The organism is Paraburkholderia jirisanensis (assembly GCF_054782355.1).
Genome location: NZ_BAAGSQ010000021.1, coordinates 578,291 through 620,717, shown reverse-complemented (window position 1 = coordinate 620,717; position 42,427 = coordinate 578,291). Strand labels below are relative to the sequence as shown.

Below are 42,427 nucleotides of genomic sequence, written 5' to 3'. Positions count from 1 at the left end.
AATACGGGCGGCCGGATCGGCGGCAGCGAGGTGCTCGTGCAGGCCGGACGCGACGTGATCAACGAGACGCAGACCTATGGCCTGTCAAAAACGTTCGGATCGAACGGCCTCACGGGGCACGTAACAGGCACCGGCGTCGACGCGATGGGCGTGATCTCGTCGACCGGTAACGCCACCGTGCTCGCGGGCCGGGATGTGACGCTCACCGGGGCCACAATCCAGAGTGGCGGCAATACGGCGATTGCGGCCGGCCGCGACCTGAACCTGAATACGACGACACTGGCCGGCGGACATGAGGTCAGCTCGCACGGCGGCCAGAACGGTCACCGCGACCAGATCCAGCAGCAGCTGGGCAGCGCGATCGTCGCGGGCGGTGACGTAACAACCGTTTCGGGGCGCGATACGACACTGACCGGTTCGACGATTGCCTCGGGTGGCGATACCGCAATGGCCGCAGGCCGTGACCTGACGGTGACCGCCTCGAAGGACACGCATACGTACAGCGGACAGTCGATGGGCGGCAGGCTGGCCCAGCACAAGTCGTCGAGCTATGACGAGGCGGTGAATGCATCGAGCATGAGCGCAGGCGGCAACCTGATCCTGGCGGCCGGCCAGTCAGGTAGCGGATCTGGTTCCCTGTCCATCCTCGGCTCGAACATCTCGACGAATGCAGATAACGCCGGCAGCGTCACCCTCATCTCCACCGGCGACATCACGATCGGCAGCGTGAGCGAAACGCACGACTCTCAAAGCTGGTCGCACTCGAATAGCTCGGGGTTCCTGTCGAAACAGAAGGTGACGGATACAACCAGCTCGCACCAGCTCATCGCGAACGGTTCGACCGTATCGGGCGATACCGTAACGGCGCTCGCCGGTCACGACATGACGATCGCCGGTTCAACGGTCGCGGCAACGAACGACGTGAACCTCGCGGCAGCGAACAGTCTGACAGTCACCACCACGCAGGACACCGCAGACAGCAGTCACTTCCACGAAGACATCAGGAGCGGCCTGGGCAGCTCGGGCGGCTTCGGCATCTCGTACGGCACGACGGATACGAAGAATACGACGCACGAGCGTTCGCTGGTACAGAACGGCAGCCTGATCGGCAGCACGGACGGCAGCGTCCGGCTGACGGCCGGTGGCGACCTGCACGTGAGCGGCAGCGACCTGATCGCGGCAAAGGACGTCGCGGGCACGGGCGCGAACGTGACAATCGACGCCGCCACCGGCACGGCACACCGCGACGAGACGCAGGAAGTCAGCAAGAGCGGATTCACACTGGCAGTAAAGGCACCGGTGCTCGATGCGATCTCGAACACCGTTGACCAGGCGCGGGACGCCAGCCGCAGCCAGGACGGTCGAGCGGCCGCCCTGCACGGCATGGCGGCGGCAAGCGGCGCGTACGATTCGGTGCGCGCAGCGGGCGGCGCAATGAACAGCCTCGCCAGCGGACAGAAGCCCGATGCCAAGATCGAACTGAGCTATGGCAGCAGCCACAGCAAAAGCACGTCCAGCGAGGACAGTACGACGAGCCGGGGCACGAATGTGTCGGCGGGCGGCACGACTGCCTTCGTGGCAACCGGCTCTGACGTGCCGAGCAGCGGCAACGTGACGATCGCAGGTTCGAACGTGAGCGCAAGCGATGTGATTCTCGCCGCCAAGAACCAGGTCAATCTGGTCAACACGACCGATACGGACACCACGCGCAGTTCCAACCAGTCCAGCAGCGCGAGCGTAGGCGTGTCCTACGGTACGCAGGGTTTCGGTATCAGTGCATCGATGGCGAAGGCACACGGCGATGCCAACAGCGATCTGGCCACGCAGAACAGCACGCATATCAACGCTGAGAACACTGCCACGATCATTTCTGGCGGCGACACCAGCCTGATTGGCGCAAACGTGACTGCCCGGCAGGTCAGCATGGACGTCGGCGGCAACCTGAACATCGCCAGCGTGCAGGACACGATGACGAGCCGTGCGAAGCAGGAAAGCACCGGTGGCGGTTTCAGCATCAGCCAGGGCGGCGGTAGCGCAAGCTTCAGCCACAGCAGCGGCAAGGCAAACGGCAGCTATGCGGGCGTGAATGAACAGGCGGGTATCCAGGCGGGTGACGGTGGTTTCAGCATTACGGTTGCAGGCAACACAGACCTGAAGGGCGGCCTTATCGCGAGCGATGCGGAAGCCTCGAAGAACAGCCTGTCGACGGCCACGCTCACCTTCTCCGACATCCAGAACCATTCGGAATACAGCGCCCACTCGAGCGGCTTCAGCGCGGGTGCAACGACCGGCGACGGTGGCGGCAACTACAGCACCTACGGCAACACATCCGGCAAAGGCACCGGTGGCGCCGCACCGATGCTCAGCCAGAGCGACAGTGGCAGCGACAGCGCGACCACGCGCAGCGCAATCAGCGCGGGCACGATTAGCGTGACGAATACCGCGAACCAGAAGCAGGACATCGCGAGCCTGAGCCGCGATACGTCCGACACCAACGGCACCGTCGCAAGGCTGCCGGACCTGAACAACCTGCTCGACCGGCAGGCAGACATGATGGCGGCCGCGAGCGCAGCAGGTGAAGCGGTCTCGCGCCGCATTGGCGACTTCGCCCAGTCGAAATACGATGAAGCCAGGGCCGCAGGCGATCAGGAAGGCATGAACGCGTGGAAGGAAGGTGGCACTGCGCGCGCCGAGATGCAGATGGCTGGTGCGGCACTCGTGACCGGTCTGGCGGGTGGCAACGCGCTCGGTGGCGCAGCAGGCGCCGCGATCGCATCACTTGCTGCAGGCAAGCTGAACGACGTGAGCAGCGCAATTGCCGGCTCGCATCCGACCGGCAGTTCAGACCTGAACGAAGCACTGGGCAACATCGTCGCCAATGCAATTGCCACCGGCGCAGGCGGCGCAATCGCAGGCAATGCAGGATCGGTCTCAGGCTATAACGTCGACCGCTTCAACCGGCAACTCCACCCGGATGAACGACAGTGGATCAGCGACAACGCAGGAGCCTATGCAAAGCAGCAAGGCATCACGGTCGAACAGGCGATTACCGCCTTGACGGCGCAGGCCGACCGGCAGGTGCAGAACGGATCCGCTGGTGCATGGGATGCAAATGCAAGCACGTTCCTGGGTCAGGCGCATGGCATGTTGCCCGCCGAAGGCAACAGCGGACCAGGCTATATGTTTTACGCGACGCCGGATCAAAAAGCCGACATCAGCATATACGCTAGCCACTATCCAAATGGTGCTTTGCCGAATCAGCCGTTGACCAGGCAAGTTCAGGACAGTGCTACCCGCGAGCAGGTCAATCGGAATTTGATGGGCGGGGCAACCATCTCGGCCGCGACAGGTGCTGCACTTATTGTGGGACTGCCGATCGCCATCGAGAGTGGTGTACTCGGCTACTCCGCGATAAGTGGTACCACAGGTGGAGGAATGGATGCAGCTGGACAATATGCACAATCAGGCACGATTCGGTTCGCACAGACGGCATTTGCAACTGTGATGGGCGCCATCTCAGGTCCTATCGGAGCCAAGGTCGGCTTCTCTCCGAACGTGCTGTTGGGTAGCGCAGCTAACACATTAAACACAGCTTTTAACAACGCGTATTTTGGCGAACATAGCAGTCTGAGCTATGCAATGGGCGTGGGCGCACTCGCTTCCGCCGGGGGCTCCTTGATCGGCACCGGAACGCAAATCGGACTGGCACAAGTCCTTCGACCATACGTTTACAAATCGCTTGATCCTGCTATCCCCGCGCTGCTGCAGCCACGCGCGCCAAACCCCGTGCACGGTCTCTCCGCGGCTACCGCAGGTTCGATAGCGTCTGGCTCATCGTCCTTCGTTCCGAGCAAGGATGCGGCGAAATGACCAAATCCCGAATCGACCTATTAATTTTTGACAACGGTTGGAGGGGTACGTGTGCTCGATGCATCGGCATGCTGCTTGTCTGTCTTGGATTTAAATATCTCCCAGACGTCATCGATTCGGGTTCTCAACATGGCGTTCTGGCATCAATGTCGTTGAAACAAACTGACAAGCATGGAGCGATCCTCACCTTGTTTGAAATAGCATTTGGCATAACCGTCGGAATCGAGGTCGCAAGATGGATTCTTGAAGGTATGCGATCGCTTACGAAGAGCAACAGAAAGAAAGAGAACGGAAAATAGTGGCACGCCTATAAGCAAAATTGATTCATCGTGCCTGGTATTTGCAACACACCGTTCGCTCCAGCAGCAAACGGTTGTATTACTGCCGATTGCGCGGCTGGATTACCCGCAAGTCGGCAAACTGCACTTCCATCAGTGACTTTTACGGCTGGGGGCGGTGGATCGGTAGTGGTCGGGTATGGCGGTTCGGTCGGTGTTGGTGTCTACTTCACCCCGGCGAGCGCCAATACAGCGTTTGACGCTGGCATCTACGGCACATATGGCATCGGGTACAGGTTTGATCCATCTGCCGGAGCGTCCCCGGGCTTTAATAAAGGAAGCGCATCTGTCTGCGTGGCGTGGCCTCAAACGTGAATACCACTGTTGCACTCGCCGACATCGGCATTGATGGCTCCGTGACGTATAACAACGGTCAGCCTACTGGTGCCTCCTACGGAATCGAAATCAAGGGCGTTCCGTCCGTTGTAGGGGAACTGCGTCCGTCACTAACATGACGACATGTACATTCGGCGTTAGCAATATCAAGAGTGGCTTAGCTCAGTCTCTTTGCAAGTGAGGACTTCACATAAAATGAATCTGCGTACACGAGTATTTGCAGCGAGCGCAGCATTGTCAGCCTTGCTGACAATGCTTGCAGCGCTTCTTTTCAATGAGACGTTTAACGCAGTAAGTTCTCCGCCGATCAGGGTGTTTGTTAGCGTCGCAACGGCAATCTTCGTTGTTTTTTGTGCATTAGCCGCTGGAGCGCTTTTCTCGGCAGCCTATCTATTCCTGCGAATGGTGAATAGTCCACAACCGGGGCAAACCGTTTTCGACGCTCGAATGCTGAAAGGAAAGTCGCCATTCTCTGAACGCTATCTGAGTGAAGAAGGCAAGACAGTTCGGTCTCGCTTGTTTCAGGCACTTCGATGGTTCGGAGCATGCTGGGTAGGCTGTTTGTGCTTTGGCCTCTTGGCAGGCTGGCTGGTCAAAATTGGTTGAGATCGGCCTGATCAGCGTTAGCATCAATGCGGGCTCGCAGTATATCCAGAACGGTAGCGTCAACCCGGTGGATGTGGCAGGCGCGTTCAGTACGGGTGCCGCGGGTTCGTATGGCAAGCTGTTATGGAACGTAGGTGTCAATGCGTTTGGCGGCGCTACCACAACGGCACTCAATAACATTATTCAAGGCAAGAATGACAGTGTTGTTGGGTCAGCATTTATCAGCGGAGCACTTTCGAGCTTGGGTTATGGCCTTGGAAAAGCAGCTGAGACAAGCGCTAGTTCTCTCTTGAAGCCTAGCCTGAATACGCAAAGTTGGGCATCTTCTGGTGACTGGTCGGGAAGTAGTTGGAATCTGTTTGGTAGCAACAAGATTCCGACCGTCGGCGGCTCGGTTAGTGGGGGCGTAGGGCAGGAACTTATCAACAATATTTATCAAAATATGGAATCTAGCGTAACTGTCAAAAAATGATCCATCGCATATTTCTCGTATTCGGTTTGTTCCTTTTTGTCTGCATATCGGGAATGGCGATGATTTACATTGTCGGGTCGTACTTAAGTTGTGCGTTTGTGGAGGGCTGTTATGCAAAGCTCGGCGTGGCAGGCGTCATGAAGACCGTGAGCGTAAATGGAATCTTCGTAAGAGGTGGCTTGTTGGCTGTAGCGTTCACGCTATTGGCGTGTCTAAAAATTCGCAATTCATAGCCTTAGCCGAATTCATGCCAACTAGAGGCAGTACGAATACGGTATATCGCTTCAACCGGCAACCGCATGCTACAGAAAAGCCCTTGCGAAGCAACATCGCTGCACGCACTGCAAAGCAGCCGTGCAGCCCATACGCGTACACACCAACTCTCAATGCGCCGCCGCCGGCTCCCTGCTATCGCTCAACTGCGCATCCACCTCATCCCATTCCTCGGGCGGACACGCACACACCCACTCGATGCACTTCTCATCGAGCGTCGCTTCCGATTCCGCGAGCGCGGCCAGATACTCGACCGTTTCCACCAGCGCGATACGATCGGCGAGCGTGACACGAGGGCGCTGAACTGCGCGCGCGAGTGCGCCGATTTTCGCCGCGTGTTTGCCGAATTGCCCTGCGTTAATCACGTTGGCGCGATTGACCCGCTCAAGCAGCTCGACGCGTCGTTCGAGCATTTCGCGCGTGATCGTCGGCGTCTTGTCGGTTTGGACTTTGGTTTTGGCTTGCATGTGAACCCCTCTAAAGCGAGGCCCATTCACCCATCCTGGAGGCGGGTGAGCGGGCACGATGGCAAGATTGAGCAACCGGTGTCTAAGCCCCCAAGACCGGCGAGCCTTTCGGCTCTCTCACCACGGCCCGCCCATTGCGTATGACTGCGCGAGGGCAAGCGCACGGCCTGCGAGGCAGGCGTGCGGGACTTCGACAACTCAGGTGCTCAAACCTGTCCGTCGTTGTTTCGACGGCTTGATGATTATAGGGTTGAGCATGTCGAAGTGAATTTTCAAGACAGAGAAAATGTCTGGAAGTACCGCATTTTCAGAGTTTTCGTACGCTTTGCACGTATCGATCAATTACCAAGGCATCCTTGGCAATGCGAATGCTCGATCTGTAAAGCTTGACGCCAGCAAGCAGGCGCATCACCACCACTCATCTAAACGTCACCAACTCAAAATCCGCCGGCGTCCCCGCCGCCTGCTGCGCGAGATCCGCAATCGCGATCGTCCGCGTAGTCTCTTCATTCCACGGATTGGTATAAGTCACCATCCCTGCCGCCGGATCGATCCGGATCATCGCAAACGCATGCCCATCGCCTCGAGTCCATTCGCCGTTGCGCCCGGGCTTGCCACCAAACACCATTGCCACACGTCCGCTACTCACACCTTCCGCATACGTCATCAAAAAACGCGTGATGCGTTCCGGCGAAGAATCGTGATCAGTAAAGCGCGCATGATCGCCCAGTTGCCCGGCCATCAACTCCATCACCTTGTTAGTCGGCAACGCGCCGTTACGCGGGTCCTTACGAAAGTAGCGGAACATCGCGCCAACAATCGCAGCCGCAGCAGGATCATGTTTGCCATACTGATCAAGCTCGTTAGCGCGCACATGAAACACACTCGCCGGCGCACCCGGCAAGGTCACGTGATAAACCGACCCATCCGCGCTTTGCGTCACCACGCGCTTCAAAATCGCTGTACCGCTCGGCGTATTCGAAAACGCCTTGATCACGGAAATCCCGACGCAATCGCCTTCGCTAGACTGATCAAGGTGCGTGCCAATCGGCATTGGAACAGGGTTTCCCGCAAGCGCCCCAGCGTCCCAGTCACCGGCATCGATCACACTCCCTTTAGCATCGCGCTGCAGCGCGCGAATACTACCTTCCGCACTGAACGACCCATCCGACAGCGACGCGACGATGTTATGCGCGTCTGTCTTCAAATCGTCACGAGCGCCGCCGTCGCGCTCCATCGTGTCCTGAAACAGACGCGCGGCGCTCGCAATACGTGAGCGCGTCATCGTATCGAGCGGACCGCCGCGGCTATGTTCGAGCTCGACGATCAACTGATGGTAAGTGCTTTCGATCGCGCGCAAGCCCGTCAGCGTGGGCGCGTGAGATTCGACGGCCGCGTCGGTCGAAACGGGCGAAGCCACCAACGCGAATGCGCACGCAAGTACAGCGCAAAGAGGTTTTTTTAACATCGGAGACTCGCCGGTTGTTGTGTCAGGGCTGCTACGTAGCTGACTTACACAACACTCGTCGCGGAAAACCTATTCCAGGCATCTGGGCCGTAGCGCTTCACATGTGCTTGCGCACGCGAATCCGCGGCAGCGGGATGTCGCGTCACAGGCCGCTCGATCCGATCACACGAGGCAGGGAAAAACAGAGGAGGGGGGACCAACGGAAACCGGCTGGGACTATCGCGCTCAGCTTTAGCCGGCGGAGCCGGAGCCACAGATCGGGCCCCGGCTTGAAACACATTTACCTTATATGCAACCGCATCAGGCAGCGCGATGGGACGCGACGCGATGCACGTCGCCTTACTTCAACGCCGCCCGTGCGGCGATTACCGCCGCCCGAACCTGCTCCGGCGCCGTCCCGCCCGGATGATTCCGGCTCGCCACCGACCCTTCCAGCGTCAGATACTCGAACACATCATCGCCAATCAGATGCGCGACGTTCGGCAATTCACTCCGCATCTGCTCAAGCGTCAGGTCCGCCAGATCGCAATTCCGGTCGACGCAAATCCGCACCGCATGCGCCACAGCCTCATGCGCATCCCGGAACGGCAACCCACGCTTGACCAGATAATCGGCCAGATCGGTAGCCGTCGAAAAACCCTGCAACGCCGCCGCACGCATCGCCTGCGGCTTCACCGTAATACCCGCGACCATCTCGGCAAAGATACGCAGCGTATCCGCCACCGTATCGACGGTATCGAACAGCGGTTCTTTATCTTCCTGATTGTCCTTGTTGTACGCGAGCGGCTGGCCCTTCATCAGCGTCAACAACGCCATCAGATGGCCGTTCACACGCCCGGTCTTGCCGCGCGCCAGTTCCGGCACGTCCGGGTTCTTCTTCTGCGGCATGATCGACGAACCCGTGCAGAAGCGGTCTGCCAGATCGATAAAGCCGACGCGCGGGTTCATCCACAGCACGAGTTCTTCGGAGAAGCGCGATACGTGCGTCATCACCAGCGCTGAAGCGGCGGTAAATTCAATCGCGAAATCCCGGTCCGACACCGCATCGAGCGAGTTCGCGCAGATGCCGTCGAAGCCCAGCGTCTTCGCCACCGCATGACGATCGATCGGATAGCTCGTTCCCGCCAGCGCCGCCGCGCCGAGCGGCAGACGGTTCACCCGCGTACGGCAGTCGCGCATCCGTTCGGTGTCGCGCGTGAACATCTCCACATACGCCAGCAGGTGATGCCCAAACGTCACCGGCTGCGCAACCTGCAAGTGCGTAAAGCCCGGCATGATGGTTTCGGCGTTCTGCTCGGCCAGATCGATCAGCGCACCGCGCAGATCCTTCAGCAAGCCGCCGATGCGGTCGATTTCGCCGCGCAGCCACAGCCGGATATCGGTGGCCACCTGGTCGTTGCGCGAGCGGCCCGTATGCAGGCGCTTGCCCGCATCGCCGATCAGCGCGGTCAGGCGTGCTTCGATATTCAGGTGCACGTCTTCCAGATCGAGCTGCCATTCGAATTCGCCACGCTCGATTTCGCCTTTGATCTGCGCCATACCGCGTTGAATCGAAGCGAGGTCGTCGTCGCCGATGATCTTCTGTGCGGCCAGCATCGACGCGTGCGCCAGCGATCCTTCGATGTCGACCAGCGCGAGGCGCTTGTCGAAGAAAACCGACGACGTATAGCGTTTGACGAGCTCCGACATCGGCTCGGAGAAGCGAGCCGACCAGGCTTCGCCTTTTTTGTGCAGTTGGGACGTCATGGTGTAGGGCAGTAAGCGGAATGAAGAAAACGCGGACGGCGGCGGGGGCCGGGGCTCGCACGGCAAGACACGGATTTTAGCATTGGGGTGGGGCGGTTCCAGCCTGGCGGTGGCATTAGCCTTCCCGCATCAGCACAACCAGCTTCAGATCCTCGCGATGCGCCGGTTTGAACGTGATCTGATCGTAGGCCACTTGTCCGTCGCGCGGATGGGCGAACTCGCGCCGGCCGCCTTCGCGTTCGCCGACGTCCTGCGAGGCCCAGAAGCGCGCGAACGCGTCGCTTTCGGCGGCGAGCGAATCGATCAGCGCGCGGGTCGGCGCGTCGTTCAGATGGCGGATCGAATCGGCGCGGAATTCGGCGGCAAGCCGCCGCGCGCGAGTTTCCCAGTCGACGATCAGCGCGCGCCCGAGCGGCGACAGAAACGTATAGCGCAGCAGATTGCGGTCGTGGTCGGCGTCGAGCCAGCCGACGAACAGATCGGCCGCCGGGTCGTTCCATGCAATCGCGTTCCACTGCCGGTCGAGCACGTAGGCGGGCGCGTTCACCAGTTGCACGGTTTTCAGCAGCATCGCCGGCGTATCGGTGCCGGACGATTCCGGCTCGGCCGGATCGCGCTGCGCGGCAAGCTCGAACAGATACGCGCGCTCGGCGCGCGACAGCTGCAGCGCCACCGCGATGCGCGCCAGCGCATCCGCCGAGGCCGATACCGGCCGCCCTTGTTCGATCCACGTATACCAGGTCGGGCTCACGCCGCACAGCTGGGCGACTTCCTCGCGCCGCAGGCCCGGCGTGCGCCGGCGCGGCCCCGGCGGCAGGCCCACCGCCAGCGGCGACAGCCGTTCGCGGTGGGCGCGGATAAATTCGCCGAGCGCGTGCGCGGGCGTCGCATCGAGGGGCGGCGGTGGGGCGTCGTTGGACTGCGTCGTCATTTTCAGCAAGGCGGGTGATGGCGATACCAGAATAGTTACTTGTCTTGTACTGGTACAGGCGAGGCTCTATTGTAGCGGCATGAAATCGCTGCCGGGCCGGCCGGGCAGGCGATTTCCGCCTGCCGTCTATCGCTACGGATCGAGGAGCCCCCCATGAAGCATCAGGAACAGGTTGCCGACGCGTTCGGCTCGACCGCCGCCGCTTATTTGACGAGCCATGTCCACGCCACCGGCAAAGACCTGCAGACGCTGGCCGCCGAGGTTGCGGCGACGCCGGGCGTCAAGGTGCTCGACATGGGTTGCGGTGCCGGGCATGCGAGCTTTGCGGTAGCGCCGCATGCGGCAGCGGTGGTGGCTTACGACCTCGCGCCCCAGATGCTGGCGACGGTGGCCGCCGCCGCCATCGAGCGCGGCTTTCCCAACATTACGACGCAGCAAGGTGCCGCCGAAAGCCTGCCGTTCGACGACGCATCGTTCGACTGGGTGATCAGCCGCCTGAGCGCACACCACTGGCATGACGTGCCGCAGGCGCTTGCCGAAGTGCGCCGCGTGCTGAAGCCGGGCGGCCGGGTGATTTTCATCGACATCGCCGGCAGCGATCATCCGCTGCTTGACACGCATTTGCAGGCGGTGGAAGTGCTGCGCGACGGCTCGCATATCCGCGACTACCGCGCGGACGAATGGATCGCGTTTTTCGCCAAGGCGGGCTTCAGCGCGCAAGTGCGCGAGCGCTGGCGCATGCCGCTCGAATTCGAAGCGTGGGTCACGCGGATGCGTACGCCGCAGCCGCGGGTCGTGGCGATCCGCTCGATCTGGGAGAACGCGCCGGACGAAGTGAAGCAGTATTTCGCGGTGCAGGCCGATGGCTCGTTCGAACTCGATGCGTTGATGGTCGAAGCGCGGTAAGGAAACGAGGCGGGGAAAACAAAGCGGGCACGCGATTCATCAAGACATTCACGTGCCCGCCGCAAAGCGTGCGTGAAGCCGGCGCAAAGCCGGCCCTGATCACAACGCTCAACAATCAACCCGTATTGCGCAACCCCGCCGCAATCCCGTTGATGGTCAGGTGAATCCCGCGCCGCAGCCGCGCGTTGTCTTCGCCGGCGCGGTGGCGCTTGAGCAACTCGACCTGCAGGTGATTCAACGGATCGAGATACGGAAAGCGGTTCTTGATCGACCGCGCAAGCAGCGGGTTATCCGCGAGCCGTTCCTTCTTGCCGGTAATCTCCGCGAGCACGTTCGACACGCGCTCCCATTCCGCGACGATCCGCTCGTACACGTGCTTGCGCAGCTTCTTGTCCTCGACGAGCTGTGCGTACCGCGACGCCACCGCCAGATCGGTCTTGGCCAGCACCATATCCATATTCGACAGCAGGTTCGAGAAGAACGGCCAGCTCTTGTGCATCTGGCGCAGCAACTGCAGCCGGCGGGTGCGCTCGGCGTCGCTGCCGGCTTCGTCGAGCCAGCCGCCGACGGCGCTGCCGAAGCCATACCAGCCGGTCAGCAGCAGCCGGCATTGGCCCCACGAGAAGCCCCACGGAATCGCCCGCAGGTCTTCGATCTTGCGCTGCTTCGGGTCCTGCAGCTTGCGCGACGCGGGCCGGCTGCCGATATTGAGTTCCGCGATTTCGGCGATCGGCGTCGACGAGAAGAAGTAGTCGGTAAAGCCGGGCGTCTCATAGACCAGCGCGCGATACGCCTTCATCGCCGCATCGGACAGGCTTTGCATGGTCTCTTCGAACACCGGCAGTTGCACCGGCAACTGGGCGGGCGCATGGCCGTGCGGCAGCAGCGAAGCTTCGAGCGTCGCCGCGATCACGGTTTCGAGATTGCGCCGGCCGATCTGCGGATTGCCGAACTTGCTGGCGATCACTTCGCCTTGCTCGGTCAGGCGGATCTGGCCATCGACGGTGCCCGGCGGCTGCGACAGGATCGCCTGATAGGTCGGGCCGCCGCCGCGGCCGACCGTGCCGCCGCGGCCATGGAACAGGCGCAGCGTGATGCCGCGGTCGTTGAACAGCGATACCAGCGCCAGCTCCGCGCGATACAGCTCCCAGTTCGACGTCAGGAAGCCGCCGTCCTTGTTGCTGTCCGAGTAGCCGAGCATCACTTCCTGCTCGTTGCCCTGATGCTCGACGATCGATTCGATGCCCGGCAGCGCCAGCAGATCGCGCATGATGTGCGGCGCGTTGCGCAAGTCGGGAATCGTCTCGAACAGCGGGATCACCATCAGGCCGGCGCGCGCCGGATAGTGCGCGGCGCCGAGCAGGCCTTGCAGCAGGCCGGTTTCCTTCTGCAGCAGCATCACTTCGACCAGATCGCTGACCGTCTCCGTGTGCGAAATGATGTAGTTGCGCACCGCGCGCACGCCGAACTTCTGGCGGATCACGCGCGCCGCTTCGAGCACGCCGAGCTCGCTTTTGACGAGGTCCGAATAGTTGACGTACGGCGAGCGCAACAGACGCGGCTGCGCGAGTTCGGCCAGCAGCACCTGCAGCTTGTCGGCTTCGGGCAGGGCGGAGTAATTCTCGGTGACGCCTGCGTGGCGCAGCAGTTCGGTGATGACCGCTTCGTGGATGTCCGAGCTCTGGCGCAGGTCGATCGACGCCAGATGGAAGCCGAACACCTCGGTGGCGCGCACCAGCGGCGACAGCCGCGGCGCGGCGAGCGAGACACCGTGCCGCTGGTCCAGCGATTCGATCAGCACGTTCAGGTCGCGGGCGAATTCGTCGGCGTCCGCGTACGGCTGTGCTTCGTGCTGCACCGGGCGCATCGTGATCGCGCCTTCACCGAGCCGCTCGCGCGCGGTGGCCGCCATCCGTGCGTAGACGCCGATCAGCGCGCGCCGGTACGGTTCGTCGACACGATGCGGCGAGCGGTCTGGAGACGCGTCGGCTAGCGTCGTCAGCGCGTCGCTGCAGCCGGCCAGCAGGTTCGATACCGACAGCTCCGCGCCGAGCTTGTGAATCTGCTCCAGATAGTGTTCGAAGATTACTGAAGCGTGGCGCGTGATCGCGTGCTCGAGCGTCGGTGCGGTGACGTTCGGGTTGCCGTCGCGGTCGCCGCCAATCCAGCTGCCCATCTGGAAGAACGGCGGCAGCCGCGCATCGAGACCGTGCTCGGCGAGCGCCGCTTCGATGTCCGCGTACAGCGCCGGGATTTCTTCGAGGAAAGTCGCGCGGTAGTACGACAACGCGTTTTCGATCTCGTCGGCCACCGTCAGCCGCGACTCGCGCAGCATGCGGGTTTGCCACAGCGACGTGACGCGGGCGCGCAGCAGCGCGTCGTTTTGCGCGCGCTCGCGTACCGTCAACGGCTGGTCGCGTTCGGCCAGCAGCCGGGCGATGTCGTGCTGCGCATCGAGAATGCTCTTGCGCTGCACTTCGGTGGGGTGCGCGGTCAGGACCGGCACGATCAGCGCGTCGTCGAAGAACTGCTGCAGCACCGGCGTCGCCGCCGCGCCGGCTTCCTCGAGGCGCTCCAGCGCGTGCGCGACCGTGCCCGGCTGCGACGACGAACCGGCCAGTTCGTGAATCCGGTGGCGGCGGTTGCGGTGCCGGTCTTCCGCGATATTCGCCAGGTGCGAGAAGTAGCTGAACGCCCGCACCACGCTGACCGTCTGCGCGGGGTTCAGCGCGCGCAGTTTCTTGTCGAGGGTCTGCAAGGCCGCCGTGTCGTCCTCGCGGCGAAAGCGCACCGCCGTCTGGCGGATCGTTTCGACCACGTCGAACACCGCGTCGCCTTCCTGCTCGCGCAACACGTCGCCGAGCAAGCGGCCCAGATAGCGGATGTCTTCGAACAGCGGCTGGTCTTTGTCTTCGCGGTTGCGGCCGTCTTTCGCGGCGGCCGGCGACGGCGCGCTGCCGGCAGCGGCGGCGGCTTGCCGCGCTTTCACGGCCTTGTCGGCCTTGGTGTCGACCTTTGCCGCCTTCACCGCGGCTTTGGTCTCCTTAGCGCCTTTGCCGGGTCGCGCGGCGTCTTTCGCCTGTTTAACCGGTTTGGTCTTGCTGTTTTTGCCGTCTTTCGCAGCCTTGACGGCGGCCGTTGGCGTGGCGGAAGCGCTCTGAGTGTCGACGTGGCCGGACTCGAGCGATGCAGTGTTGCGGCGCGCGGTGCGCGCCGATCCGAAAGACGTCACGATGGGTTTCCTTGGAAAGCCAGGGTCTAAAGAAGATGACTGCAACTGCCTAAAAACTGCTGCCTGAACTACGGCGGGTACTGAGGTACTGCCAGTGGACGCTGCCTGTGCGGGGCTGCCGCAACTCCCACCGTTGCCGCGTGTTGCGGGCCGTTCCGGTTGTGCCTGAACGGCCTCGCAACGCCGCCGGCCGGCGCGATGCGCGAGCCGGGCGAAATGAAAAGAGGACGAGCGGCATGGCGTCACACTGCACTGCATCATCGCGCAGGCGGTCTGCCGATGCGCGAACGACCGTGCACGGCCGCGGGGTTTTGCCGCCGCGTGCCTGCCACGTACCGCCTTCGTACTGCGTTGAATGCGCGCTGCGCCGGAACCCCTGCGCGCGCCGTCTCCTCGTTGACTGTCATGATCAACAACGCGGCAGGGTACCGGGCGGTGCACCTTGACGCGCGTGCTAACATTGTTTGTTGTCGATTCCCGCGCTACCGTGGTCCACCCTTGATGATCCAGCAATGAACCCCGAAACGCTCTCAGCGAACCCGCCCAGCACGCTTGTGATCGCTTCGCGTGAAAGCCGCCTTGCGATGTGGCAGGCCGAGCATGTGCGCAGTGCACTGCACAAATTATATCCGTCCTGCGACGTGAAAATCCTCGGCATGACCACGCGCGGCGATCAGATTCTCGATCGCACGCTGTCGAAGGTCGGCGGCAAGGGGTTGTTCGTCAAAGAACTCGAAAACGCGCTGGCCGACGGGCGCGCCGACCTCGCGGTCCATTCGCTGAAAGACGTGCCGATGCAGCTGCCGCCCGGCTTCGAGTTGAGCACGATACTCGAGCGCGAGGATGCACGCGATGCGATTGTCTCCAATCAGTACGACTCGTTGGGCGCGATGCCGCCGGGCAGTGTGGTCGGCACCTCGAGCCTGCGGCGCGAAGCGCTGTTGCGCGCGCGCTACCCGCATCTGGAAGTGAAGCCGCTGCGCGGCAATCTCGATACGCGTCTGGCGAAGCTCGACCGCGGCGACTACGCGGCGATCATTCTGGCCGCCGCGGGTTTGAAGCGGCTGGGTCTGGCCGAGCGCATCCGTTGTCTGCTCGATCCTGCCGACAGCCTGCCTGCCGCGGGACAGGGCGCGCTCGGTATCGAGATTCGCGCGGGCCGGCCTGAGCTGGCCGCGTGGCTCGCGCCGCTGCATCACCTGCATACGGCGGCGGCGGTCGAAGCGGAGCGCATGGTGTCGCGCGCGCTCGGCGGCAGCTGCGAAGTGCCGCTCGGCGCGTATGCGATCTGGCGCGACGGCGCGCTGCATCTGCGCGGCATCGTCGCAACGCCGGACGGCAAGCGCGTGTTGAGCGCGCAGGCTTCGTCGCCGGCCGAGACCATCGGGCGCGCGCTCGATCTGGGCCGCGACGTCGCCGGCCAGCTCGTGCAGCAAGGCGCACTCGACATCGTCCGCGAGCTGTCGTCCGCGGCCGACAAGCCGACTGGCGCGTAATGGCGGCCGGCTCGCAAGACAACTCGCGCAAGGCGCCGTCGGGCAACGGCGCAAGAGAGGCTTCGCAGCGCCGTCCGACCGTCGTGCTGACGCGTCCTGCCGGGCAATCCGGCGAGCTCGCCACGCGCCTTGCCGCGGCCGGTGTCGCTACCCTCGGCTTCCCGCTGATCGATATCGCGCCCGCCGCCGACGAAGCGCCGCTGCGCGCGGCCTTTGCCGACCTCGCGAACTATGCGCTGGTGGTATTCGTGTCGCCGAACGCGATCGACTGTGCGTTCGCGCGCTTCGATGCGATCTGGCCGCATGCGCTGCCGGTCGGCGTGGTGGGGCCGGGTAGTGTCGCGGCGCTGGCGCGTCACGGTGTGGCAGCGCCCGCGTATCAGGTGATCAGCCCGCAAGCGGCGGCCGACGACGACAACGCCCGTTTCGATTCCGAAGGCCTTTACGCGGCGCTGGAGGCCGCGCTCGGCGCGAATGCGTTCGAAGGCAAGCGCGTGCTGATCGTGCGCGGCGACGGCGGCCGCGAATGGCTTGCCGACCGGCTGCGCGAAGCCGGCGCGGAAGTCGACACGGTAGCCGCCTACCGGCGCATCGTGCCGGATCCGTCGGTCAGCACATGGGAGCGCGTCCACGCGCTGCTGGCGGGCGAGCCGCACGTGTGGCTCGTCACCAGTTCCGAAGGTGTGCGCAATCTGGCCGACCTCGCGCGCGACCATCTGACCAGCGCCGAAGTCACGCAATTGAAGCGCGCGCCGTTCGTCGCGCCGCATCCGCGCATCGCCGAAACCGCGCGGGGACTGGGTTTTGATAGCATTACGGTGTCTGGCGCGGGCGACGAGCGGATTGCCCGCACACTGCTGTCATCGTTGCCGTCCCACGTCGCGCCTTCCGAAGTTCAACCGGTTTCCGATCACCCGGCCCAAGCACGCATGACTGACTCGACTGCTTCCACTCATCCGCCGTCCCAGCCGGCCGCAGCCAAGGCGCTGCCGCCGAACCAGCCGTTCACGCCGTACGAGGCGCAGCAGCCGCAGCGCCGTGGCGGCAACGGGCTGCTGTGGCTGGTGATCGTATTGGTGCTGCTGGCGGCAGTGGCGGGCGGCGTCGCGCTGAACCGCAAGCTGATCAAGCTCGACCAGCAACTCACGCAGCGCCAGCAGGCCAACGACGCGCAAACCGCAGAGTTGCGCGTCAAGACCGAAGCCGCGCTGGCGACGGTGCGCCAGACCGATTCGCAGATGTCGCAGATGGAAGGCAAGCTGGCCGATGCGCAGAACGCGCAGCAGGCCTTGCAGCAGCAATATGCGGATCTGGCGCGCAATCGCGACGACTGGACCATGGCGGAAGTCGGGCAGATGCTGTCGAGCGCGAGCGAGCAGCTACAGCTCACCGGCAATACGCAGCTCGCGCTGTTCGCGCTGCAAAGCGCCGATACGCGGCTCGCGGCATCCGATGCGCCGCAGGTGGTGGCGGTGCGCAAGGCGCTGGCGCAGGACATCGACAAGCTGAAAGCCGCGCCGTCCACCGATCTGACCGGGCTCGCGATCAAGCTCGACAATGCGATCGAGATGGTCGACAGCTTGCCGCTGTCGGGCGAAGCGCCGATCGCGCATGCGACGCCGCACGCGTCCACGCCGGCCGATGCCGACAAGGTCGCCGCGGCCACCGGCGAGCCGCGCTGGAAAGTGTGGTGGCAACATTTCGCATCCGGTATCGGCGAACAGCTGACGAGCCTCGTGCAGGTGCGCCGCATCGACAATGCGGATGCGATGCTGGTGTCGCCGGATCAAGGCTACTTCCTGCGTGAGAACCTGAAACTGCGCCTGCTGTCCGCGCGGCTCGCGCTGCTCGCGCGCAACCAGGTCACGCTGAAGTCCGACCTGCATGCAGCGGACGCGTCGCTCACGCGCTACTTCGATGCATCGTCGAAGAACACGCAGACCGTGCGCAACCTCGTGAAGGAAGTGGACGACGGCTCGGGCGCAGTCGACCTGCCGAATCTCGACACGAGCCTGCAAGCCGTGCATCAATACCGCAGCCGGAGCTGACGATGGCGCTTCGAGGACTCCTGTGGCTCGCCTTCCTGTTCGTCATCGCGGTGGTGCTCGCGATCACCGGGCGCTTCGATACCGGGCAGGTGCTGCTCGTTTATCCGCCGTATCGCGTCGATATTTCGCTGAACCTGTTTATCGTCGCGATCATCGTGGTGTTTATCGTGCTGTACGCGGTGACGCGTATCGCCCGCAATATCTGGCGCATGCCGCAGCGGGTGGCCGCGTATCGTGCCCGCTCGCGGGTGGCGAAGGCGCACGCGGCGTTGCGCGACGCGATCGGCAACCTGTACGCGGGCCGTTTCTCGCGCGCGGAAAAAGCGGCGCGCGATTCGCTCGCGCATGCTGAGAACAAGGGCGCGGCCGGGTTGATCGCCGCGAATGCGGCGCACCGGATGCATGAGTACGCGCGCCGCGACGAATGGCTCGCGCAGATCGATGCAGCCGACTGGCAAGACGCGCGTTTGATGGCTACTGCCGATATGCGCGCGGACGGCCGCGATGCCGACGGCGCGCTGGCCGCGCTGCTGGAAATGCAATCGCAGGGCGGCCGGCGGATTCACGCGCAGCAGATCGCGCTGCGCGCGCAGCAACAGCTGAAGAACTGGAGCGAAGTGCTGAAGCTGGTGAAGACGCTGGAAAAGCGTGAGGCAATTCATCCGGCAGTGGCGGTGCGCTTGCGTCAGCTGGCTGCGGAGAATCTGCTGCGTGACCGGCGCCATAACGCGGATGCGCTGCTCGAGTTGTGGAACTCGCTGTCGCCGGTGGAACGGCATTCGCCGCGGCTGGCGGATCTCGCGGCGGAATTGCTGGTGGCGTTGAACCGGCCGCAGGACGCGCGCAAGGTGGTTGAAGAAGCGCTCGCGCAGAACTGGGATGCGCGGCTATTGCGGCGCTATCCGGATACCACGGGCGGCGATGCATTGCCGCTGATTCAAAAGGCCGAGGCCTGGCAGAAAGAGCGCCCGGACGATGCGGATTTGCTATTTGCGCTGGGCCGTTTGTGTCTGCATCAGCAGTTGTGGGGCAAGGCGCAGTCGTTCCTCGAGGCGGCTTTGCGCTCGGCTGATAACGAACCGTTGAAGATCCGCTCGCATCGCGCGCTGGCGAGGTTGCACGAGCAACTGGGCGATGCGGATAAGGCTAGCGAGCATTATCGGCAGAGCGCGCTGGCGATGAATGTAGTTTGAATTTGAGCCGCCGCCGCGCTTGCGATGCGCGGGCGTTTTGCGAGTCGACGCTGCTGGACTGAAGCGTCGACTTCGCACTCCGTCACCTCTACTTGTCCACCAGCCGCGCCGGCACACTGATCGCCAATATCCCGCCCAGCGCCATGAACGCCGCCAGCAGATACATGCCGGAATCGTTCGCCGCCGTCGCCTGCTTCAACCAGCCCACCGCATAAGGCCCAAGAAAACCCGCCAGATTGCCGATCGAATTGATCATCGCAATCCCGGCCGCCGCACCCGTGCCCGCGAGAAACGCGGTCGGCAAACTCCAGAACAGCGGCAGCGTAGTCAGAATGCCCATCGTCGCGAGGGTCAGCGCGGCCATCGCGAGCAGCGTGCTGTTCGCCCACGTCACCGACAGCACCAGCCCCAGCGCGCCCGCGAATGCCGGCAGCGCAAGGTGCCAGCGCCGCTCCCGCAGCCGGTCGGCACTGCGGGAGATCAGCACCATTGCGACCACGGCCGCTGCAAACGGAATCGCCGACAGCAAGCCGATCGTGAACGCGTCCTTCACGCCGGTTGCCTTGATCAGCGTCGGCAGCCAGAAACTCACGCCGTACAGGCCGATCACGAACGAAAAATAGATCAGGCTCATCAGCCATACGCGCGGGCTCGACAGCACGGCGCGGATCGGCGGGTCTTCCTTGGTGGCGTCTTCGGCTTCGATATTGCGCTGGAGCAGCTTGCGCTCTTCCTCGGATAGCCAGTTTGCTTTGGCGATGCGGTCGTCGAGCACGAAGAACACGAGGATGCCGACCACCACCGACGGTATCCCTTCAAGCAGGAACAGCCACTGCCAGCCGTGCCAGCCGTTCGCGCCGTCGAATGCCTTCAGGATGTAGCCGGACAGCGGCCCGCCGATTACGCCGGATAGCGCGATTGCCGTCATGAACCACGTCGTCATGCGGCCGCGCCGGTGCGCCGGATACCAGTACGTCAGGTACAGGATGATGCCGGGGAAGAACCCGGCTTCCGCGAGACCGAGCAGAAAGCGCATCACGTAGAACATCGTCGTGGTCGTGACGAACATCGTCAGCATCGACACGATGCCCCACGACACCATGATCCGCGCGATCCACACCCGCGCGCCGACCCGGTGCAGGATCACGTTGCTCGGGATCTCGAAGATGAAATAGCCGATAAAGAAAATGCCGGCGCCGAAGCCGTACACCGCATCGCTCAAAGCCAGATCCGATTGCATCTGCAGCTTCGCGAAGCCGACGTTGACGCGGTCCAGATACGCGACCACGTAGCACAGCATCAACAGCGGAGTGAGGCGCCAGGCGACCTTGCGGTAAGTGGCTTCTTCGAAACTGGAGGGCGGCGCGCCCGCGCCGGATGGATGAAGCGGATTCGCTGGACTGGCCATGGTGTCTCCTCGTCGTTCTTGTAGAAAGAAGTACCGCCGATGGCGATTCTGCACCTGACAAGAGGCTTGCGGCTTCGGGGAAAACACTGAGCACAACGCAGCGGACAGCCGGCGCGCGCGGGCGCCGGCCGGCATGGTTGATGCGCGCAGCCGGCGCGGTTAGCGTGAGCGCCGGTGCGTGTCGGGCGGTATTAGTCAGACAGCGTTATACGCAGCGACCGCCGTCTACTTCGAGGCATACGCCGGTGACGAACTCCGCGTCGTCCGATGCGAGGTACAGGCAAGCATTCGCGATATCCTGCGGCGTCGAGAAACGGCCGAGCGGAATCGTCGCGAGAAAACGCTGGCGGTTTTCCGGCGTGTCTTCCACACCCATGAACTGCGTCAACAATCCGGTTTCGCCGATCACCGGGTTCACGCAGTTCACACGAATGCGGTCTGGGCCGAGTTCGACTGCAAGCGATTTGCTGGCGATGATCACCGCCGCCTTGCTGCCGTTGTACCAGACGAGGCCCGGCCGCGGCCGCACGCCCGCGGTGGACGCGACATTGACGAACACGCCGCCGCCGCGCTCGCGAAAGTACGGTACGAACTCCTGCACGCTCCAGTAGATGCCCTTCACGTTGACCGCGTAGACGTGGTCGAACTCGGCCTCGGTGACGTCGAGCACCGGCTTGTTGCGATGCGTGGTGCCCGCATTGTTGACGACGATCTGTACGCTGCCGAAGTCTTCCAGTGCTGCTTCGCGCAGCGCGCGCCAGTCGTCGCGGCGCGTGATGTCGCCGGCCACCGCGATCGCCTTGCCCCCCGCCAGCGCGATCTCGCTCGCGACGCGCTCGGCGGCCGCGCCGTTCACATCGTTGACGACGACGTTCGCGCCTTGTTTCGCGTAGGTCTTCGCGATGCCTTCGCCAAAGCCCGAGCCGGCGCCGGTGACGACCGCTGTTTTGTCTTTCAACCGCATGGTGTCTCCTTCATGTGTAGTGCGTTGGGTGGTGCTGCGGCTTCAGCGGATCGACCGCTGTGCCGCTTTTCGTCAACCGTGGCGGATCGCGATCGTCTTCAGCACGGTAAAGCCGTACAGCGCTTCAAAGCCTTTTTCGCGCCCATGCCCCGAGTGCTTGACGCCGCCAAACGGCAGCTCCACGCCGCCGCCCGCGCCGTAGTTGTTGATAAACACCTGGCCCGAGCGTACGCGCCGCGCAATGCGCATTTGCCGCGCACCGTCGCGCGTCCAGATGCCGGCGACCAGACCGTATGACGTGCCGTTGGCCAGCTTCAGCGCTTCTTCTTCATCGTTGAACGGCATCGCGGCCAGCACTGGTCCGAACACTTCCTCGCGCGCGAGGCGATGCGCGGGCGGCACATCGCGCAGCAGCGTCGGCGCCTGATAGAAGCCGCTTTCCGGCGCTTCGGCGATCACCTGGCCTTGCGCGGCCATCGCGATGTTGTCGTGCTGCGCATCCGATAAAAAGTCCCACACGCGCTGCTGCTGTTTGGCGCTGATCAGCGGCCCGCAGTCGAGGTCGGCCTGCGACGGCCCGACGCGCAGCTTGCTGAATGCGCCCGCGAGGCGATCGAGCAGCGGTTCGTACGCGGCGCGCTCGATCAGCACGCGGCTGCCGGCCGAGCAGGTTTGCCCGGCGTTTTGCACGATCGCGGCGACCAGCACCGGCAACGCGGCATCGAAATCGGCGTCGGCGAATACGATTTGCGGCGACTTGCCGCCTAGCTCGAGCGTGACCGGTACGTGGTTTTCGGCGGCCATCTGCGTGACCAGCTTGCCGGTTTCCGGCGACCCGGTGAACGAGATGTGATCGATGCCAGGATGCCGCGCGAGGGCCGCGCCCGCTTCGTGGCCGAAGCCGCTGACGATGTTCAGCGCACCGGCCGGCAGGCCCGCTTCGGCGGCCAGTTCGGCGACGCGCAGCACCGACAGGCACGCGTCTTCCGCTGGCTTCACGACGCAGGCATTGCCGGTGGCGAGCGCCGCGCCGACGCTGCGGCCGAAAATCTGCATCGGGTAGTTCCACGGCACGATATGCCCGGTCACGCCGTGTGGCTCGCGGATCGTGAACACCGTATAGCCGGTTTGATACGGCAGCGTCTCGCCGTGCAGCTTGTCGGCGGCGCCTGCGTAGAACTCGAAATAGCGCGCGAGCGCGGCGGCATCGGCGCGTGCCTGGCGCAGTGGCTTGCCGGTGTCGCGTGCTTCGAGTTGCGCGAGCTCTTCGTGACGGGTGGCGACCAGCATCGACAGCCGGTAGAGCAGGCGGCCGCGCTCGGCGGCGCTCAAGCCGCCCCACGTGCCTTCGTAGGCTCGCCGTGCGGCCTGTACGGCACGATCGATGTCGGTGGCATTGCCGCGCGCGAGACGCGCGAACGGCTGGCCATCCGACGGATCGAGTACGGCGATCGTCTCGCCGCCGGCCGGTGCGGTCCATTCATTGCCGATGAAATGTTTTGCCTCTTCCATGCATGCTCCTCGTGTGAAGGGATGTTGGGAGGCCCGCGCGAGGTGACCCTGAGCGGGTGTCGTGCGGGCGTGTGAAGCAGTCTGTGAAGCGAGTCTGTAAAGCGAGTCTGTAAAGCGAGTCTGTAAAGCGAGCCTATGAAGCGGTCTGTAAAGCAAATCCATGAAGCCCGCCGCTGGGCCGCGCCGCGCAAGGCCCGTGGCGCCCCGGTCATGCGCGATGCGTTGCTGCGCAGCGCCGTAAGCGCAAGCGCACGTGACCGGACGACTCAAGCGATTATCGCGCCGAATGCCGCCGGAGAGCATCCGCCGATTGGCTATAATGGCGCATTCCGCAGTGTGCGGCCCGCGGCAGCGGCTGCTGGGCATGTGCCGATCGTGCATCGCCCCGCGCATCACCGATGCCTACCCGCTGCCGGCCGCACGCCGTGTCCCCGTTTTCATCCTGATCAGAGAGCGCCATGAGCTTCAACAACGTCCCATCCGGCAAGGATCTTCCGCAAGACTTCAACGTCATCATCGAGATTCCCGCGCAAAGCGATCCGGTGAAGTACGAGGCCGACAAGGATATGGGCCTGCTGGTGGTCGACCGTTTCATCGGCACCGGCATGCGCTATCCGGCGAACTACGGCTTCATCCCGCAGACGCTGTCCGGTGACGGCGACCCGGTCGACGTGCTGGTGATCACACCGTTCCCGCTGCTGGCCGGCTCCGTGGTGCGCGCCCGCGCGCTCGGCATGCTGCAGATGACCGACGAATCGGGCGTCGACGCGAAGCTGGTTGCCGTCGCGCACGACAAGATCTGCCCGATGACCGCGCATATGAAGTCGATCGACGACGTGCCGGAATATCTGAAGGACCAGATCAAGCACTTCTTCGAACAGTACAAGGCGCTGGAGAAGGGCAAGTGGGTGAAGGTCGACGGCTGGGCGGGGATCGATGCCGCTCACAAGGAAATTTCGGAAGGCGCGGCCAATTTCAAGAAGTAAGGCGGCAGCGCGTAACGCAGCAACAAGCAACGCAGCAACAAGCAACGCAGCAACAAGCAATGCTGCGTAGTCGCAAGGCGTAAAAACGAAAGAGGCAAACCGGTTTGGTTTGCCTCTTTGCTATTGAGCTAGCGCTTTTGCGCGGCGTGTGATTCAGTTCAGGTCTGATGGCTCAGGTCTGCAACAACCGCTGGGCTTGCTGTAAAAGCGCATGTGCCGCGGCAAATTCATTGCGGCCTACCAGGGTCAACGCCGCATGCGCCGTCTGGATGAATAACGCGTCGTCGGTTGTCGAGATTTCGGCGCTTGCGTTGTGCCCGGGACGACGGTCGTGATCGCCAAATTGCGCGAGCATCTGCAATGCGTCGGACCTTTGGGCCAAGGGTCCGGATTTCGCCAGAATGTCGGCTGCGGCGGCCAGCTGCCGCGCCGCTGCAAGGAATTGAGCGCGTTCCATGGCATCGGTCTCCTCTCGGTTAACCCGCAGTTTCAATCGGTTTCGCCGGCAGCATCCTCGACAACGTCGACAGCGGGCAGCACCGATTCCAGCGTTTTGGTCCCCGCCGCCAGTGCGCGTTTGCCCGCCGGCGGCAGCCGCTTTACCCAGTACTCGGCACGCGACGCGCTAGCCCGGTCCGCCAGTTCGAACGAAGCCAGCAGCCGCACCGGTTTGCGCGCCCGCGTATAACGCGCGCCGGTGCCGTTGCAATGCTTGTCGAAGCGCGCCGCGACATCGACAGCAATGCCGGTGTAGACGCTGCCGTCGTCGCATTCGAGCAGGTAGAGAAACCACGCCATCGCGCGCCTACTCCTTGAACGGATTGCGTTCGCGCAGTTCGTCGACGTACGCGTGAATGTGATTCGCTTCGTTATCGAGAAAGTGCGATACCGCATCGGCGAAGGCGGGATGCGCGAGCCAGTGCGCGGAACGCGTGACGGTCGGCAAAAAGCCGCGCGCCATCTTGTGCTCGCCTTGCGCGCCGCCTTCGAAGGTGCCGATTTTCTGCTCGATGCAGAACTCCAGCGGCTGGTAGTACGCCGTCTCGAAGTGCAGACACGGCACGTGTTCGAGCGCGCCCCAGTAACGGCCGTACAAGGTGCCGCCGGTCGCGTCGTCGCGCTGGAACACCACCAGCGAACTGGCGATCGGCTTGCCCTCGTATTCGGCGATCACCAGCATCAGGTTCTCCGGCATCGTTTCGCCGATGGTGCGGAAGAAGTCGAGATTCAGATACGGGCTCGAGAAGTGCTCGCGGTAAGTCTGCCGATAGCACTTGCTGAAGAAGCGCCAATCCGCATCCGAGATGTCCCGGCCAACCATGCGCCGGAACGTGACGCCCGCATCGCGCACCTTGCGGCGCTCCGCGCGGATGTTCTTGCGTTTCTTCTGCTCGAGCGTCGACAGGAATTCGTCGAAGTCGCGGTAGCCGTCGTTGAGCCAGTGAAACTGCACACCTTCGCGCTGCATCATGCCGAGCTCGGTCAACGCGGCGTTTTCCTGCTCGGTCGGAAACAGCACGTGCAGCGACGACACATCCGTCTGCTCCGCAAACGCAAGCAATGTTGCCGCCAGATGACGCAGCGCGTGTTCGTCGGTGGCCATCAGCCGCGTGCCTTGCACCGGCGTGAACGGCACCGCGCACAGCAGCTTTGGATAGTATTCGAGGCCGTTGCGCTTGTACGCATCGGCCCATGCCCAGTCGAACACGTACTCGCCGTACGAGTGCCCCTTCAGATAAACCGGCGCGGCAGCCGCGAGCTTGCCGGTGCGCGGGTCGGTCAGCGTGACGAACTGCGCGCCCCAGCCGGCGTCGGGCACCGCGCAGCGCGTGTCCTGCAGCGCACTCAGAAATTCGTGCCGCAAGAACGGCGTAGGCTGCGCCTGGCGGGCGAGCAGGGCGTTCCATTCGGCCGCGTCCACTTCCGACGGCGACGTCAGTATGCCCGTGCGATAATCAAAGCGTTCCTGATTCAATCTGCTTGACCGTTTGCTTGACCGTAGTCGATCGTTCGGGCGCGCCGTGTTGCTGGTCGCGCGCCGATGTTAGTCCCTGTTGCGCAGCGTGCTGCGGTGGCTTCGTGGCAGCGCGTGCGCTTCAAGCCAAGTTACGTCATGTAGCGTCACGTCGTCCGTTCGGCCATCAGGCCCATATTGCCGCCTCAGACGGCAAGCCATCAGGCTTGCCTCCGATCCTGCCTTGAAGACCTCATGAAAACCCGCCTCGCTCTTGCCCAACTCAATGTCACCGTCGGCGATTTCGCCGGTAACGTCGCGAAGATCGTCGCCACCGCGCGCGCCGCACACAACGACGGCGCGAAGCTGCTGATCGCACCGGAACTCGCGATCTCCGGCTATCCGCCCGAAGACCTGCTGCTGCGCCCGGCGTTCTATGCGGCTAGCGCCGCGGCGCTAGCCGACCTCGCCGCGCAACTGAAGCCTTTGAAAGGCTTGCACGTGGTGGTCGGCCATCCGCACCGCGATCCGGCGCACGGCCATGGTAATGCAAACGCGCCGATCGAGCGCGGCCTGCCGCCAGTCGATACCTTCAATGCGGCGTCGCTGATCGTCGACGGCGAGATCGTCGGCACCTATCTGAAGCAGGATCTGCCCAACACCGAGGTGTTCGACGAGAAGCGCTACTTCGCCGCCGATCCGCAGCCGTTCGTGTTCGAGCTCGACGGCGTCAGGTACGGCGTGGTGATCTGCGAGGACGTGTGGCATGCGTCGGCCGCGCAGCTCGCGAAGGCGGCTGGCGCGCAGGTGCTGCTGGTGCCGAACGGCTCGCCGTATCACATGAACAAGGAAGCGGTGCGCATCGACATCCTGCGCGCGCGGATTCGCGAGACCGGGCTGCCGATGGTCTATGTGAACATGGTCGGCGGCCAGGACGAGCTGGTGTTCGACGGCGGCTCGTTCGTGCTCGATGCGCAGGGCGAGGTGGTCGCGAAGATGGCGCAGTTCGACGAAGGGCATGCGATCGTCGAATTCGACGGTGCGCGGCCGGTGCCGGCTGCGATCGCGCCGGAGTTACCGGTCGAGGCGCAGGTGTATGCGGCGCTGGTGCTCGGCGTGCGCGATTACATCAACAAGAACGGTTTTCCGGGCGTGGTCATCGGTTTGTCGGGCGGCGTCGATTCGGCGCTGGTGCTGGCCATCGCGTGCGATGCGCTTGGCGCCGAACGTGTGCGCGCAGTGATGATGCCGTCGCGCTATACCGCCGATATCTCCACGACCGATGCGGCCGACATGGCGCGACGCGTCGGCGTGCGTTACGACGAGATTGCGATCGCGCCGATGTTCGATGCGTTCCGCACGTCGCTCGCCGATGAATTCGCGGGCCGCGCCGAAGATTCGACCGAAGAGAACATCCAGGCGCGTATCCGCGGCACGCTGCTGATGGCGCTGTCGAACAAGTTCGGTTCGCTGGTGCTGACCACCGGCAACAAGAGCGAGATGGCAGTGGGCTACTGCACGCTGTACGGCGACATGGCCGGCGGCTTCGCGGTGATCAAGGACATCGCCAAGACGCTGGTGTACCGGCTGTGTCACTACCGTAACGCGGCGGACAGCTTCGCGAAGCGCGACGTGATCCCGGAACGGATCCTGACGCGCGCGCCGTCTGCGGAACTGCGCGACAACCAGACCGACCAGGACAGCCTGCCGCCGTACGATACGCTCGATGCGATCATGCGGATGTTCATGGAAGAAGACCGGTCGCTCGCCGAAATCGTCGCGGCTGGTTATGCGCCGGACGACGTCAAGCGCGTCACGCGGCTGATCAAGATCAACGAGTACAAGCGTCGTCAGGCGCCGATCGGGATTCGCGTCACGCATCGCGCGTTCGGCCGCGACTGGCGCTATCCGATCACGTCGCGCTATACGGAACCGCTCGAGTAAGGCGCGCTTTGTGCTGACCGGCGCCGCTCATGCTGCTCGATGGTGCATGCGCAGGCGTCCATGCGCCGAATCGATGCAGCGCGTCGCGTGCGCCGTCGCCGAACCGCGCTGTGTGCGCCGGCGTGCTGGTAATGCGCGTAACGCAGCGTAGAATCAAAAGACTTACATCAACTTTATCGTTTTCGAACCCCCAAGAGGCTCGCCATGAAACGCATCACCGCAGTCATCAAACCGTTCAAGCTCGACGAAGTGCGCGAGGCGCTCGCAGAAGTGGGTCTGACGGGGCTGACCGTTACCGAGGTCAAGGGCTTTGGCCGGCAGAAGGGGCACACCGAACTGTATCGCGGCGCCGAGTATGTGGTCGACTTTCTGCCGAAGGTGAAGATCGAAGTGGTCGTCGCTAACGACCAGACCGATCAGGTGATCGACGCAATTATCGGCGCGGCGCGCACCGGCAAGATCGGCGATGGCAAGATCTTTGTCGCGGATGTCGAGCGTGTGATCCGCATCCGTACCGGCGAAGAAAACGAAGCGGCAGTCTGATTGCGCCGATTGCAGCTTCACGCCGCATCTGCAACGATGTGGCAACCCGCCGGATAAAACAAAGCCGGAAATAAAAAACGGTGCGATACCCTTTCGGACATCGCACCGATACGCGCCTCTCGCAGCAGCGTGAAATCGATTCTTTAAAGCTGTTCTCTAGTCGGTTGTATCAGCAAGGTTCGCTTAGAACGAGTGCTGGATACCTGCGTACACGCCCGACTGGCTATGGCCGACCAACGGGTTGTCCGTCGACGTCGCATTGCCGAAGTTGTTGGCATTCAGGCCGTAGTTAGCCGTCTTGCTGTTCTGCACGGTCGCGACCTGCAGGTCGAGCAGCGTGCGCTTGGACAGGTTGTACGAACCGCCGACCGTGTAGATCGTCGCATTGCCCGCGCCGTTGTTGCCGTTCACGTGGTACACCGCCGCGATCAGTGCAGCAGCCGGCGTGGCTTGCCACGTCACACCGCCCCATTCGTGGTCGAGCGTGGTCGGCTGGCCCGGCAGTGCGCCGGTGATACCCGACGAGCGGATCGCCTGGTACACGCCCTGAATCTTGAACTGGCCGAGGAACACGTTCACAGCTGCCGTGTATTCACGCGAATACGCATACACGCCATTGCCGTTGCCGTTGCCGCCGAGACTGCCGCTGCCGTCGGTCGCGATGTAGTTGCCGCCGAGGCCACCGTTGGACGGGTTGCGGATTTCGTCGTACAGCGCACGGACCTGGAACAGCGAAGACGTATAGGTGACCTGTGCGCCACCTTCACGGCCTTGCGGCGTCGTACCGTTACCGTTCCAGCCGGTTGCGTTCGACAGCGCGTATTGACCGTAGAAGTCAAAGCCCGCGATCTTCGGCGACTGGTACGAAATGTTGTTGCTCGATTGCGGCCAGTTGCGGCCACGAACCAGCGACGCCGACGACCAGTTCGATTGACCGAACGGATCGAAGTCCCACACGCCGTTGGCGATGAAGAGCTCACGGCCCAACAGCAGGGTACCGTACTGGTCGGTGGCGACACCGACCGTTGCCCAACGATTGAAGAGACCACCGCCGCCGGGGCCCTGGCCATTCATCGTGTTGAAGGAGCCTTCCAACTGGAATACGGCCTTGTAGCCGCCACCGAGGTCTTCAACGCCCTTCATACCCCACAGGCTGGTACCCCAGTCACCGCTTTCTGCCTTGAAACGGTGGGTGCTGCTGGTTGCCTGACCTTGTGCGCCCGTGCCAGTCGGCACGCCCCACATGGCTTCGAGGCCAGCGTCCAGACGCCCGTACAGCGTCACGCTGCTTTGTGCGTGCGCAGCAACGCCGACGGTCAGTAGCGATGCGGCGAGCAAAGCTTTCTTCATCTTCTCCTCCATACCCTGTCAAAAAAATAACCAGTACTGCGAGTGGTATCCGGACGCCAGCAGCGCCGGACAGGAAACGGTATGTTTCTCGGGAGATACTCGGATTGATCGGTGCCCTCCAGACGCGCAGCCTTAAGGCTGTCTGATCGTCTTCCCGATCCTCGCCGACCGGTATCTCCTAGTTGTTTTGAAGTGAAACTACTTTTAATGAACTTTGTTTTGCTACTTTGGTTACTAATTTAGCAAAAATACCCTGCAGTGGGCGAATAAATTAGTGGGCCGCGGTAGAGATGTCTCTAAATTGCAATACGGATATGTGCAACGGCTCTGGAAAAACGCCGAAAACGGCCCTCAAAGCCTTACCGGATAAAGGTTTCAGGGTTTGGGATGGGGTGGGTCAAGGATTGCCACTATTGACGATCGAAATCGTCGGGAGTAAGCCCAAAAGGTGTGGGCCGAGTGCATATGTTGGGATGCCGAACCTTTGTCAGGCCGGCCAGGCGGGCGAAAGCGGCAATAAAAAAGGCGCGTAAGCGCCTTGTAAAACTACTTTTACTACTGCGTCAGCGACTCATTTAAGGCTGCCGGACAGAAACTGCTTAAGGCGTTCGCTCTTTGTATTGCTGAACACTTCGGTTGGGTGACCTTCTTCTTCGACGCGCCCTTGATGCAAGAACATCACGTGGTTCGACACGTTGCGCGCGAACGCCATTTCATGTGTGACGACGATCATCGTGCGGCCTTCTTCGGCGAGCGTCTGCATCACCTTCAGCACTTCGCCGACCAGTTCCGGGTCGAGCGCGGAGGTGGGTTCGTCGAACAACATCACGTCCGGGTGCATGGTCAGCGCGCGAGCGATCGCGACGCGTTGCTGCTGGCCGCCTGATAGATGCGATGGGTATTGCTTCTCGACGCGTGGCGCGAGGCCCACTTTCTCCAGGTACGTGCGCGCGCGGTCTTCCGCTTCGCTACGCGATAACCCTAATACGTGGCGCGGCGCTTCGATGACGTTTTCCAGCACCGTCATATGCGTCCACAGGTTGAAGTGCTGGAACACCATCGACAGGCGCGTACGCATGCGCTGCAACTGCTTGTGGTCGGACACGCGCAGCGCGCCGGACTTGTCTTTCGCTGTACGCACTTCTTCGCCGTCGACGAAAATGCGGCCCGCATTCGGCTGTTCGAGAAAATTGATGCAGCGGAGCATCGTGCTCTTGCCCGAGCCCGATGAGCCGATCACGCTGATCACATCGCCACGTTTCGCTTTCAGCGAAACGCCTTTGAGGACTTCGTTGTCGCCGTATTGCTTGTGCAGGTTGTCGACGAAGAGCATGGGGTGCTGGTGCTGGGAGTTCATCTAAATCCTTGGGAGCCGGTCGCGTTCTTGTTTGCGGTGCTTATTTGCCTTGTGGGCGCAGATACGCGAGCCAGCGGCGCTCGGCGCGGCGGAACAGCCAGACGAGCGCGAAAGAAATACATAGATAGAGCAGGGCGGCGATGCCGAACGCATCGAAAGACTTATAGGTGGCCGAGTTGGCGTCGCGGGCGATCTTCAGAATGTCCGGCACGGTGGCCGTGAATGCGACGGTGGTCGCATGCAGCATCAGGATCACTTCGTTGCTGTAGTACGGCAACGCGCGGCGCAACGCGGACGGCAGGATCACGCGACGGTACAGCGTGAACTGCGACATGCCGTACGCGCGTGCCGCTTCGATCTCGCCGTACGGCGTCGCCTTGATTGCACCGGCGAAAATCTCGGTGGTGTACGCACAGGTGTTCAGCGTAAACGCGAGCAGCGTGCAGTGCATGCCGTCGCGGAAGAACGCGTTGGTCAGTTCGTGCGAGCGGATGATTTCGAGGCTGTACAGGCCCGTGTAGCAGAGCAGCAGTTGCACGTACAACGGGGTGCCGCGGAACACGTAGGTGTAGAGCCACACCAGCGTGGAGAGCCATTTCTTTTTCGACACCCGCGCCACCGCAAGCGGCACCGACAGGCAGAAGCCCAGACCGATCGACACCACCAGCAGCCACAGCGTGATCGCCACGCCGGTGAAGCGATAGCCGTCGGTGTATAGATAGTTGCGCCAGAATTGCTGGATCAGTTCGATCATAGTTCCGCCTTGCGTACGCCGCTCGAGTAGCGCTTTTCGAGGTACATCAGGACGAAGTTCGACACCGTGGTAATGGCCAGATAGATTGCGCCCGCCAGTAGCGTAAAGAAGAAGAACCGCAACGTGCCCTTGCCGGCATCCTGCGAGGCCTTCACGACGTCGGCGAGGCCGATGATCGACACCAGCGCAGTGGCCTTCACCATCACCTGCCAGTTGTTGCCGATGCCGGGCAATGCGAAACGCATCATTTGCGGGAACATGATGCGCGAGAACACCTGCCAGCCGGACAGGCCGTACGCGGCGCCGGCTTCGAGCTGGCCGCGCGGCACCGACAGAAACGCGCCGCGGAAGGTTTCGGTGAAATACGCGCCGTAGATGAAACCGAGCACCGCGACGCCGGCCACGAACGGGTCGATGTCGATCTGGTCCCAGCCGAGCAGGTCGGTCAGGTTGTTCAGCCAGATCTGGATGCTGTAGAACAGCAGCAGCATCAGCACCAGGTCGGGCACGCCGCGGATCAGCGTCGTGTAGACCGCGCCGACGCCGTACGTCAGCCGGTTCTTGGATAGCTTTGCCGCCGCGCCAAGGAGGCCGAGCACAAAGGCGAAGGCTAGCGACAGCAGCGCCAGCTTGATCGTCTGGAACGTGCCCAACAGGATAATCGGGCCGTAGCCTTGCAGAAACATGGTGGGTCCTTGACGGCGCGGTTCGCGCGCCGCGAAAGACGCGGCCTGCCTGCGCGGCATGGGTGGCGGAAGCTGTTTGCCTGCCCATGTCGTGCGCGACGCGCCGCTGTGCAATTCATGACTGCCGGCCATTGCTGGCCTGCAGCGCTTTTTCCGACTGTATTACGAGGCCCGTCTGATGGCCCATCCGGGCCTGCCCCAAGCGGTGATCTGGTCAGTGGCCCGATCGGCCGGCTGCCTGGGTTTGCTGGGTTTAGCGGGCCAGCTGGCGGTCGAAGTCGAAGTACCGTTTGCCGGATTGTGTCGCGGAACCGTCGTCGCGAACGTTCGCCAGCGCCTTGTCGAGCATCGTTTTCAGTTCGGCGCCGCGATTTTGTGCGCGATTCGCGCGAGCGTCGCCAGACGTCGTGCGTTCGTTCGCGATCGCGCACGTCGCGATGGCTGCCAGTGCCACGCACAATGCGAGCTTCTTCATGTTTCTCCTGTGTGGCCGATCATCGCGGATCGGCCCTATTCGTTGTTGCCCAGTATGTGTGACGCAATGCGTAGTGCCGGCCGCCGCTATTCTAGGCGGCCAAAAATGCGCTGCTTCATAACAGTGCGCTAGCGCAGTAGCCGGCTTTCGTGACGGCGGGTCACGCAAAAGGGCGGTATTTTACCCGAAGCGCACGGTGGCGCTAGCGGCCTGCAGCCGTAAAAATGCTGTATAGACCGCTTGCTCAAAAAGAAGCGCCATTAAAAAACGCCATGCAGCGCGGTAGCGCTGCATGGCGTCGATCGTGACCGGGCGGCGGCGCGCGCGGCTCGTCGCTCGCCGCGTCGCTCGCGTCTACGGCTTGGCAGCGGAGGCCGCGGCGTCGCCGTGGCGGTGCTGCCAATGCTCGCGCATCTTCTCGTGGCGCTGTTCCATCTTCGCGAAGTGCTGCTTGATCGCGGTGCTGACGGTGGTCTTCTGCTGGTCGTTCAGGCTGTTATAGAAGTTCAGCCACGCTGCCGAAGTCTGTTCGTGCAATTGCTGCGATTGCTGTTCGGCCTTTTGATGCGCGTCGTGCATCGCGTTCAGATCGAGAATCGGTTGCTGCTGCATCGACTTGAACTGCTCGCGCATCTGCTTGTGATTGGCGCGCATCGCTTCACGGTTCTGCTTCATCGTCGTGAGTGCGGTTTGCCACAGCTTTTCCTGCTCCGCATTCAGATTCAACTGGCCGTGCAGCTTGTTGATCTGCTCCATGAAGTTGTGGTGCCAGCCGCCAGGGCCGCCATGACCCATACCGGGTTGACCCGAAGGCTGGGCCGCGAATGCGGCGCCGATACCGATGGAAAGCGAGGCCGCCGCAACGGCGAGAATGCGAGAAGTTTTGTTGGACATTGAAGTGCTCCCAAGTGACTATCGTCTAATCCGACCAGCGGCCGTCACGACGTGAGCGGTCCGTATTCGGTAACCCACAGCGTAGAGGGGCTCGCGGTACGTCGTGTTACGCGGCTAATGCGGGCTGTTACGTCACATTACTTGCGCCTTTCGTGGTAACACCCCGTAACCCTTTTGGGGGCCAGGTGGGTCGAATACCCGGGGGGGCGCGCGTTAAACTTCGTCCCATGGCTACTCAAATTCTGGTCGTCGATGACGACGTCGAACTGCGCGATCTGTTGCGCGACTATCTGGCTCGCCAGGGCATCGAAGTGTCGGTGCTGCACGACGCGGGCTCGCTCGAGCGCCGCCTCGAGCGAGAGCGTCCGGATCTGATCGTGCTCGATCTGATGATGCCCGGCGTCGACGGCTTGACCGCGTTGCGCAAGCTGCGCGCGTCCGGCGACGATATCCCGGTGATCATGCTGACCGCCCGCGCCGACGATGTGGACCGCATTGTCGGTCTCGAGCTCGGCGCCGACGACTATCTCGGCAAGCCGTTCAATCCGCGCGAACTGCTGGCGCGTGTGCAGGCGGTGTTGCGGCGGCGCCGCACGCTGCCTTCGGCAGCCGCGCCCGAGCAGCGCGAGCCGTTTTCGTTCGGCCGCTTCACGCTGGATTTCCAGTCGCGCACGTTGAGCCAGGAAGGCCGGCCGATCACGCTGTCCGGCAGCGAATTCGCGCTGCTCAAGATTTTCGTCAATAACCCGATGCGCACGCTGACCCGCGAACGTCTGCTCGAGTTGCTGCACGGGCCCGAATACGACGGCACCGACCGTGGCATCGACGTGCAGGTGTGGCGCCTGCGCCGCATCCTCGAAACCGATCCGTCGGTGCCGCGTTTTATTCAGACGGTGCGTGGGCGCGGCTATGTGTTCGTTCCGGACGGCGAGCAACATGCGACGCCCAATTGATTCGCTGTTCGGCAGGCTCGCGCTGCTCGTCGTTGGGGTGCTGCTGATCTCGCACTTCGCGTGGTATGCGCTGATCCGTCTCGAACGCAATCAATCGCAAACCCGTTACGCGGTCGAAGAGGCCGCGTTTCTTGTCGAAGCGGTGCGCCAGCACGTCGAGCACACGCCCGACCAGCCGCTGCCGTCGCGCGTCAAGCTGGTCGATCCGCTGAGCCGCGAAGTGCCGCCGGAAAACACCGATCTGCCGGTGCCGCTCGGGCGGTTTCTCGACGACGTCCGCGACCGCATGCCAACCTCCACCCAGGTGCGCCTCAGCCCGCCGGGCAAGCCGCCGACGCTGTGGGTGCGCGCCGCGCGCGACTCGAACTGGATCGTGGTGCCGGTGCAGCCGCTGCGGCCGCCGCGCTCGCTGGACCGGATGGCGCTATGGCTCGGCATCATCTTCTCGACCGCGGTGATGGCGGCGCTGTTTGCCGCGTGGCAATTGCAGCAGCCGCTGCGCTCGCTGGCGCAAGCGGTCACGCGCTTCGGGCGCGGCTTGCCGGTGCCGCCGGTGCGCGAGCGCGGCCCGCGCGAACTGCGGCAGTTGACGCATGGCTTTAACCAGATGGTTCAGGAAGTGGCGCGTACCGAGCACGACCGCGCGGTGATGCTGGCGGGTGTCGCGCACGATCTGAAAACCCCGCTCGCGCGCTTGCGGCTGCGTGCCGAAATGATGGAAGAACCGAAGATGCGCGACGGCGTGGTGCGCGACGTCGATTCGATGACGCATATCGTCGACCAGTTTCTGGTGTTTGCGCACGACGGCGGCGATCGCAGCGAGCCGGTCGAAGTGGATGCCCAATGCGAGCGGGTGGTGCGCAACTACCGCGCGGTTTCGCCGGACTCGTACGGCGTGCAGATCGATCTGAAGGCGGGGCCGGGTTTCATGCTGCCGGCTGCGACACTCGACCGTATCCTGTCGAATCTGCTGGATAACGCGCAGGCGTATGGCGCGCCGCCGATCGTCGTGGCCACCGCGCGCATGCCGGACGGCTATACGCTCGCAATCAGCGACAACGGTAGCGGCATTGCCGCGCAAGACCTGATCAATGCGGCGCGGCCGTTCGTGCGGCTCGATCCGGCACGCGGCGGCAACGGTCATAGCGGGCTTGGGCTGGCGATCGTCGAGCGGCTGGTGCGGCGCGCGGGCGGCAACTGGGAAATCGGCAATCACGGCGGCCGTGGGCTGCGCGTGCTGATGACGTTCCCGCTGATGACGGCGACGCACAAGGTGTCGGCATCGGAAAGCGTGTGGTGATCGGGCGGGGGTAGGGTGAACGCGCGGCGCGGCGTGCGATGAGCAAGGTGATTGCTGGCTTGTTTGGCCAGCCGCGGCGCGCGGCGCGCACCTTGCGCACCGCAGCCGCAATGACGCCGGGACTACTCGGCGAACAACGTATTGAGGGCCGTCGCGGCGTCGCTATCGACGGTATTCCACGTCACGGTTTCGGCTTCGAAGATGTAGTGCGTCGTGTACTTGCCAAGACGCGTCAAGATTTCTTCCTGAATCGTCTCAGGCGCGACGTCTAGCTTGAGATACCACGCGGTCGATGAAAGCCGCGTCTGAAAAGCGCCATACTCGGCGAGTAGATGGTCGAACGCGTGAGCATCCTGATCGCGGCAGACGATCACCAGATTTCCCTTCATGCAAATCTCCCGGTAAGGCGGTTGCTATCTTCGGACGGAATTCATTGGCCGATGATACCGCGTGACTCGCGATAGCGAAGGTGCGTTGTAGCGCTTAGCGGCCGGAGGTGGCCTGGCGTGGCCCGGGTCGCCTGTGGGGTAGGCCGGGGTGGCTTTACCGCGACTTGATGATGGGCGCGACGATGTGACCAATGCGTGGCCAATGCGCGGCCAATGCTTGGCAATGCGCGTGGTCAACGCGCGGCGGCCCGATGCGCGGCCAACGCGCCGCAGCCGCTAATACGCGCCGCCGCCGCTAATACGCGTTGGCCGGCGCGCGCGCGGGCGGCGCGGTATCGTCGGGCGGCACCGCTGCGCTGCGGTCGCGTCCGCCCGTCTTCGCCGCATACAGCGCGGCGTCCGCGCGGCTGATGATGCGCTCGGGCAAATCTTCCTGCGACAACTCGGTAATCCCGATGCTCACGCTCAATCCGGCGCTTGCCGGCAGCTTGGCGCACGGCATCGCCTTCAGGCCGACCCGCAGCCGTTCGACTACTTCAAGCCCGGCGTTGAGCGACGTGGTGGGCAGCAGGATGCCGAACTCCTCGCCGCCCAGACGCCCGATCGCATCGTTGCCGCGCAGCTCGCTGCGGCAGGTCTCGACGAAGTGCTCGAGCGCGCGGTCGCCGGCCGAGTGGCCGTAGCAATCGTTGATCTGCTTGAAGTGGTCGAGATCGGCGATCGCCATGCACAGCGGTTCGCCGGTCGCATGCGCGCGGTCGATCTCATGGCGCAGTAAATCGAGAAAGTAGCGGCGCGATAGCGCGCCGGTCAGCGCATCGTGCCGCGCCTCGGCGGACAGCAGCGTGTTGGCTGCCTGCAGCTGGTCGGCGAGATCGCGGGTGGCGCGATGGTGGCGCCGCTCGCGCAGATACGACACGGTGATCACCCAGGCAAGCGATACGGTGCCGGCCAGCGTCAAAAACACCAGCAGATGGTCGCGCCGGTGATTGCGCACCAGCTCGTTCCACGCGCCGAGCGGATCCACCAGATGCGCGGCGAGCCCCGAGTTCAGCCCGCCGCGCGTCTGGTACAGCGTCGGGATGGTCTGGCCCGGCATGTCGAACAGTTGCGCGGCGATCTCGTCGGGCATCCACTTCATCTCGCGCCGCACCTGTGCCGAAACCGGCTGGATCTGCACCGCCGGGAACACCTCACGATGGTAAGTGTTCATCCGTTCGGCCGCGCTCATCTGTGTGACGCGCGAGTTCGGCATGGCTTCGCCTTCGAGCGTTGCGTTGTGCGCCATGATGATCACGCCGTTGTCGTCGGTGACGAAGGTGCCCGCATGCGCGACCCAGTGGCGCAGCCGCGCAATGCCGACCTTCGCGACGATCGCGCCGACCAGCAGCCCATCGTCGTACACCGGCGCCGAGATGAAGATGCCCGGCTCGCCGCTCTGGCGGCCCACGCCATACGCCTCGCCGAACGCGCCGAGCAGTGCGTTGGTCAGGTAGCGGCGCGCGCGCATGTCGAGGCCGATAAACGATTGCGTACTTTCCGCGTTGCTGGCGGCTACGCACAGTCCGTTCGCGTTGACGAGCCAGATGATGTCGAGCCCGGAAAAGCCCTGTGCGTCGTGCAGAAACCGGTTGACCGAGGCGAGTTGCGGCGTTTTCAGCAGTTCGTCGCGGTGCGCGGGCTGCGCGTCGGGGCCGGGCGCCATATAGTTGCCGGCTTGCGCCAGCGCGCGCTGGACGACCTGCAGTTCGGCCATGGTCGCCGGAATCGCGCGCGACATCGCGAGGTCGCTCGCGATCACTTCGGCCATGTTGTAGACGATCGAGGTGGACATCTGGCGCTGCTGCCGCAGCGCGCCGTCGAGTTCTTGCTGTACCATCCGGTCCGCGACAACCCCGGAGGCGAACCAGCACGCCAGCGCGACCAGTATGAAACTGGCCGGCCCGAGTGCCTCGCGCAAGATAGTCCGTTTCATCGACCCTCTGATCTGTCTGACTGTTAGATGAGACAAAGGTCATGCGATGGTGATGCATCTACGCTGCGCCGGCACCGCATCGCTTGCTTCGCGAAGCGCCGTGCGGCGGGCTCCGACGGTATAAGGATCCGAGGCCGCGCCGCATCACGATTTTAACCGCGGCGCGGCGCCGCGCTAGTCCGTTATTTGCACCGCGCGCACGCGGCACGATGCTTGACAGCCGCGCGCAACGCGACTGCAGCGAGCTTGTCATCCGCGTCTGCGACCGGCCGGCCCGCCTGCGTCGCGTGCCGCTGTGGCTTGCACGCGACGGTTTGACGGCGCGCGGCACGCTGCGCTGCACACAGGTATCTGTCAATGGTTGTGCCTGTCATGCAGGTTGTAGTACTGTCGTGCCGTCCAAAATAGGGAAAGCTCGCTAGCCTTGACCGGCGGCGCCAGCGGCAGCCGTCGAGCCGCGCACGCGGAGCACGCAGCGCAAGCGTTGTGCCTCCGGTGTGCGGCCTCGACGCGTCTTTGAACGCCAAACGAATGACCGCGAACCTGCGTTTTGCCATGCTTCTTATCCGCTTTCCGGACCGACCAACGCAGTTCCCGCCGTGCGCGCAGTACGGTTATGCGCCACCCGCCCGTGCGGCCGCTTTCGCTGCGGCGCAGCGCGGCGCGTGCGACGCTTCGGTAGCCGTCGTCATCAATTGCGGGGACGCGTGATGGATCTGTTCAGCTTCAACCTGAATCGCACCGCCAATGCATCGGCCTGGCGGGTGCTGCCCAACCGTTGGGACTTCGTGGCGTTCCCGCTGATCATCTGCGTGATCGCGATGGCGGCGATCGGCTTTCACGAGACGCTCGCGCCGATCTCGACGCTGCAGACCCAGGTGATCTCGCTCGACCCGTCCAACCTGCCCGAGTATGCGATGCGCACGACGCTGCGCATGCTCGCGGCGATGGTCGCGGCGCTGCTGTTCACGCTGGTGTACGGTACGCTGGCCGCCAAGAGCCGGCGCGCCGGTACGGTGCTGGTGCCGATTCTCGACATCCTGCAGTCGGTGCCGGTGCTTGGCTACATTTCGTTTACGGTCACGTTCTTCCTCGCGCTGGCGCCTTCGCGCGTGCTCGGCGCCGAGCTGGCGGCGATTTTCGCGATCTTCACGAGCCAGGCGTGGAACATGACGTTCAGCTTCTACCAGTCGCTGCGCACCGTGCCGCGCGATCTGGACGAAGTGTCGCGCGGCTTTCACCTGACGTCGTGGCAGCGCTTCTGGAAGCTCGAAGTACCGTTCTCGATGCCCGGCCTGATCTGGAACATGATGATGTCGATGTCGGGCGGCTGGTTCTTCGTCGTCGCATCGGAAGCCATCACGGTCGGCAATCACTCGATCACGCTGCCCGGCATCGGCGCGTATCTCGCGCAGGCGATTACCGACAAGAACATGCACGCGATCGGCTGGGTGATCCTGACCATGACGGTCGTGATCCTCGCGTACGACCAGTTGCTGTTCCGTCCGCTGGTCGCGTGGGCCGACAAGTTCCGTATGGAGAACACCAGCTCCGGCAACGCGCCCGAATCGTGGCTGCTCGACCTGGTGCGCCGTACGCGGCTGATCCATCAGCTGCTGGTGCCGCTCGGCTGGTTCTTCGCGCGCACGGCGCGCATCTCGCTGCGCTTGCGGCTGCCCGCGGTCGGGCGGGTGCGCCTCGCCGCGCCGCAAAGCGCGGCTACGCGGCGCATCGGCGATATCGTCTGGGCGGTCGTCGTGCTCGCGACCACCGTGTTCGTGCTGTATCGCGTGATCTCCTACGTGCGCACCGGCGTCACGCTCGACGAGGTCGGCCACGTGTTCCTGATGGGCCTGCTGACGCTGCTGCGCGTGATCCTGCTGATCGCGATCGCGTCGGTGATCTGGGTACCGCTGGGCGTGCTGATCGGCATGCGCCCGGCGCTGGCCGAAAAGATCCAGCCGCTCGCGCAGTTTCTCGCGGCGTTCCCGGCGAACCTGCTGTTCCCGGTATTCGTGATCGTGATCGTGCGCTTCAACCTGAACCCGGATATCTGGCTGTCGCCGCTGATCGTGCTCGGCACGCAGTGGTATATCCTGTTCAACGTGATTGCCGGCGCGAGCGCCTATCCGAACGATTACAAGGAAGCTGCGGCCAATTTTCATATCCGCGGCTGGCAGTGGTGGAAGCAGGCGATCCTGCCGGGCGTGTTCCCGTACTACATCACCGGCGCGATCACCGCGTCGGGCGGCGCGTGGAACGCGAGCATCGTCGCCGAAGCCGTGCAGTGGGGGCAGACGCATGTGGTCGCGCACGGGCTGGGCGCGTACATCGCGCAGAACACCGCAGCGGGCGATTATCCGAAAATCATCCTGGGCATCGCCGTGATGTCCCTGTTCGTCTCCCTGTTCAACCGGCTGCTGTGGCGTCCGCTGTATGCGTATGCCGAGGCTCGTCTGCGGCTCGATTGAGGTTCAGCAACTGAAGGCAAAACGCGATGCAAAATCCTAAAGCCGCCGGCGCCGCTCAAGCGCCGCAGGTCCCGCCGATGCCGCCGCGCCTCGGCGAAGAAATCCTGCGCGTGAAGGACGTCTGCCGTGGATTCAACAAGACGCAGGGCGAACTGCTCGTGCTCGACGATGCAAACCTGTCGCTGCGCGAGGGCGAGATCGTCGGCCTGCTCGGCCGCTCGGGCTCGGGCAAGTCGACGCTATTGCGGATCATCGCCGGGCTGATCGAGCCGACCGATGGCGAAGTCACCTACATGGGCAAGCCGCTGAATGGGCCCGCCCGCGGTGTCGCGATGGTGTTCCAGACCTTCGCGCTGTTTCCGTGGCTCACGGTGCTGCAAAACGTCGAGGCCGGGCTCGAGGCGCAGGGCGTGCCGGCCCGCGAGCGGCGTGAGCGTGCGCTCGCGGCAATCGACCTGATCGGTCTGGACGGCTTCGAGAACGCGTATCCGCGCGAACTGTCGGGCGGCATGCGACAGCGCGTGGGTTTTGCGCGCGCGCTGGTGGTCGACCCGACGCTGCTGCTGATGGACGAGCCGTTCTCCGCGCTCGACGTGCTGACCGCCGAGACGTTGCGTACCGATCTGCTGGATCTGTGGACGCAGGGCCGCATGCCGATCAAGTCGGTGCTGATCGTCACGCACAACATCGAGGAAGCGGTGTTCATGTGCGACCGGATCCTCGTGCTGTCGTCGAACCCGGGCCGCGTGATCGCCGAGATCAAGGTGCCGTTCAACCATCCGCGCAACCGTCTGGACCCGGCGTTCCGGCGTCTGGTGGACGACATCTACGCGAAGATGACCGCGCGCCAGACTGGCGAGGCCACCAAGAAGGGGCTCGAGCTGCACAGCTGGCTGCCGCACGTGTCGACCAACCTGATGGCGGGTCTGATCGAGACGCTGGCGGCCGCGCCGTATCACGGCCGCGCGGACATGCCGGAGATCGCGCGTTCGCTGCATCTGGAAGTGGACGATCTGTTTCCGATCGCGGAAGTGCTGCAGAATCTCGGTTTCGCGGATGTGCGCGAGGGCGATATTTTCCTGACGCCGCCGGCGCGCGTATTCGCCGAGTTCGGCACGCAGGAACGCAAG

At 63.4% G+C, this 42,427-nt stretch carries 34 protein-coding genes; 15 read left to right on the top strand and 19 right to left on the bottom strand.

Translation table 11 applies throughout. The features are described 5' to 3' along the window. The 4 genes from ACYVNQ_RS11910 to ACYVNQ_RS11895 form a co-directional block, all read left to right on the top strand. Positions 1 to 3,870: hemagglutinin repeat-containing protein (locus tag ACYVNQ_RS11910; protein WP_460902673.1), on the top strand; the 3,870-nt coding region annotated here is incomplete at its 5' end. Beyond that, positions 3,867 to 4,169 carry a hypothetical protein gene (locus ACYVNQ_RS11905; RefSeq protein WP_460902672.1) on the top strand — a complete coding sequence of 101 codons (303 nt, stop codon included), beginning with the start codon at positions 3,867 to 3,869 and terminating at the stop codon, positions 4,167 to 4,169. The genes ACYVNQ_RS11910 and ACYVNQ_RS11905, both read left to right, overlap by 4 nt. Positions 4,170 to 4,739: 570 nt before the next feature. Then, entirely contained in the window at positions 4,740 to 5,150 is a 411-nt protein-coding gene (locus tag ACYVNQ_RS11900) for a hypothetical protein (RefSeq protein ID WP_460902671.1), read from the top strand. Next, the gene (locus ACYVNQ_RS11895; protein WP_460902670.1) at positions 5,143 to 5,622 is read left to right on the top strand and encodes a hypothetical protein; all 480 of its coding nucleotides are present in this window, start codon (positions 5,143 to 5,145) and stop codon (positions 5,620 to 5,622) included. The genes ACYVNQ_RS11900 and ACYVNQ_RS11895 overlap by 8 nt, the downstream gene beginning before the upstream one ends. Positions 5,623 to 6,005: 383 nt before the next feature. Here ACYVNQ_RS11895 and ACYVNQ_RS11890 read toward each other — a convergent pair whose 3' ends face one another. From ACYVNQ_RS11890 to ACYVNQ_RS11875, 4 genes are all read right to left on the bottom strand, one after another. Then, positions 6,006 to 6,362 carry a hypothetical protein gene (locus ACYVNQ_RS11890; RefSeq protein WP_460902669.1) on the bottom strand — a complete coding sequence of 119 codons (357 nt, stop codon included), beginning with the start codon at positions 6,360 to 6,362 and terminating at the stop codon, positions 6,006 to 6,008. A 418-nt stretch (positions 6,363 to 6,780) separates the two neighbouring features. After that, positions 6,781 to 7,782, bottom strand: a complete 1,002-nt coding sequence (locus ACYVNQ_RS11885) for a hypothetical protein (RefSeq protein WP_460902668.1) — start codon at positions 7,780 to 7,782, stop codon at positions 6,781 to 6,783. A 387-nt stretch (positions 7,783 to 8,169) separates the two neighbouring features. Continuing rightward, the gene (gene argH / locus ACYVNQ_RS11880) at positions 8,170 to 9,576 is read right to left on the bottom strand and encodes an argininosuccinate lyase (protein ID WP_460902667.1); all 1,407 of its coding nucleotides are present in this window, start codon (positions 9,574 to 9,576) and stop codon (positions 8,170 to 8,172) included. A gap of 115 nt (positions 9,577 to 9,691) precedes the next feature. Continuing rightward, positions 9,692 to 10,507 (bottom strand): helix-turn-helix transcriptional regulator, encoded by an 816-nt coding sequence (locus ACYVNQ_RS11875; RefSeq protein ID WP_460902666.1) that lies wholly within the window; start codon positions 10,505 to 10,507, stop codon positions 9,692 to 9,694. Positions 10,508 to 10,660: 153 nt separating this feature from the next. Between ACYVNQ_RS11875 and ACYVNQ_RS11870 the strand changes: the two genes are divergently transcribed. Beyond that, on the top strand, positions 10,661 to 11,413 hold the full coding sequence (locus ACYVNQ_RS11870) for a class I SAM-dependent methyltransferase (RefSeq protein ID WP_460902665.1): 753 nt from the start codon (positions 10,661 to 10,663) through the stop codon (positions 11,411 to 11,413). 115 nt (positions 11,414 to 11,528) lie between these two features. On the opposite strand, the gene ppc is transcribed toward ACYVNQ_RS11870, so the two are convergent. Beyond that, positions 11,529 to 14,645 carry a phosphoenolpyruvate carboxylase gene (gene ppc / locus ACYVNQ_RS11865; RefSeq protein WP_460902664.1) on the bottom strand — a complete coding sequence of 1,039 codons (3,117 nt, stop codon included), beginning with the start codon at positions 14,643 to 14,645 and terminating at the stop codon, positions 11,529 to 11,531. A 512-nt stretch (positions 14,646 to 15,157) separates the two neighbouring features. Here ppc and hemC point away from each other — a divergent pair. The 3 genes from hemC to ACYVNQ_RS11850 are packed head-to-tail and all read left to right on the top strand — an operon-like array spanning position 15,158 to position 19,382. Next, complete coding sequence (gene hemC / locus ACYVNQ_RS11860; protein WP_460902663.1) at positions 15,158 to 16,141, top strand: hydroxymethylbilane synthase; 984 nt, start codon at positions 15,158 to 15,160, stop codon at positions 16,139 to 16,141. Beyond that, the gene (hemDX, locus tag ACYVNQ_RS11855; RefSeq protein ID WP_460902662.1) at positions 16,141 to 18,189 is read left to right on the top strand and encodes a fused uroporphyrinogen-III synthase HemD/membrane protein HemX; all 2,049 of its coding nucleotides are present in this window, start codon (positions 16,141 to 16,143) and stop codon (positions 18,187 to 18,189) included. The genes hemC and hemDX overlap by 1 nt, the downstream gene beginning before the upstream one ends. A 2-nt stretch (positions 18,190 to 18,191) precedes the next feature. Next, complete coding sequence (locus ACYVNQ_RS11850) at positions 18,192 to 19,382, top strand: heme biosynthesis HemY N-terminal domain-containing protein (protein WP_460902661.1); 1,191 nt, start codon at positions 18,192 to 18,194, stop codon at positions 19,380 to 19,382. Positions 19,383 to 19,470: 88 nt separating this feature from the next. On the opposite strand, the gene ACYVNQ_RS11845 is transcribed toward ACYVNQ_RS11850, so the two are convergent. The 3 genes from ACYVNQ_RS11845 to ACYVNQ_RS11835 form a co-directional block, all read right to left on the bottom strand. Then, a complete protein-coding gene (locus ACYVNQ_RS11845; RefSeq protein WP_460902660.1) occupies positions 19,471 to 20,790 on the bottom strand; it encodes an MFS transporter in 1,320 nt (439 codons plus the stop codon). Between the two features lie 205 nt (positions 20,791 to 20,995). Continuing rightward, positions 20,996 to 21,754 carry an SDR family oxidoreductase gene (locus tag ACYVNQ_RS11840; RefSeq protein ID WP_460902659.1) on the bottom strand — a complete coding sequence of 253 codons (759 nt, stop codon included), beginning with the start codon at positions 21,752 to 21,754 and terminating at the stop codon, positions 20,996 to 20,998. A gap of 72 nt (positions 21,755 to 21,826) precedes the next feature. Beyond that, on the bottom strand, positions 21,827 to 23,266 hold the full coding sequence (locus ACYVNQ_RS11835; protein ID WP_460902658.1) for an aldehyde dehydrogenase family protein: 1,440 nt from the start codon (positions 23,264 to 23,266) through the stop codon (positions 21,827 to 21,829). 458 nt (positions 23,267 to 23,724) lie between these two features. On the opposite strand from ACYVNQ_RS11835, the gene ppa reads away from it, so the two are divergent. Next, positions 23,725 to 24,252 carry an inorganic diphosphatase gene (gene ppa / locus ACYVNQ_RS11830; RefSeq protein ID WP_460902657.1) on the top strand — a complete coding sequence of 176 codons (528 nt, stop codon included), beginning with the start codon at positions 23,725 to 23,727 and terminating at the stop codon, positions 24,250 to 24,252. A 172-nt stretch (positions 24,253 to 24,424) separates the two neighbouring features. Here ppa and ACYVNQ_RS11825 read toward each other — a convergent pair whose 3' ends face one another. From ACYVNQ_RS11825 to ACYVNQ_RS11815, 3 genes are read right to left on the bottom strand one after another with little or no spacing between them, the layout of a single operon-like run. After that, a complete protein-coding gene (locus ACYVNQ_RS11825) occupies positions 24,425 to 24,709 on the bottom strand; it encodes a hypothetical protein (RefSeq protein ID WP_460902656.1) in 285 nt (94 codons plus the stop codon). 32 nt (positions 24,710 to 24,741) lie between these two features. Beyond that, positions 24,742 to 25,050, bottom strand: coding sequence for a GIY-YIG nuclease family protein (locus ACYVNQ_RS11820; protein ID WP_460902655.1), 309 nt, complete (start codon positions 25,048 to 25,050; stop codon positions 24,742 to 24,744). 7 nt (positions 25,051 to 25,057) lie between these two features. Then, a complete protein-coding gene (locus ACYVNQ_RS11815) occupies positions 25,058 to 26,227 on the bottom strand; it encodes a GNAT family N-acetyltransferase (RefSeq protein ID WP_460902654.1) in 1,170 nt (389 codons plus the stop codon). Positions 26,228 to 26,461: 234 nt separating this feature from the next. Here ACYVNQ_RS11815 and ACYVNQ_RS11810 point away from each other — a divergent pair, with 234 nt between their 5' ends. Together ACYVNQ_RS11810 and glnK are read left to right on the top strand one after the other, a co-directional pair. Further along, on the top strand, positions 26,462 to 28,150 hold the full coding sequence (locus ACYVNQ_RS11810; RefSeq protein ID WP_460902653.1) for an NAD+ synthase: 1,689 nt from the start codon (positions 26,462 to 26,464) through the stop codon (positions 28,148 to 28,150). A gap of 204 nt (positions 28,151 to 28,354) precedes the next feature. Next, a complete protein-coding gene (glnK, locus tag ACYVNQ_RS11805; protein WP_061179489.1) occupies positions 28,355 to 28,693 on the top strand; it encodes a P-II family nitrogen regulator in 339 nt (112 codons plus the stop codon). A gap of 183 nt (positions 28,694 to 28,876) precedes the next feature. Here glnK and ACYVNQ_RS11800 read toward each other — a convergent pair whose 3' ends face one another. The 6 genes from ACYVNQ_RS11800 to ACYVNQ_RS11775 all read right to left on the bottom strand — a co-directional run bounded on the left by ACYVNQ_RS11800 (position 28,877) and on the right by ACYVNQ_RS11775 (position 34,209). Next, positions 28,877 to 30,043 (bottom strand): porin, encoded by a 1,167-nt coding sequence (locus tag ACYVNQ_RS11800; RefSeq protein ID WP_460902652.1) that lies wholly within the window; start codon positions 30,041 to 30,043, stop codon positions 28,877 to 28,879. Between the two features lie 571 nt (positions 30,044 to 30,614). After that, positions 30,615 to 31,400, bottom strand: a complete 786-nt coding sequence (locus ACYVNQ_RS11795) for an ABC transporter ATP-binding protein (RefSeq protein WP_460902651.1) — start codon at positions 31,398 to 31,400, stop codon at positions 30,615 to 30,617. 40 nt (positions 31,401 to 31,440) lie between these two features. Beyond that, positions 31,441 to 32,154, bottom strand: a complete 714-nt coding sequence (locus ACYVNQ_RS11790; RefSeq protein WP_460902650.1) for an ABC transporter permease — start codon at positions 32,152 to 32,154, stop codon at positions 31,441 to 31,443. Continuing rightward, on the bottom strand, positions 32,151 to 32,840 hold the full coding sequence (locus tag ACYVNQ_RS11785; protein ID WP_460902649.1) for an ABC transporter permease: 690 nt from the start codon (positions 32,838 to 32,840) through the stop codon (positions 32,151 to 32,153). Before ACYVNQ_RS11785 ends, ACYVNQ_RS11790 begins: the two co-directional genes overlap by 4 nt. A gap of 253 nt (positions 32,841 to 33,093) precedes the next feature. Then, the gene (locus ACYVNQ_RS11780) at positions 33,094 to 33,315 is read right to left on the bottom strand and encodes a hypothetical protein (protein ID WP_460902648.1); all 222 of its coding nucleotides are present in this window, start codon (positions 33,313 to 33,315) and stop codon (positions 33,094 to 33,096) included. Positions 33,316 to 33,669: 354 nt separating this feature from the next. Then, positions 33,670 to 34,209 carry a periplasmic heavy metal sensor gene (locus ACYVNQ_RS11775; protein ID WP_460902647.1) on the bottom strand — a complete coding sequence of 180 codons (540 nt, stop codon included), beginning with the start codon at positions 34,207 to 34,209 and terminating at the stop codon, positions 33,670 to 33,672. Positions 34,210 to 34,436: 227 nt separating this feature from the next. On the opposite strand from ACYVNQ_RS11775, the gene ACYVNQ_RS11770 reads away from it, so the two are divergent. Continuing rightward, the gene (locus ACYVNQ_RS11770; protein ID WP_460902646.1) at positions 34,437 to 35,162 is read left to right on the top strand and encodes a response regulator; all 726 of its coding nucleotides are present in this window, start codon (positions 34,437 to 34,439) and stop codon (positions 35,160 to 35,162) included. Next, positions 35,146 to 36,462: an ATP-binding protein gene (locus ACYVNQ_RS11765; protein ID WP_460902645.1), complete on the top strand. Its 1,317-nt coding sequence runs from the start codon at positions 35,146 to 35,148 to the stop codon at positions 36,460 to 36,462. Before ACYVNQ_RS11770 ends, ACYVNQ_RS11765 begins: the two co-directional genes overlap by 17 nt. Before the next feature lie 122 nt (positions 36,463 to 36,584). Here the strand turns inward: ACYVNQ_RS11765 and ACYVNQ_RS11760 are convergent, their stop codons facing one another. Continuing rightward, positions 36,585 to 36,851: a double-stranded DNA-specific endonuclease gene (locus tag ACYVNQ_RS11760; RefSeq protein ID WP_460902644.1), complete on the bottom strand. Its 267-nt coding sequence runs from the start codon at positions 36,849 to 36,851 to the stop codon at positions 36,585 to 36,587. Positions 36,852 to 37,146: 295 nt separating this feature from the next. After that, the gene (locus tag ACYVNQ_RS11755) at positions 37,147 to 38,826 is read right to left on the bottom strand and encodes a sensor domain-containing diguanylate cyclase (protein ID WP_460902643.1); all 1,680 of its coding nucleotides are present in this window, start codon (positions 38,824 to 38,826) and stop codon (positions 37,147 to 37,149) included. A 710-nt stretch (positions 38,827 to 39,536) separates the two neighbouring features. Here ACYVNQ_RS11755 and ACYVNQ_RS11750 point away from each other — a divergent pair. Further along, the gene (locus ACYVNQ_RS11750) at positions 39,537 to 41,297 is read left to right on the top strand and encodes an ABC transporter permease (protein ID WP_460902642.1); all 1,761 of its coding nucleotides are present in this window, start codon (positions 39,537 to 39,539) and stop codon (positions 41,295 to 41,297) included. 26 nt (positions 41,298 to 41,323) lie between these two features. Further along, on the top strand, positions 41,324 to 42,427 hold a 1,104-nt coding region (locus tag ACYVNQ_RS11745; protein ID WP_460902641.1), incomplete at its 3' end, for an ATP-binding cassette domain-containing protein.

What these genes read in the sequence shown, in the direction of transcription:
- ACYVNQ_RS11905 (WP_460902672.1), top strand. Translation starts at nt 3,867, where the DNA reads ATGACCAAATCCCGAATCGACCTATTAATTTTTGACAACGGTTGGAGG.
- ACYVNQ_RS11900 (WP_460902671.1), top strand. Translation starts at nt 4,740, where the DNA reads ATGAATCTGCGTACACGAGTATTTGCAGCGAGCGCAGCATTGTCAGCC.
- ACYVNQ_RS11890 (WP_460902669.1), bottom strand. Translation starts at nt 6,362, where the DNA reads ATGCAAGCCAAAACCAAAGTCCAAACCGACAAGACGCCGACGATCACG.
- argH (WP_460902667.1), bottom strand. Translation starts at nt 9,576, where the DNA reads ATGACGTCCCAACTGCACAAAAAAGGCGAAGCCTGGTCGGCTCGCTTC.
- ACYVNQ_RS11875 (WP_460902666.1), bottom strand. Translation starts at nt 10,507, where the DNA reads ATGACGACGCAGTCCAACGACGCCCCACCGCCGCCCCTCGATGCGACG.
- ACYVNQ_RS11870 (WP_460902665.1), top strand. Translation starts at nt 10,661, where the DNA reads ATGAAGCATCAGGAACAGGTTGCCGACGCGTTCGGCTCGACCGCCGCC.
- hemC (WP_460902663.1), top strand. Translation starts at nt 15,158, where the DNA reads ATGAACCCCGAAACGCTCTCAGCGAACCCGCCCAGCACGCTTGTGATC.
- hemDX (WP_460902662.1), top strand. Translation starts at nt 16,141, where the DNA reads ATGGCGGCCGGCTCGCAAGACAACTCGCGCAAGGCGCCGTCGGGCAAC.
- ACYVNQ_RS11850 (WP_460902661.1), top strand. Translation starts at nt 18,192, where the DNA reads ATGGCGCTTCGAGGACTCCTGTGGCTCGCCTTCCTGTTCGTCATCGCG.
- ACYVNQ_RS11845 (WP_460902660.1), bottom strand. Translation starts at nt 20,790, where the DNA reads ATGGCCAGTCCAGCGAATCCGCTTCATCCATCCGGCGCGGGCGCGCCG.
- ACYVNQ_RS11840 (WP_460902659.1), bottom strand. Translation starts at nt 21,754, where the DNA reads ATGCGGTTGAAAGACAAAACAGCGGTCGTCACCGGCGCCGGCTCGGGC.
- ACYVNQ_RS11835 (WP_460902658.1), bottom strand. Translation starts at nt 23,266, where the DNA reads ATGGAAGAGGCAAAACATTTCATCGGCAATGAATGGACCGCACCGGCC.
- ppa (WP_460902657.1), top strand. Translation starts at nt 23,725, where the DNA reads ATGAGCTTCAACAACGTCCCATCCGGCAAGGATCTTCCGCAAGACTTC.
- ACYVNQ_RS11825 (WP_460902656.1), bottom strand. Translation starts at nt 24,709, where the DNA reads ATGGAACGCGCTCAATTCCTTGCAGCGGCGCGGCAGCTGGCCGCCGCA.
- ACYVNQ_RS11820 (WP_460902655.1), bottom strand. Translation starts at nt 25,050, where the DNA reads ATGGCGTGGTTTCTCTACCTGCTCGAATGCGACGACGGCAGCGTCTAC.
- ACYVNQ_RS11810 (WP_460902653.1), top strand. Translation starts at nt 26,462, where the DNA reads ATGAAAACCCGCCTCGCTCTTGCCCAACTCAATGTCACCGTCGGCGAT.
- glnK (WP_061179489.1), top strand. Translation starts at nt 28,355, where the DNA reads ATGAAACGCATCACCGCAGTCATCAAACCGTTCAAGCTCGACGAAGTG.
- ACYVNQ_RS11800 (WP_460902652.1), bottom strand. Translation starts at nt 30,043, where the DNA reads ATGAAGAAAGCTTTGCTCGCCGCATCGCTACTGACCGTCGGCGTTGCT.
- ACYVNQ_RS11795 (WP_460902651.1), bottom strand. Translation starts at nt 31,400, where the DNA reads ATGAACTCCCAGCACCAGCACCCCATGCTCTTCGTCGACAACCTGCAC.
- ACYVNQ_RS11790 (WP_460902650.1), bottom strand. Translation starts at nt 32,154, where the DNA reads ATGATCGAACTGATCCAGCAATTCTGGCGCAACTATCTATACACCGAC.
- ACYVNQ_RS11785 (WP_460902649.1), bottom strand. Translation starts at nt 32,840, where the DNA reads ATGTTTCTGCAAGGCTACGGCCCGATTATCCTGTTGGGCACGTTCCAG.
- ACYVNQ_RS11780 (WP_460902648.1), bottom strand. Translation starts at nt 33,315, where the DNA reads ATGAAGAAGCTCGCATTGTGCGTGGCACTGGCAGCCATCGCGACGTGC.
- ACYVNQ_RS11775 (WP_460902647.1), bottom strand. Translation starts at nt 34,209, where the DNA reads ATGTCCAACAAAACTTCTCGCATTCTCGCCGTTGCGGCGGCCTCGCTT.
- ACYVNQ_RS11770 (WP_460902646.1), top strand. Translation starts at nt 34,437, where the DNA reads ATGGCTACTCAAATTCTGGTCGTCGATGACGACGTCGAACTGCGCGAT.
- ACYVNQ_RS11765 (WP_460902645.1), top strand. Translation starts at nt 35,146, where the DNA reads ATGCGACGCCCAATTGATTCGCTGTTCGGCAGGCTCGCGCTGCTCGTC.
- ACYVNQ_RS11760 (WP_460902644.1), bottom strand. Translation starts at nt 36,851, where the DNA reads ATGAAGGGAAATCTGGTGATCGTCTGCCGCGATCAGGATGCTCACGCG.
- ACYVNQ_RS11755 (WP_460902643.1), bottom strand. Translation starts at nt 38,826, where the DNA reads ATGAAACGGACTATCTTGCGCGAGGCACTCGGGCCGGCCAGTTTCATA.
- ACYVNQ_RS11750 (WP_460902642.1), top strand. Translation starts at nt 39,537, where the DNA reads ATGGATCTGTTCAGCTTCAACCTGAATCGCACCGCCAATGCATCGGCC.